This is a genomic window from Mesorhizobium sp. WSM4832, assembly GCF_055811115.1.
The window spans coordinates 136019-192196 of record NZ_JBVVQH010000005.1 but is presented as its reverse complement, the minus strand read 5'-3'; the positions used below and the strand labels follow the sequence as shown (position 1 = coordinate 192196).

The 56178-nt window shown below is 65.0% G+C and carries 50 protein-coding genes and 2 pseudogenes (2 of these 52 only partly in view); 34 read left to right on the top strand and 18 right to left on the bottom strand.

The features are described from left to right. Positions 1-282: the 3' portion of a GNAT family N-acetyltransferase gene (locus AC0L2L_RS09490; RefSeq protein ID WP_473577789.1), read on the top strand. Its footprint begins 141 nt before the window's first position; only the last 282 of its 423 coding nucleotides appear in the window; its start codon lies off the left edge, out of view; its stop codon occupies positions 280-282. Here AC0L2L_RS09490 and AC0L2L_RS09485 read toward each other — a convergent pair. Further along, the gene (locus AC0L2L_RS09485; RefSeq protein ID WP_473577788.1) at positions 279-1394 is read right to left on the bottom strand and encodes an anhydro-N-acetylmuramic acid kinase; all 1116 of its coding nucleotides are present in this window, start codon (positions 1392-1394) and stop codon (positions 279-281) included. The two genes, AC0L2L_RS09490 and AC0L2L_RS09485, sit on opposite strands and share 4 nt — an antisense overlap. 228 nt (positions 1395-1622) lie before the next feature. On the opposite strand from AC0L2L_RS09485, the gene AC0L2L_RS09480 reads away from it, so the two are divergent. From AC0L2L_RS09480 to AC0L2L_RS09445, 8 genes are all read left to right on the top strand, one after another. Beyond that, complete coding sequence (locus AC0L2L_RS09480; RefSeq protein WP_473577787.1) at positions 1623-2312, top strand: SDR family NAD(P)-dependent oxidoreductase; 690 nt, start codon at positions 1623-1625, stop codon at positions 2310-2312. Positions 2313-2522: 210 nt separating this feature from the next. Further along, positions 2523-3353 (top strand): substrate-binding periplasmic protein, encoded by an 831-nt coding sequence (locus AC0L2L_RS09475; RefSeq protein ID WP_473577784.1) that lies wholly within the window; start codon positions 2523-2525, stop codon positions 3351-3353. Between the two features lie 2 nt (positions 3354-3355). Next, positions 3356-4720 carry a dicarboxylate/amino acid:cation symporter gene (locus tag AC0L2L_RS09470; RefSeq protein ID WP_473577782.1) on the top strand — a complete coding sequence of 455 codons (1365 nt, stop codon included), beginning with the start codon at positions 3356-3358 and terminating at the stop codon, positions 4718-4720. After that, positions 4717-5514 carry a cysteate racemase gene (gene cuyB / locus AC0L2L_RS09465; protein WP_473577780.1) on the top strand — a complete coding sequence of 266 codons (798 nt, stop codon included), beginning with the start codon at positions 4717-4719 and terminating at the stop codon, positions 5512-5514. Before AC0L2L_RS09470 ends, cuyB begins: the two co-directional genes overlap by 4 nt. Before the next feature lie 211 nt (positions 5515-5725). Further along, positions 5726-6577 (top strand): MetQ/NlpA family lipoprotein, encoded by an 852-nt coding sequence (locus AC0L2L_RS09460; protein ID WP_473577778.1) that lies wholly within the window; start codon positions 5726-5728, stop codon positions 6575-6577. Between the two features lie 83 nt (positions 6578-6660). Beyond that, entirely contained in the window at positions 6661-7752 is a 1092-nt protein-coding gene (locus tag AC0L2L_RS09455) for a methionine ABC transporter ATP-binding protein (RefSeq protein ID WP_473577776.1), read from the top strand. Next, positions 7733-8389 (top strand): methionine ABC transporter permease, encoded by a 657-nt coding sequence (locus AC0L2L_RS09450; RefSeq protein ID WP_473577774.1) that lies wholly within the window; start codon positions 7733-7735, stop codon positions 8387-8389. The genes AC0L2L_RS09455 and AC0L2L_RS09450 overlap by 20 nt, the downstream gene beginning before the upstream one ends. A gap of 226 nt (positions 8390-8615) precedes the next feature. Beyond that, a complete protein-coding gene (locus AC0L2L_RS09445) occupies positions 8616-9635 on the top strand; it encodes an isopenicillin N synthase family dioxygenase (protein WP_473577772.1) in 1020 nt (339 codons plus the stop codon). 218 nt (positions 9636-9853) lie between these two features. On the opposite strand, the gene hpaH is transcribed toward AC0L2L_RS09445, so the two are convergent. The 5 genes and pseudogenes from hpaH to AC0L2L_RS09420 all read right to left on the bottom strand — a co-directional run. Beyond that, positions 9854-10657, bottom strand: a complete 804-nt coding sequence (hpaH, locus tag AC0L2L_RS09440; protein ID WP_473577771.1) for a 2-oxo-hept-4-ene-1,7-dioate hydratase — start codon at positions 10655-10657, stop codon at positions 9854-9856. Beyond that, the gene (locus AC0L2L_RS09435; RefSeq protein ID WP_473577769.1) at positions 10654-11529 is read right to left on the bottom strand and encodes a fumarylacetoacetate hydrolase family protein; all 876 of its coding nucleotides are present in this window, start codon (positions 11527-11529) and stop codon (positions 10654-10656) included. The genes hpaH and AC0L2L_RS09435 overlap by 4 nt, the downstream gene beginning before the upstream one ends. A gap of 238 nt (positions 11530-11767) precedes the next feature. Further along, positions 11768-12748: a 3,4-dihydroxyphenylacetate 2,3-dioxygenase gene (hpaD, locus tag AC0L2L_RS09430; protein ID WP_473577767.1), complete on the bottom strand. Its 981-nt coding sequence runs from the start codon at positions 12746-12748 to the stop codon at positions 11768-11770. 12 nt (positions 12749-12760) lie between these two features. Then, positions 12761-14278 (bottom strand): 5-carboxymethyl-2-hydroxymuconate semialdehyde dehydrogenase, encoded by a 1518-nt coding sequence (gene hpaE / locus AC0L2L_RS09425; protein ID WP_473577981.1) that lies wholly within the window; start codon positions 14276-14278, stop codon positions 12761-12763. A 72-nt stretch (positions 14279-14350) separates the two neighbouring features. Beyond that, positions 14351-14704, bottom strand: a pseudogene (locus tag AC0L2L_RS09420) (5-carboxymethyl-2-hydroxymuconate isomerase); the annotation flags it as partial. Between the two features lie 234 nt (positions 14705-14938). Here AC0L2L_RS09420 and hpaR point away from each other — a divergent pair. Continuing rightward, complete coding sequence (gene hpaR / locus AC0L2L_RS09415) at positions 14939-15343, top strand: homoprotocatechuate degradation operon regulator HpaR (RefSeq protein ID WP_473577765.1); 405 nt, start codon at positions 14939-14941, stop codon at positions 15341-15343. A 181-nt stretch (positions 15344-15524) separates the two neighbouring features. Here the strand turns inward: hpaR and AC0L2L_RS09410 are convergent, their stop codons facing one another. Beyond that, positions 15525-16034, bottom strand: coding sequence for a flavin reductase (locus AC0L2L_RS09410; RefSeq protein WP_473577764.1), 510 nt, complete (start codon positions 16032-16034; stop codon positions 15525-15527). Between the two features lie 12 nt (positions 16035-16046). Then, positions 16047-17591 carry a 4-hydroxyphenylacetate 3-hydroxylase N-terminal domain-containing protein gene (locus AC0L2L_RS09405; RefSeq protein WP_473577979.1) on the bottom strand — a complete coding sequence of 515 codons (1545 nt, stop codon included), beginning with the start codon at positions 17589-17591 and terminating at the stop codon, positions 16047-16049. Positions 17592-17685: 94 nt separating this feature from the next. Here AC0L2L_RS09405 and AC0L2L_RS09400 point away from each other — a divergent pair, with 94 nt between their 5' ends. Beyond that, entirely contained in the window at positions 17686-18564 is an 879-nt protein-coding gene (locus tag AC0L2L_RS09400; RefSeq protein WP_473577762.1) for a helix-turn-helix domain-containing protein, read from the top strand. Positions 18565-18611: 47 nt separating this feature from the next. Here the strand turns inward: AC0L2L_RS09400 and AC0L2L_RS09395 are convergent, their stop codons facing one another. From AC0L2L_RS09395 to AC0L2L_RS09380, 4 genes are read right to left on the bottom strand one after another with little or no spacing between them, the layout of a single operon-like run. Then, positions 18612-19970 (bottom strand): aminotransferase class III-fold pyridoxal phosphate-dependent enzyme, encoded by a 1359-nt coding sequence (locus AC0L2L_RS09395; protein ID WP_473577760.1) that lies wholly within the window; start codon positions 19968-19970, stop codon positions 18612-18614. Between the two features lie 23 nt (positions 19971-19993). Continuing rightward, on the bottom strand, positions 19994-20659 hold the full coding sequence (locus AC0L2L_RS09390; RefSeq protein ID WP_473577758.1) for an HAD family hydrolase: 666 nt from the start codon (positions 20657-20659) through the stop codon (positions 19994-19996). Further along, positions 20656-21909, bottom strand: coding sequence for a Tm-1-like ATP-binding domain-containing protein (locus tag AC0L2L_RS09385; protein ID WP_473577757.1), 1254 nt, complete (start codon positions 21907-21909; stop codon positions 20656-20658). Before AC0L2L_RS09385 ends, AC0L2L_RS09390 begins: the two co-directional genes overlap by 4 nt. A 27-nt stretch (positions 21910-21936) precedes the next feature. After that, on the bottom strand, positions 21937-22701 hold the full coding sequence (locus AC0L2L_RS09380) for an IclR family transcriptional regulator (RefSeq protein WP_473577755.1): 765 nt from the start codon (positions 22699-22701) through the stop codon (positions 21937-21939). A 178-nt stretch (positions 22702-22879) separates the two neighbouring features. Between AC0L2L_RS09380 and AC0L2L_RS09375 the strand changes: the two genes are divergently transcribed. From AC0L2L_RS09375 to AC0L2L_RS09365, 3 genes are read left to right on the top strand one after another with little or no spacing between them, the layout of a single operon-like run. Continuing rightward, positions 22880-24325 carry an APC family permease gene (locus tag AC0L2L_RS09375; protein ID WP_473577753.1) on the top strand — a complete coding sequence of 482 codons (1446 nt, stop codon included), beginning with the start codon at positions 22880-22882 and terminating at the stop codon, positions 24323-24325. A gap of 55 nt (positions 24326-24380) precedes the next feature. After that, positions 24381-25568: a cytochrome P450 gene (locus tag AC0L2L_RS09370; protein ID WP_473577751.1), complete on the top strand. Its 1188-nt coding sequence runs from the start codon at positions 24381-24383 to the stop codon at positions 25566-25568. A 2-nt stretch (positions 25569-25570) separates the two neighbouring features. After that, the gene (locus AC0L2L_RS09365; RefSeq protein ID WP_473577749.1) at positions 25571-27061 is read left to right on the top strand and encodes an aldehyde dehydrogenase; all 1491 of its coding nucleotides are present in this window, start codon (positions 25571-25573) and stop codon (positions 27059-27061) included. Here AC0L2L_RS09365 and AC0L2L_RS09360 read toward each other — a convergent pair. Both AC0L2L_RS09360 and AC0L2L_RS09355 read right to left on the bottom strand, forming a co-directional pair. Next, positions 27058-28641: a GMC family oxidoreductase gene (locus AC0L2L_RS09360; protein WP_473577748.1), complete on the bottom strand. Its 1584-nt coding sequence runs from the start codon at positions 28639-28641 to the stop codon at positions 27058-27060. The genes AC0L2L_RS09365 and AC0L2L_RS09360 overlap by 4 nt on opposite strands. A gap of 4 nt (positions 28642-28645) precedes the next feature. Further along, the gene (locus AC0L2L_RS09355) at positions 28646-30148 is read right to left on the bottom strand and encodes an aldehyde dehydrogenase family protein (RefSeq protein WP_473577746.1); all 1503 of its coding nucleotides are present in this window, start codon (positions 30146-30148) and stop codon (positions 28646-28648) included. Between the two features lie 203 nt (positions 30149-30351). On the opposite strand from AC0L2L_RS09355, the gene AC0L2L_RS09350 reads away from it, so the two are divergent. The 10 genes from AC0L2L_RS09350 to AC0L2L_RS09305 all read left to right on the top strand — a co-directional run bounded on the left by AC0L2L_RS09350 (position 30352) and on the right by AC0L2L_RS09305 (position 38848). Continuing rightward, complete coding sequence (locus tag AC0L2L_RS09350; RefSeq protein WP_473577744.1) at positions 30352-31248, top strand: hypothetical protein; 897 nt, start codon at positions 30352-30354, stop codon at positions 31246-31248. A gap of 37 nt (positions 31249-31285) precedes the next feature. Then, positions 31286-31873 (top strand): YceI family protein, encoded by a 588-nt coding sequence (locus AC0L2L_RS09345; protein WP_473577742.1) that lies wholly within the window; start codon positions 31286-31288, stop codon positions 31871-31873. A 183-nt stretch (positions 31874-32056) separates the two neighbouring features. Next, positions 32057-32845 carry an SDR family NAD(P)-dependent oxidoreductase gene (locus AC0L2L_RS09340; protein ID WP_473577740.1) on the top strand — a complete coding sequence of 263 codons (789 nt, stop codon included), beginning with the start codon at positions 32057-32059 and terminating at the stop codon, positions 32843-32845. 13 nt (positions 32846-32858) lie between these two features. Beyond that, positions 32859-33653 carry a MoaF C-terminal domain-containing protein gene (locus tag AC0L2L_RS09335; RefSeq protein ID WP_473577738.1) on the top strand — a complete coding sequence of 265 codons (795 nt, stop codon included), beginning with the start codon at positions 32859-32861 and terminating at the stop codon, positions 33651-33653. Between the two features lie 17 nt (positions 33654-33670). Next, entirely contained in the window at positions 33671-34063 is a 393-nt protein-coding gene (locus AC0L2L_RS09330; RefSeq protein WP_473577736.1) for a nuclear transport factor 2 family protein, read from the top strand. Between the two features lie 69 nt (positions 34064-34132). After that, positions 34133-35341: an amino acid ABC transporter substrate-binding protein gene (locus AC0L2L_RS09325; protein WP_473577734.1), complete on the top strand. Its 1209-nt coding sequence runs from the start codon at positions 34133-34135 to the stop codon at positions 35339-35341. Between the two features lie 191 nt (positions 35342-35532). Beyond that, the gene (locus AC0L2L_RS09320) at positions 35533-36270 is read left to right on the top strand and encodes an ABC transporter ATP-binding protein (RefSeq protein ID WP_473577732.1); all 738 of its coding nucleotides are present in this window, start codon (positions 35533-35535) and stop codon (positions 36268-36270) included. Further along, complete coding sequence (locus tag AC0L2L_RS09315; RefSeq protein WP_473577730.1) at positions 36251-36973, top strand: ABC transporter ATP-binding protein; 723 nt, start codon at positions 36251-36253, stop codon at positions 36971-36973. The genes AC0L2L_RS09320 and AC0L2L_RS09315 overlap by 20 nt, the downstream gene beginning before the upstream one ends. A gap of 4 nt (positions 36974-36977) precedes the next feature. Continuing rightward, positions 36978-37871 (top strand): branched-chain amino acid ABC transporter permease, encoded by an 894-nt coding sequence (locus AC0L2L_RS09310; RefSeq protein WP_027164465.1) that lies wholly within the window; start codon positions 36978-36980, stop codon positions 37869-37871. A gap of 5 nt (positions 37872-37876) precedes the next feature. Next, positions 37877-38848, top strand: coding sequence for a branched-chain amino acid ABC transporter permease (locus tag AC0L2L_RS09305; RefSeq protein ID WP_473577728.1), 972 nt, complete (start codon positions 37877-37879; stop codon positions 38846-38848). Positions 38849-38851: 3 nt separating this feature from the next. Here the strand turns inward: AC0L2L_RS09305 and AC0L2L_RS09300 are convergent, their stop codons facing one another. Then, entirely contained in the window at positions 38852-39754 is a 903-nt protein-coding gene (locus AC0L2L_RS09300) for a LysR family transcriptional regulator (RefSeq protein WP_473577726.1), read from the bottom strand. A 101-nt stretch (positions 39755-39855) separates the two neighbouring features. Between AC0L2L_RS09300 and AC0L2L_RS09295 the strand changes: the two genes are divergently transcribed. The 5 genes and pseudogenes from AC0L2L_RS09295 to AC0L2L_RS09275 all read left to right on the top strand — a co-directional run bounded on the left by AC0L2L_RS09295 (position 39856) and on the right by AC0L2L_RS09275 (position 45026). Beyond that, positions 39856-40842 (top strand): zinc-dependent alcohol dehydrogenase family protein, encoded by a 987-nt coding sequence (locus AC0L2L_RS09295; protein WP_473577724.1) that lies wholly within the window; start codon positions 39856-39858, stop codon positions 40840-40842. Positions 40843-41152: 310 nt separating this feature from the next. Continuing rightward, positions 41153-42160, top strand: coding sequence for a taurine ABC transporter substrate-binding protein (gene tauA, locus AC0L2L_RS09290; RefSeq protein ID WP_473577722.1), 1008 nt, complete (start codon positions 41153-41155; stop codon positions 42158-42160). 68 nt (positions 42161-42228) lie between these two features. Continuing rightward, on the top strand, positions 42229-43023 hold the full coding sequence (locus tag AC0L2L_RS09285; protein ID WP_473577721.1) for a taurine ABC transporter ATP-binding protein: 795 nt from the start codon (positions 42229-42231) through the stop codon (positions 43021-43023). Then, a complete protein-coding gene (locus AC0L2L_RS09280; RefSeq protein WP_473577719.1) occupies positions 43020-43868 on the top strand; it encodes an ABC transporter permease subunit in 849 nt (282 codons plus the stop codon). The genes AC0L2L_RS09285 and AC0L2L_RS09280 overlap by 4 nt, the downstream gene beginning before the upstream one ends. A 44-nt stretch (positions 43869-43912) precedes the next feature. Continuing rightward, positions 43913-45026: pseudogene (locus tag AC0L2L_RS09275) on the top strand (LLM class flavin-dependent oxidoreductase). Between the two features lie 67 nt (positions 45027-45093). On the opposite strand, the gene AC0L2L_RS09270 reads toward AC0L2L_RS09275, so the two are convergent. The 3 genes from AC0L2L_RS09270 to AC0L2L_RS09260 form a co-directional block, all read right to left on the bottom strand. Further along, entirely contained in the window at positions 45094-46041 is a 948-nt protein-coding gene (locus AC0L2L_RS09270) for a helix-turn-helix domain-containing protein (protein WP_473577717.1), read from the bottom strand. 191 nt (positions 46042-46232) lie between these two features. After that, positions 46233-49637: an acyl-[ACP]--phospholipid O-acyltransferase gene (locus AC0L2L_RS09265; protein WP_473577715.1), complete on the bottom strand. Its 3405-nt coding sequence runs from the start codon at positions 49635-49637 to the stop codon at positions 46233-46235. Between the two features lie 474 nt (positions 49638-50111). Further along, positions 50112-50858 carry an IclR family transcriptional regulator gene (locus AC0L2L_RS09260; protein ID WP_473577714.1) on the bottom strand — a complete coding sequence of 249 codons (747 nt, stop codon included), beginning with the start codon at positions 50856-50858 and terminating at the stop codon, positions 50112-50114. A gap of 161 nt (positions 50859-51019) precedes the next feature. Here AC0L2L_RS09260 and AC0L2L_RS09255 point away from each other — a divergent pair, with 161 nt between their 5' ends. The 5 genes from AC0L2L_RS09255 to AC0L2L_RS09235 all read left to right on the top strand — a co-directional run. Beyond that, positions 51020-52411 (top strand): transaminase, encoded by a 1392-nt coding sequence (locus AC0L2L_RS09255; protein ID WP_473577712.1) that lies wholly within the window; start codon positions 51020-51022, stop codon positions 52409-52411. A gap of 2 nt (positions 52412-52413) precedes the next feature. Further along, positions 52414-53211: an SDR family oxidoreductase gene (locus AC0L2L_RS09250; RefSeq protein ID WP_473577711.1), complete on the top strand. Its 798-nt coding sequence runs from the start codon at positions 52414-52416 to the stop codon at positions 53209-53211. After that, a complete protein-coding gene (locus tag AC0L2L_RS09245; RefSeq protein ID WP_473577709.1) occupies positions 53208-53978 on the top strand; it encodes an SDR family NAD(P)-dependent oxidoreductase in 771 nt (256 codons plus the stop codon). Before AC0L2L_RS09250 ends, AC0L2L_RS09245 begins: the two co-directional genes overlap by 4 nt. A gap of 66 nt (positions 53979-54044) precedes the next feature. Then, on the top strand, positions 54045-55709 hold the full coding sequence (locus AC0L2L_RS09240) for an amidohydrolase (protein ID WP_473577707.1): 1665 nt from the start codon (positions 54045-54047) through the stop codon (positions 55707-55709). Further along, a protein-coding gene (locus AC0L2L_RS09235) for a CobW family GTP-binding protein (RefSeq protein ID WP_473577706.1) crosses the window boundary here: on the top strand, positions 55696-56178 show its beginning. The gene runs 603 nt beyond the window's last position; only the first 483 of its 1086 coding nucleotides appear in the window; its start codon is at positions 55696-55698; its stop codon lies beyond the right edge, outside the window. Before AC0L2L_RS09240 ends, AC0L2L_RS09235 begins: the two co-directional genes overlap by 14 nt.

Genomic DNA, 56178 nt, shown 5'->3' with positions numbered 1-56178 from the left:
GGCGTCGTCGTCGCCGGCATTTCCGGCTACACCGCCTGGGGCTGGCTTTACGTGCAGTGGCTGTGGGTCGACGAAAAGCTGCGCGGCCGGCGCATCGCCGCCGGCATGCTCGACGCTGCCGAACAGGAAGCCATCGCGCGCGGCTGCCACGGCGCCTGGATCGATACCTTCAATCCGATCGCCGAGAAGGTCTATCAGCGCCAGGGCTACAAGCCGTTCGGCAAATTGCCGGACTTTCCCATCGGCCGCAGCCGCATCTTCCTGCAGAAGAAACTGCCTTAACCCGCCAGCTTTCCGCCGCGCATCGGCTCAGGCGCGCCGGTGGTGCTTGGAAAACTGATCGGCAGGCCGCGCAGCACGCGCGCGGCGAGGAAAGCAAAACACTCCGCTTCTACCGCGTCGCCCTTCCAGCCGAGCGTTTCGGCCTGCACGACCTCGACGCCAGCGCGGCTTTCGAGCATCGCCATCATCGTCGGGTTGTGGCGGCCGCCGCCGCTGACCGCCAACCGCTTCGGCCGGCGTGGCAACAGGTCGAGCGCCTTGCCGACGGCGGAGACGGTGAAGGCCGTCAGCGTCGCTGCGCCGTCCTCCGCGCTAAGCCCCTCGGCCATCGCCGCTGTGAAGTCGAAGCGGTCGAGCGACTTCGGATAGGGTTTGGTCAGATACGGGTGCTGCAGCAGCCTGGCGAGCCGTTCCTCGTCGACCTTGCCGGCGGCAGCCAGTCTGCCGTCGCGGTCCATCTCGCCGAGGCCTTTCGACTTGATGAAATCGTTGACCGGCGCATTGGCCGGCCCGGTGTCGAAGGCGACGATATTGTCTTTGCCGTCCCACCAGGTGATGTTGCCGACGCCGCCGAGATTGAGCACGGCGGTGTCGCCGCTGGCGTCCGCCTCCTTGAGCAGCGCCGCATGGTAGGCAGCAGCCAGAGGCGCGCCTTGCCCGCCGGCCGCGACATCGGCCGATCGAAAGTCGTAGGCGACCCTGGTGCCGAGCAGCGAGGCCATCAGCTCGCCGTCGCCGAGCTGGCGCGTGCGACCGATCCGTCCCGGCTGCGGAGCGCGATGCAGCACGGTCTGGCCGTGAAAGCCGACGACGCCGATATCGGCCATGCTCATTTTCTGGCTCGCGACCAGATCCCTGACCGCCGCCGACTGCGCGCGCGTCAGCGCTTCCTCGGCCTCGCGGAAGATCGCCGGTTCCGGCCCTTCGAAGTTCCAGGCGCGCGCCTGGCGCAACGTCTCTTCGAGCAGGGTGCGGATCGATCGTGGGTAGGGGGCCAAGATATAGGTGCCGGTGTCGGCGACGCGCTCGCCATCCGTCTTGATCAGCGCCACGTCGATGTTGCCGTCGAGCACCGTGCCGGTCATCAGGCCGACGGCCCAGATTGGTTCCATGGTCGTTCCTCGAATCGCTGTTCAAATCACGTGTCGGACGGATCGGCTCGCCAGGCAAGTGTCTCGCTACACCCATCCCGGCCGCCGCAGGGACCGACGGCTTTTTGCGTCGAATGGTGAAAACGGAGCAACGCCGTTCTTGCCTCGCGGCGAAGAAGGCGCGAGGCTGCGGACAAAGAACACCGGCGGGCAGACTGCCCGGATGGATTTTCGCAAGGAGGACAGCACATGGCAGCCAACGTTGCGGTGATCGCAGGCGCAGGGCAGGGGCTCAGCGCTTCATTGGCCCGGCTTCTCGGCAAGGAAGGTTTCCGCGTCGTCCTTGCCGCGCGTAATGTCGACAAATTAGCTGCGCTGGTGAAGGAAACAGGCGCGTTAGCCGTGGAAACCGACGTGTCGGACACGGCCTCCGTCGAGCGGCTGTTCGAGGCGGCCGACAAGGTAGGCCAACTCGAAATTGCCGTCTTCAACGCCAGCGGCCGCACGCGCGGCCCGATCGCCGATCTCGATCCCGAGGCGGTCAGGCAGGCCCTGCTTGTCGGCGCCTATGGCGGCTTCCTGGTCGGCCAGCAGGCGGCGCGCCGGCTTGCTGAGCGCGGTTCCGGCTCGATCCTGTTCACCGGCGCCACGGCAAGCCTCAAGGGCTTTTCCGGTTCGGCCGGTTTCGCCATGCCGAAATTTGGCCTGCGCGGGCTGGCGCAATCGATGGCGCGCGAGCTTTTCCCGAAGAACATCCACGTTGCGCATTTCATCATCGACGGCCAGATCGAGCCGGCAGGACAGGTGGCCGACACGGACCGTCCGGATCGCCGCCTCTCGCCCGACGCAATTGCCGACACCTACCTCGCCGTGCATCGCCAGCATCGCAGCGCCTGGAGCTTCGAGGTTGAGCTCAGGCCCTGGGTCGAGACGTTCTGACCATCCACGGCGACTGCCCGGATCGAACAGCAACGCGCCGCCGCGGCGCTTTTTGTTGTTTTAGAAAGGATGCATATTCCCTGGCGCCGTTTTGGCGATCTACTATGTAAAAAAGCACAAAGCAAAAGACACCTTTGCTTAACTTCGGCATGTATACTGCGCATCTGTCAGAATTGTTGTCCGGCGCTCCTGCAGGAATTGAGAATGCGCATGCTGCTTACACGTCGTACGCTGTTTGCAGCCGGAGGCGGAGGGCTGCTGGTCGCACAGGCGGCGATCACGCCAGGGCAGGCGCAGGACGCCCCAAAACCTATCGTGGGCGACAATAAGCTGCGCATCGCAATGCCGGCCTTCGCTTCCGATCCGTTCTTCCCGGCCGACGGATCCGCGGACGGTGGCATCGACATGGACCTGGGGCGCGGCATAGCCGCGGAGCTTGGCGTCGAACCGGTGTTCGACCGGTCCGCGGTAACCTTCGACGCCATGGTGCAACAGCTCACGTCCGGTCAGGCGGATCTGGCGATCGGCAAGCTCAGCCGGACCCTCCAGCGCGGTCGCTCGATCCTCTATTCCCGGCCCTACGCCATGCTGCACCAAGGGTTGCTCGCAAACCGTCTCAACCTGGCGCGCATTACACAGGGCAAGCCGCCGGAACAGGTCGTCCGCGATTTCTCAGGCGATCTCGGCGTGATCGAAGGCTCGTCCTTCGCCACCTATGCGGCCGCCACGTTCCCGCATGCCAAGATCCAGCGCTTCGCGGGCTGGAATACGGTTATCGACGCGATCCGCAGCGGCACGATTGATCTCGCCTATCGCGATGATTTCGAGATCAAGAAGCTGATGGTCGACGATCCGTCGATGACGGTCGTCGCGCGCTCGATTACCCTGACGGACAAGGTCGACACGATCGCGATCGGCATCAGTCCGGACAATCCGCATCTGGCGGCTTTTGTCGACCTCTATCTCGATCTGGCAAGGGGCCAGCAGGTCCTCAACACCGACGAGATCATCGCGCGCTATCGCCAGGGGAGCAAAGCCTGACAATGGCCGTCTCGGATGTAGCCGCACCCATGCTCTTCGATTGGCGCCTGGCGGCGAAGCGCATCCTGCGCTCGCCGGCGACGACGATCATCATGATCCTGGCCGGCATCCTGTGCGGCCTCTATTACCCGGCCTTCGCCCATGCGATCAGCCCCGTCGCGCAGGTCTATCTGAATTTTCTCAAGATGGTCGTCCTGCCCTACCTGGTCTCGTCCGTCATCTTCTCGATCACCACGATGGTCCAGGATCCGAAATCGGTCCGTTATCTCGGCAAGGTGGGCATAGCCGTGCTGGTCGTGTCGTTCGTCGCCGTGCTGGTCAGCGGCACATATTCGCTGATCCTCAAGCCCGGCCAGATCGAGAACCCGCAGTCGCGCATCGAGCTCGGCGAGTTCATCAATTCCCAGGGCAGCGTATCCACCGACCTTGCATTTCCGTTCCAGCCACCGCTGCCGACCGCCGACCCAAACGGCGCGCATTCGATCTTCCTGGACCTGGTGCCGAACAATGTCTTCAACGCGCTTGCCTCGGGCCAGACCATCCAGGTCCTGCTGTTCTGCCTGCTTTTCGGGCTGGCGATGGGCAGGATCCCCCAGCCCTCGTCACTGAGCCTGTCCCAGGCGCTCAACGCGGTCTACAGGGCCTGCACGGTGTTGACCAACTGGTTCATCTGGGGACTGCCCTTCGCAACCTTCATCCTGATCGCGGACCAGACCGCGTCGACCGGCACCAAGCCGTTGATGCTGATGGGCGGCTACCTGCTGGTGATGGGTCTCTCCTGCCTGACATTCCTCGCCGGCGCCTTCGCCATTATCGCGATCAGGTCGCGGCGAAGCTACTGGGCTACGATCAAGACCTGCCAACCGCTGCTGATGGTGGCCATCACCACGCGCTCCTCGGTCGCGTCGCTGCCGTGGGTCATCAACCTGTTGAGCGAGCGGCTGAGGTTTAACCTGGTGGTCGTCGAGCTGCTCGTGCCGTTGCAGGCGGCACTGCTGCGAACAGGGCCGGCGCTGGTCTACACCTCGGGCGTGCTGTTCATCGCCCAGCTCTACGGCCATCCGCTGGCGATCCCTGACCTCCTGCTTGTCGGCATCGTCTCCGCGCTTCTGGCGCTCACCACGGGCGGCATGGGCAGCCTGCTCATCCTGTCCCAGATGTCCATCGTGTGCGGTTACCTGAAGCTTCCCTTCGAGGCGGCGTTCGCCCTGTTCGTGGCGGTGGATGCGGCTGTCGATACGTTCATGACGCTGTCCAGCGTCTGCACCGTCGCCGCCAGCACCGCAATGATCGCGCCCAGCCACAGGGAGGCGACGCAGTCTGATGAAACACTGTCGGAGGAGCTCGAGGCCGAGCCCGCCCGATGATCGACGACGGCATCCGCCCCCAGCTAGGCATCATTGGTGGTCTCGGGCCGCTGGCATCGGCCGACTTCTATTTCAAGCTGACCCGGATGACGGAGGCGCTTCGCGACAACGAGCATGTGCCAGCCGTCATCCTCAGCGTGCCGCAACTGCCCGACAGGACCGAAGCGATCCTGGCCGGTCATGACGGGCCGCTGGCGCCACTGACGGCCGCGGTCTCGACGCTCAACGCGCTCGGCGTTGCCTGCATCGCCATGCCCTGCAACACCGCCCACCATTGGTACGACAAGCTGGCGGCGAACTCGTTAGCCGAGATCATCCATATCGGCGATGCGGTGGTGGCGGAAATCCGCCGCAGCCTGGACCGGGGCGGCGTGGCGAATCTCGCCACCCGGGGCACGCTGGCCTCTGGCTTCTATCAGGACAGGATTTCGGCGGCGGGGTTCGAGCTCTGCGTTCCGGCGGATGCGGAATTCCAGGAGCGCGTCGACAGCGCGATCAACCTCGTCAAGGCCGGTTCGATCGCCGATGCGGCGATCGAGACGGAGCGCGCGCTAGATATCGCGCAAGCAGCCGGCGCCGATGCCGCCCTTCTCGGATGTACCGAACTTTCGGTCGTGGCAGCCAGCCTCGGCGATACGAACGGGCTGGTCGTCATCGACAGCAACGCGGCGCTGGCGCGGGCCAGCCTGCAACGGTTGGGCTATCCTGTGCAGGAAGCGCGAGGCCTGCCGACCGTCTCGTCGCTGCAGGGAGACGGTCGACTGCCCTTGCGAGTCGCCCGGCGGGCTTCGTAGGCGCTCGCGCTTCCGTCGCCCCACCTCGTCGATATCCGCTCTCCCGCGGCTGGCGTGCTCCAAGTGATAAAATCTTTGAGAGAATATTTTCCGCAGTCCCCTCGAGAGGAAAAGCTCTTCTTTGCCCAATGAGGCAGCATTGGTGATGCTGAGACCAAGGCTTCGCATTCCGCCAGGCCGAAATGACTTTCAGGATCGCAAGGAACGCATTATGTCCGAACGCGGCAACGCTTCAAATTCTCTCGTTACGTCGGTCACCAGGCGCGCCGGATTTGCCGCGCTTCTCGCCGCGACATTTGCCGTCATCGGCCTCACCGCTCCATCGCCGTCCTTCGCCGAGGACAAGAAGGCGATCAAGGTCGGCATCATCAGCGGCGAGGATGAGGATGTCTGGCGCGTCGTCACCGCCGAGGCGGCCAAGAAAGGCCTGACGATCGAGACCGTCGTCTTCAACGATTACACCCAGCCCAACGAGGCGCTGGAGCGCGGCGAGATCGACGCCAATGCCTTCCAGCACAAGCCCTATCTCGACAACCAGATCAAGACGCAAGGCTATCACATCGTGCCGGTCGGCTATACCGGCGTCTGGCCGATCGGCCTCTATTCGAAGAAGCATACGAAGGTCGCGGACCTGCCGGAAGGCGCCGTCATCGGCCTGCCGAACGATCCCTCCAACGAAGGCCGCGCGCTGCACGTGCTGGAGCATGAAGGCCTGATCAAGCTGAAGGACGGCACCGGCATCCTGGCGACGACCGCCGACATTGCCGACAACCCGAAGAAGCTCGAGATCAAGGAACTCGACGCCGGCATCGTCGGCCGCTCGGTCGACGATCTCGACGCGGCCGTCGTCAACACCGACTGGGCGCTGAAAAGCGGCCTCGGTCCGGAAAACCGCATCGCGCAGGAGCCGGTGGCCGACAATCCCTACCGCAACTTCATCGCCGTCAAGGCCGGGGCTGAGAACGAGCCCTGGGTGAAGACGCTGGTCGCCGCCTATCAGAACGACACGGTGAAGGCCGAGTTCGACAAGGTCTACAAGGGCACCGGGGTCAGCGCCTATTGATCGGCGCGTGGCTGGCAGAAATGGGCGGTCCGCTGTTGAGCGGGCCGCTGTCGTATTTGCGCGGCACTGAAACGGAAACAGAGATGAACCAGCATGTCGCGGCCGAACTCGCCGATCCGATCCGCATCCAGCCGGCCGGGCCCGATGACGTTGTCCGCCTCGTCGACCTGAAGCGCCGCTTCGGCGCGACGGCGGCGCTCGACGGTGTTTCGCTTACCGTGCGCAAGGGCGAAATCCTCGGCATCATCGGCCGCAGCGGCGCCGGCAAGTCGACGCTGATCCGTTGCCTGAACGGCCTGGAACGGCCGGATTCCGGCGAGGTCCTCATCGAGGGCCGCGAGATCAGCCGGCTGGGCGAACGTGACTTGCAGCCGCTACGCAGGCGCATCGGCATGGTCTTCCAGCACTTCAATCTCTTGTCGGCCAAGATCGTCGAGAACAATGTCGCGCTGCCGCTCAAGATCGAAGGCCTACCGCGCGCCGAACGCCTGGCGCGCGCGGCGGAATTGCTCCAGCTTGTCGGCCTGTCGGAGAAGGCCAAGGCCTATCCGGCGTCGCTGTCGGGCGGGCAGAAGCAGCGCGTCGGCATCGCCCGGGCGCTCGCCGCGCGACCAGCGCTGCTTTTGTCCGACGAGGCGACCTCGGCGCTCGATCCGGAGACGACGCGCTCGATCCTGGCGCTGCTCAAGGACATCAATGCCCGGCTCGGCCTCACCATCCTGCTCATCACGCATGAGATGGAAGTCATCCGTTCCATCGCCGATCGCGTGGCGGTGATCGACGCCGGCCGGATCGTCGAGGAGGGCGCCGTATGGCAGGTTTTTGCCAATCCGAAATCGGAAATCACGCGCAGCCTGCTCGGCGGCATCCGGCCGCAACTGCCGCCCGAGGTCGCCAGCCGGCTGGTCCCGGGCGAAGGCGCGGAAACGATTTTGAGAATCGATGTCGCCGGCGAGGCGGCGCGCCGCCCGCTGCTGTCGGAACTAAGCGCCAGCGTGCCGGGCCCGTTCCGACTTGTGCATGGCGGCATCGACCACGTGCAGCAGCAGCCCGTCGGCACGCTGTTCGTGGCGATCCCGGGATCTGACGCCCTGCATCTGGCCGCGGTTATCGCTTTCCTGAAAGACCACGGCGCGCGGACGGAGGTGCTTGGCCATGTCGGCGGTTCTGTTTGAACTCCTGCTTCGCTCGATCTGGGAGACGGTGCTGATGACCGGCGCGTCCGGCCTCATCTCGCTGGTCTTCGGCTTGCCGCTCGGCCTTGCCTTGGTCGCCACCGATCGCGGCGGCATCGCTGAAAGCCTTTGGGTCAATCGCATACTCGGCGCCATCATCAACGGCTTCCGCTCCGTTCCTTTCATCATCCTGCTGGTCGCGCTCATCCCGGTGACGCGGCTGATCGTCGGTACCTCGATCGGCACCTGGGCGGCGATCGTTCCACTGTCGATCGCAGCGACGCCCTACTATGCCCGCATTGCCGAGGTCTCGCTGCGCGAGGTGGACCACGGGCTGATCGAGGCGGCGCGCGCCATGGGCGGCAATCGCTGGACGATCATCCGCGAGGTGCTGGTGCCGGAGGCGTTGCCGGGCATTGTCGCCGGTTTCACGGTGACGCTGGTGACGCTGGTCGGCGCCTCGGCCATGGCCGGCGCCATCGGCGCCGGCGGGCTCGGCGACCTCGCCATCCGCTACGGCTACCAGCGCTTCGAGACCAGCGTCATGGTCGCCGTGGTCGTCGTGCTGATCGTGCTGGTCTGCGGCATCCAGTGGATCGGCGACCGGCTGGTCGCGCGGCTGGACCATCGCGGATGACTCGCGGCAAGCGGCGGCCGCATCGAACGCAATTTGCCGCAAAAGCCGGGAATTGAGCGGCGGCTTGCTCCGTTTGCAATGAGATTGGTCGGTGCGTTCCTTCACCCGCAATGACGCGCATGTCATCGTGCGGAGGGGTCGCTAAAGCAATTCCAGGAAAAGTGCGCAGCGGTTTTCCGTCCGGAATTGCGAAAAACAAAGAGTTGCCGCCAAGAGGAGCCTGTCAATGCCCAGAATAATCCCGGTGCTCGATCTCGATCGCCTTGAGCAGGGCGCGTCGGAACTGCGGACTTTCTTGTTTGACCTGCGCACCGCTGCCCGCGATGTCGGCTTCTTCTATCTCAGCGGCCACGGCATCACCCAGCCCGAGATCGATGCGGTGCTCGACGCGGCGCGCCGCTTCTTCGCTTTGCCAGAAGCGGATAAGCTCGCCATCGAGATGGTGAAGTCGCCGCAGTTCCGTGGCTATACACGCGCCGGCGGTGAACTGACCAGAGGCAAGGCCGACTGGCGCGAGCAACTCGACATCGGCGTCGAACGCACGACGATTTCGCAAGGGCCAGGCGTGCCGGCCTGGACGCGGCTGCAGGGCCCGAACCAGTGGCCCGCCGCACTTCCCGATCTCAAGCCCGCGTTGCTTGCCTGGCAGGCCAAGGCGACCGACGTGGCGATCCGGCTGCTCAAGGCTTTCGCGCTGTCGCTCGATCAGCCGGAGGACGCCTTCGATCCGATCTATCGCGGCGAGCCGAACCACCGCATGAAGATCGTGCGCTATCCTGGCCGAGACACGACCGGCGACGACCAGGGCGTCGGCGCGCACAAGGATGGCGGCTTCCTCACGCTTCTGCTGCAGGACGAGAACAAGGGCCTGCAGGTTGAATATGACGGCAGCTGGGTCGATGTCGACCCGATTCCGCGAACGCTCGTCGTCAACATCGGCGAATTGCTCGAACTCGCCTCGAACGGCTATCTCAGGGCAACCGTGCACCGCGTCGTCACGCCTCCGGTCGGCGTCGCGCGGATTTCGGTACCCTTCTTCTTCAGTGCCCGCCTCGACGCGACGATCCCGTTGCTCGACCTGCCCGAGGAACTGGCCGCCGAGGCCCGCGGCCCGGCGAGCGACCCTGACAATCCGCTGTTCCGCAATGTCGGAACCAATGTACTGAAAAGCCGGCTGAGGTCGCATCCCGATGTGGCGCGGCGGCACTATGCGGATTTGTTGGAAAAAGCATCGGCAGCAGGATGATAATTGCAATGTCTTGGAGCGAGATTTTCCGCATTTTCGATCTTTTTTGGAATTTCGTTCGTGGAAAATATACCGCCGAAGCCCCAAATAAAGCGTGTCGCCCGGTGTTTTCCTCCCATTGCGCCGGGCGATGTTCCCCTCTGAAGGTTATGACCTTCATTCTTGGCCGGGCCGCTTTCGCGTCCCGGCCTTTTTCTTCCGTGAAACGGTGAAACGCTCTAAGCGAAAGCGATGCGGATCGCACCAAATGGGCCAAAATCCGAGACGATCTGGTCGCCATGCCGGCATTCGACCGGCCGGATGAAGGAGCCCGACAGCACGACCTGTCCGGCTTCGATCCGCATGCCGTATTGATGCAGCCGGTTGGCGAGCCAGACGATGCCCCTGGCCGGATGATCGAGCACGCCGGCGCCAAGTCCCGTCTCCTCAACCTCGCCGTTGCGCGACACGATGGCGCCGATCCAGCGCAGATCCGCCTCGCGCGGGCCGGTCTTGCGTCCGCCGACGACGATGCCGGCATTGGCGGCATTGTCCGAGATCGTGTCGAAGAAGGTCCGTATCCTGCCGGTCTCCTTGTTGACGCGCTCGATGCGGGTGTCGAGAATCTCCAGCGCCGGCGCGATATGGTCGGTGGTGTCGAGCACGTCGTCGATCGACACGTCGGGGCCGGCGAGCGGCGCTTTCATGACGAAGGCGATCTCGGCCTCGATGCGCGGCTGAATGAAACGATCGGCCGGCACCGTGCTGCCATCCTCGAAGAACATGTCGTCGAACAGGATGCCGGAATCCGGGATGTCGATGCTCAGCGCCGATTGCATCGCCTTCGAGGTCAGGCCGATCTTCCATCCCTTGATCGCGAGGCCCGATGCGGCCTTCCGCTTCACAAGTGCGGCCTGCACGCGGTAGGCATCGTCCATGGTCGCGTTGGGAAAATCGAGGCTGAGCAGCCTGATCTGGCGGCGGTCGCGTTCGGCTTCGAACAGCCTGCGGGCGGCGTCCTCGACTTCCATCTCCGTCATCATCGGCCGGTTCCTTCGTCGACGACGCCGTTGCGGAGCAGCCCGATGCCCTCTGCCTCGACCTCGATCACATCGCCCGGCTTCAGCCAGATCGGTGGATCGAACCGCGCGCCGGCGCCGGTCGGTGTTCCAGTGACGATGACGTCGCCCGGCACTAGCGTGGTGAAGGTCGAGATGTAGTTGATGATCTTGCGGAAGGAAAAGATCATGCGGCCGGTGCGATCCTGCTGGCGCACCTCGCCATTGACGCGCGTAGTCAGCGCTATGTCGGCGATCTGTGCCTCGTCGGTGAACGGCACCAGCCAGGGACCGATGGAACCGGTGCGGTCGAAATTCTTGCCCTGGGTGACGTTGAACTTGGCGTGGCGCACCCAGTCGCGGATCGTGCCTTCGTTGCAGAGTGACAACGCAGCGACATGGCCGAGCGCATCGGCTTCCGCGATGCGGCGGCCAGCCTTGCCGATGACGATGACGATTTCGCCCTCATAATCGAGCTGCGGCGATTCCGGCGGCCGCACCAGGGGCGCGCCATGGCCGACGAAGGAGCGCGGAAAGCGGATGAACAGCGACGGGTTCGAGGGCGCTGCCTGCCCGTCCTTGTACTCCTCGTTGCGGTCCGGATAGTTGACGCCGACACAGATGATCTTTTCCGGTGAGGGGACGGGGATCTCGTAGGCAATGTCCTCGATCCGGAAGTCGGCCGCGAGGCTATCGGCCTCCTCTGCAAGTTTGTTGAGCGCCCCTGCCTCGATCGCTTCGCGCAGCGTTGGCCATTCTCCGTGTCGCGCGGAAAGGTCGACGACGCCTTTATCGGTGATCGCGCCGTAGCGCGTCTTGCCGCCGACGGTGAAGTTGGCGAGGCGTCTCGCGCTCATGCTGACATTCCGGTTCTATTGGCCAACCGGAAACGTCGAGTTCTACGGCGCCCCCCTCTGTCCCGCCGGACATCTCCCCCACGAGGGGGGAGATTGGCTGGCCGCGCAGTCGGCGCTTGTCTTGCAACGTTGAAAGTTGGCGAAAGTCGGCGTGACATCTGATCTCCCCCCTTGAGGGGGAGATGTCCGGCAGGACAGAGAGGGGGGTGACGGAACGCGAACATCTCCCAACAGCCCGTCAAGGCGCCACGATCGGCGAGGCCGCCAGATCCGACTTTCGCGGCTCAACACCCGCAAACACGCTGCCTTCTTCGAACCAGCTTCGTGGCGCCGGCGCGCCCCACAGCGTCTGGCGCTGCGGGTCTTTCAGATCCCACTTGATCGGCTCGAGATCGGGGTCGACCGTCTGGTAGTCCGAGCAATAGATCTCGATGCGATGGTTGTCGGGATCGCGGATGTAGAGGAAGAAGGCGTTGGAGATGCCGTGCCGTCCAGGCCCGCGCTCGATGTTGCCGACATAGCCGGTGGTCGCCATCAGGTCGAGCAGGTCGATGATGTTGAGCGGCGTCGGCACCCAGAAGGCGACGTGGTGCAGACGCGGGCCTAGGCCGTTGGTGAGCGCGATGTCGTGCACGCCGCCCTTGCGGTGCATCCAGGCCGCCCAGAGCCTTCCCGTCTCGGCATCCTCGGTATACTCGGTCACACGGAAGCCCAGCGCGTTGTAGAAGTCCACCGATTCATCGACGTTGGGCGAGAAGCAGTTGAAATGGTCGATGCGCAGCGGCTTCACACCTTTGTAAAGTGCGTATTTCTGGTGGATCGGCGCCAGCCGCTCCATCCTGGAATAGAATTCGAGCGGGATGCCGTGCGGGTCTCGGGTGCGGAAGGTGCGCGACTGGTAGGGCCGTTCGACCCATTCCACCGGCAGGCCTTTGCCTTTGAAGAAATGCTCGGCCTTGTCGAGGTCCTCATCTGAAAAAACCTTGAAGCCGAGGTCGCGCGCTTCTGGTGTCGTCGCCTTGCGCAGCACGATGCAGTGGTGGCCGCGCTCTTCCATGGCGCGCAGGTAGATGGCGCCACTGGTCTCGTCGGTCACCTGAAGGCCCAGCGTATCGACATAGAACGCGCGGGATTTCGCCAAATCCGTCACAGCCAGCTCGACATGGCTGAGCCGCACGATGTTGAAGGCGGGGTACAGGTTGGGTTGGGGCAGGGCCATTTGTGTCTCCGCTCAGCCGCCGAGCTTCTGGATCGAATGCGGCGCCGTGGCGAACGCGATGTTCTTGGTTTCCATGTAGAAGTCGAACGACCAGTCGCCGCCGTCGCGGCCGATGCCCGAGCTTTTCACCCCGCCGAACGGCGTCGGCAAATGCCGCACATTCTCTGAGTTCACCCAGATCATGCCGGCGTCGAGCGCGTCGGTGAAGCGCAAGGCGCGGGTGACGTCGGAGGTCCACAGATACCCGGTGAGCCCGTATTGCGTGTCGTTGGCCAGCGCCAGTGCCTCGGCTTCGTCCTTGAACGGAATGGCGGTGAGAACCGGACCGAAAATCTCCTCCTGCGCAATGCGCATCTTGTTGGTGGCGCCGACGAACAGCGTCGGGCTGACATAGCAGCCACCGCCCGGGCCGGCGAACTTGCCGCCGCCGGCGGCAACCACCGCGCCTTCCGATTTGCCGATCTCGATATAGGACAGCACCTTCTCCTCATGCACCGGATGGATCAGCGGGCCGACCACGGTCTCGGGATCGAGCGGATGGCCGATCCTGATGCGCCTGGCTTTCTCCGCCACCAGATCGGTGAACTTGTCGTGCACGGAAGCCTCGACCAGCAGGCGCGACGACGAGGTGCAGCGCTCGCCGTTCAGCGAATAGATCATGAAGACGGCGGCATCGGCCGCGCGCTCCAGATCGGCGTCGGCAAAGACGATCACCGGGTTCTTGCCGCCGAGCTCGAAATGCACGCGCTTCAGCGTTTCAGCGCCCTGGCGCATGATCATCGAGCCGGTGCGGCTTTCGCCGACGAAGCCGATCGCCTTGATATCCGGATGTTCGGTCAGCGCGCGGCCGGCATCCTCGCCAAAGCCGTTGACCAGGTTCCACACGCCCTTGGGCAGGCCCGCTTCCTCGGCGATCTCGACCAGCAACCGGGCGGTCAGCGGCGACAGCTCCGCCGGCTTGTGGACGATGGTGCAGCCGGCGGCGAGCGCCGGCGCTATCTTCCAGGTCGACAGCATGAAGGGCGTGTTCCACGGCGTGATCACGCCGACCGGGCCGATCGGCACACGCGTCGTCATGTTGACCTGGTTCGGCGCCCTCAGCGAGCGGCCGTCGCGGGCTTCCGGCGCGCGGTCGGCGTAGAAACGGAAATTCTCGGCGCCGCGCAGCGCCGCCTTGGCCATGAACTTCAGCGACTGGCCGGTGTCCGTGCATTCGACGAAGGCGATCTCCTCAGCGCGCGCCACGATGGCGTCGGCTATTTTGTGCAGCAGCTTCTTGCGCGCGTCCCCGGAGATCGCGGCCCAGTCCTTGAAGGCGGCCTTCGCCGCCTTGGCGGCGCGGTCGATGTCGACGGCCTTGCCGCGCGCAATGGCTGCTATCGGCTTGAGGTCGACGGGCGAAAGCGTTTCGAAGGTCGAGCCGTCCGCGGAAGGCACCGCTTCGCCGCCGATCTGGTTGAGGACGCCATCCTTCCGGAAGCGTTCGAGATAGGCTTCGGCTTTTCTCAGATTGTCGTCCAGTGCCGCCATGGGTTCTTCCTGTTGATTGCTTGCCGCGCCCCGTTCCTTGCCGCGATGCTCACTTGCCCGCAGGCGCGGATGGATGGCGTTCTTCTTCCAGCTCAGCTCGGCGTCGATTTCGCGGATCTCCAGCGACAGCGCGAAATGCGGCGTGGCGAACAGCGGCGAAAGATGCTCGGTGACCGCCGCGAAGATCGCCTCGCCGGCGCTTTTCTTCTCTTGCGCGCCGCGACCCTTGCCGATGCGGAAATTCATGTCGATGAAGCCGTTCTCAGGCAGCCGGTCCGCGATCGCATAGGCTTCGGCGCGAAAGGCCCGCACCCTCACCGCGCCCGGTTCGAACAGCCCTGTTTCGAGGATGGTGCGTGAGACCAGCGCGCAAAGCTCGGTCATGTCGACCTTCGCGTCGAGATTCGCCGAATATTCGATCGCCATATGCGGCAAGGGTTTCCTCCGCCGGCGTCGCCGGTCTTTTGTAATTAACATGTGAATTACATCTTGACGGCCGAATGTCAAGCGTCGTTCTCTATGCGGATGCAGCTTCCGGGGTGGGATTGCCGCTCTCGGCAAAATCGCGGATATAGCCTTAACATTTGCCGCGAGTCGTACTGGATTGGATTTTTCGGAGACCTGACTTTGCTACCGCCCAGCACCCGCCGCTCCTTGCCCATGGCCCTGCTTCGCGCCCGCGAGGTGATCATGGCGCATTTCCGGCCGATGCTTGCCCGGCACGACATCACCGAGCAGCAGTGGCGCGTGCTGCGCGTTCTCGCCGAAGCCGGGCCGCTGGAGGCAACCGAGCTCGCCAACCGCGCCTCGATCCTGCCGCCGAGCCTCACCCGCATCATCAAGGCGATGGAGGAGCGGGAGTTCATCACCCGCAACAAGGTCAAGGACGACGGACGCCGCGCGCTGCTCGCCATCAGCCCGGCCGGCCTGGCGCTGATCGAGGAGCTTTCGCCCGAGCGCACCGCCATTTACGAGGCGATCGAGAAGCGGTATGGCGCCGAAGAGCATGAGCGTTTGCTCGACATGCTGGAGAGCCTGATCCAGTCGGAGTCGACTGAGAGTTGAGCGCTTTCCCTTCTCCCCTTGTGGGAGAAGGTGGCCGAGCGAAGCTCGGTCGGATGAGGGGTGTTCCAGCTTGGCGACACGTGTGAAATCGTCATCGCCTCGTTCCTTCCAACACCCCTCATCCGTCTCGGCGCTGCGCGCCGATCCACCTTCTCCCACAAGGGGAGAAGCGAAGTCGCGCTCACCCTCCAAAGCTGCCCAGCGCGCTAGGCTGCATGTAGTTTCGCCCGACATAGAGCAGCGCCGCCTCGTCGCTGCCGTGGCGGATGTCGACGACGCGGCCGAACATCACATTATGCGTGCCGACCCTGTTCACCTCGCCGATCTCGCAATCGAAGCTGACGATGGCGTCGAGCAGCGCCGGCATGCCCGATGGCATGGTCTGCCAGCGCGCGGCATTGTAGCGCTCGGCCATGTCGCGGATCGCGCCTGCGAACTTTGCCGCCAGATGCATATGCGATTGGGTCAGCACGTTGACGCAGAAGCGTTGGTTCTCGAGGAACATGCCAGTCTGCGCCGAGCGTTCGTTCATGCACACAAGCAGCGTCGGCGGATCGTCGGAAACGCTGCACATGGCGGTCGCGGTGAAGCCGCCGCGCCCCGCTGGACCATCCGTGGTGACGATGTTGACTGGCGCGCAGACCCGCGCCATGGCTTCGCGGAATTCCAGCCTCGCGACTTGCGTCTCCATCGCCGGCCTCCGTCAGTTGGCCTGGGTCGAAAGTGGCGGCAGCCAGGTGTCTCCGGTCCAGCCCTTTTCGTCGTAGTCGGCCATGCATTGGTCGACGAGCTCCTCCATCTGCTTCAGCCGGCCGCCGCGTTCGGCGCCTTTCAGCACCTGCAGCCGCACCTCTTCCGGCGCGCCGGCATAGTTGAGCTCGTAGAGCGCATGGCGGCCGCCGAATTCGGTGCCGGTCGCGTCCCACAACAGCTTCATGATCTTGATGCGCTCGACATGGCCCATGTCGTTTGAGCCGCGCACATATTGCGCAAGGTACTTGTTGATCTCGGGATTATCGAAATCCTTCGCGGAGGACGGCAAGTAGATCAGCCCGGAGGCGACCACCCGGCGTACCGTGTCGATGACGCGCGGATAGGCTTCCGACATGAAGGTCCGGTAGGCAAGCGCGGCTTCGAGATTGGGCAGCACCGCGCCGTTGGCCCACGGAATGGGATTGTGCGCCATCGCGTTGGAAAAGCTCCAGAACATGTGGCGCAGCGCAATCACCTCGCCGAGTGCCGCCTGGTTGCCGCGGAAGGCGTCGCCGCCGGTTGCGCGCAGCGCCTTGGCGAGCAGCCCGGCGAGGAAGTCCAGTTTCACGGCAAAGCGGGTGCAGCCCTGGAAGCAATAGCCATGCATGAAGCCGGACGCCGGATGGAAGGATAGGATTTTTTGCGCGTCGCGCAGCACAAGAACGTCCTCCCAGGGGATGAAGACGTTGTCGAGCACCAGGATCGCGTCGTTCTCGTCGAAGCGCGACGACAGCGGATAGTCGAAGGGATGGCCGACGGTGTTTGCAGTCTGCTCATAGGAGACGCGGCAGAACATCTTTATGCCGGGCGCATTCATCGGCACGATGAACATCACCGACAACGACGGATCCTCGGTGACCGTCGCGGAGCTCTGCGCCAGGAAATTGTAGTGGGTGAGCGCCGATGACGTCGCCACCACCTTGGCGCCCGACACCCAGATGCCGGCATCGTTCTCCTTGGTGATGTGCACGAACACGTCCTTGACCTGCTCGGCCGGCTTGTGGCGGTCGATCGGCGGATTGACGATGGCATGGTTCATGAACAGGACTGCTTCCTGGGCGCGTTTGTGCCAGGCGCGGGCATTGTCCTTGAATGGGCCGTACCATTCGGCGTTGGCGCCGAGCGTGTTCATCAGCGCCGCCTTGTAGTCGGCGGTGCGGCCCATCCAGCCATAGGTCATGCGCGCCCAGTGCGCGATCGCGCTTTGCTGCGCGGCAAGCTCGGCAGGAGAATGGGCGACGCGAAAATATTTGTGCGTGTAGCCGCCGGACCCCGTGTCTGTGGGCGAGGTCAGCACCGGCTGCTGGTTGGGATCGTGCAGCGCATCGTAAAGGCGCGCCAGCGACCGCGCCGAATTGCGCATCGCCGGATGGCTGGTGACGTCGGCCACCCGCTCGCCATTGATATAGACCTCGCGCCCGTCGCGCAGGCTCGCCAGATATTCGGTGCCGGTGAACGGCCTCGACTTGTCGGCCCGGAAATCTTCCGATCGCATCATGATCCTCCCTTGATGATTGGAGAGTAGCCGGACGCGTCGCAATGGTTTATGGACGAAAGGATAAAACCGCTTGGACTTTTTCCGGAATTCCATGAGCCAGACCGCCATCCCGGAATTCTTTGTCTACGGCGAGCCGGCGCGAGCGCTCGACGTCGGTTTCCTGCATGTTGAGACCGTGCAGGCCCGCGCCTCAGTGCATCGCGGCCAGGTTATGGCGCACAAGCATCCGCAAATGGCGCAGATCACATTCTGGACGAGCGGGCAGGGCATCTACCGGATCGAGGATAGGACATGGAGTTTTTCGGCACCGACCGTGAGCTTCATGCCGAGCGGCGTGGTGCACGGATTCGACATCGAGCCGGGCACCGACGCCATCGTCGTTTCGGTCGCGGACTTGGCGCTTGGGATCATCGCCGAGCACTCAGCCCTGCCGCTCGACCAGCCCGTCTTCGTCACCGGGCGGGGCGAGACGGCGCTTTGGCAGAGACTTGGCGAGACAATTGGAATGATCCAGGCCGAATATGCCGAGGCCCAGGCCGGCGCGGAAAAGATCCTGCCGCCGTTGGTCGCGGTGGCATTGTCGCACATCGCTCGGCTCGACGCGCAATCGCATGCGGTGACGGTGCCGGCGACGGTGGCACTGGGAGGGCGGCTGAAGCGCCTGATCGACCGCCATTTTCGCGACGACTGGCCGGTCGAGCGCTACGCCGAGGAACTCGGCACCACCAGGCACCTGCTCGACAAGGCGGCGCACCAGGCGCTGGGTTCCGGCGTGCGCCAGGCGATCGGCGAAAGGCGCCTGGTCGAGGCCAAGCGCCTGCTGCTGTTCACCATCCGCACGGTCGAGGATATCGCCTACGAAACCGGCTTCAACGATCCAGCTTACTTCTCCCGCTTCTTTCGTGACGCCGTTGGCGTGGCGCCGGCAGCGTGGCGGAAAGAGCGGCTGGCAGTAGGCAGTAGGGCGTAGGGCTTTTCTTTCCTTACCCTATTGCCTACTGCCTAATCCCTATTCCCTTAGGCTGCGGCAGCAGCCATCAACCCCGCATCCAACCCCTCCGCGATCTTCGCGACATCGGCGGCGGTGATGATCAGCGGCGGCGACAGGATGATGGTGTTGCCGGAGACACGCAGCATGACGCCCGTGCCGTAGGCGCCGTCCGCGACGGCCGCCATCGTCTTCTTGTCGGCAGGCTTCTTGGCGGCGCGATCCGAGACCAGTTCGAGTGCCGCCATCAGGCCCTGATAACGCACATCGCCGACCAGCTCGTGCTTTGCCTTCAGCGCCTCCAGCGCCTTGCCGAGCTCGACGCCGCGTGCCGCTGCATTTTCGTTGACGGCAAGCCGCTTGGTCTCGGCGAGCGTCGCAAGCCCGGCCGCGCAGCCGACGGGGTGGCCGGAATAGGTGTAGCCGTGGCCGATCGAGCCGAAGCTCGTCTTGTCGGCCTCGAAGACATCGGCGACCTTGGCGCCGATCAGTGCAGCACCAAGCGGGAAATATCCTGACGTGACCGCCTTGGCGATGGTCATGAAATCCGGCTTCGTGTTGGAGAGCCGTGAGCCCGACCAGGCACCGGTGCGGCCGAAGCCGGTCACCACCTCGTCGGCGATCAAGAGGATGTCGTGGCGGTCGCAGATCGCCCGCACCATCGGCATGAAGCTTTCATGCGGGACGATGACGCCGCCGGCGCCGAGCACAGGCTCCATGATGAAAGCGGCGATCGTGTCGGCGCCCTGGAAGGCGATCTCTTCCTCGATCGCCCGCGCGCAGAGTTTCGCAAGCTTGACCGGATCGGTCTCGTCGAACGGATTGCGATAGGGCATGGGCGCAGGCGTGTGGAAGACGCCGGGCAGCAGCGGCTCGTAGTTGCGGCGGAAATTGGCGTTGCCGTTGACCGAGGCGCCGCCGAAATGCGTGCCGTGATAACCCTTCTTCAGCGCCAGGAATTTCGTGCGGTCGCCCTGGCCGCGGATCTTCCAGTATTGGCGCGCAAGCCTGAGCGCCGTCTCGACCGAGTCCGAGCCGCCCGAGGTGAAGAAGGCGCGCACCATGCCCTCCGGCGCGAACCATTCGGTGAGTTCATAGGCGAGCTCGATCGACGGTCCAGTCGAGGTGCCGCGAAAGCCTGAGTAATAGGGCAGGGCATCGAGCTGTGCGGCCATCGCCTTCTTGATCGGATCGCAGCTGTAGCCGAGGTTGGCGTTCCACAGGCCCCCGACGGCATCGAGCACGGTGCGGCCTTCGGCATCGGTGACCGAGACGCCTTCGCCCTTCATAATGATCTTTGGCGGCGTCGCCCGCATTTCTGCCGGATGCGCCATCGGATGCCAGATCGGCTTGGCGTTGTTTTCGGCGAGGAAGTTGATGTCACGCATCGGGAGGGACTCCGGTTTTCCGATTATGAGAGCGCCAGGCCGAAATGGCCAAGCGCCTCGGCATAGCTTTGCGTCGGTCGGGTGACGTCGAAATGTACGGTGAGCATGCCGGCGGCAATCGCGCCGTCGACATTGCGCTTCTGGTCGTCGACGAAGACGCAGGCTTCGAGCGGCAGCTTCAACGCCTCGCCGACCATCGCATAGGCGCGGCGGTCCGGCTTGAGAACCTTGGTATAGGTCGCGTCGACGACGGTCTCGAACAGCGAAAGCAACGGCAGCCGCTCACGGAAGGACCTGCCGTAGAACAGGTCGAGCTCGTTGGACAGGATGGCGAGCCGCACGCCGGCTTCATGCGCGATACGGATCGCTCGCTCGGCCTCGGGCCGCACCACCGCCTGTGGGTCGGCGCCGCGAGCCCGTTGCACGAAGGTCGACATGTCCTGCCAGTCTTCGCCGGCCAACTGGCCGACTTCGCGCGTGCGCGTCCACCAGTAGTCACGCTCGCTGATTTCGTCGGCCTGCATCGAGCGCCACAGCGCATCGGAGGCCGGGTCGAACGGGCCGCGCCAGTCGAGCGTGCCGGGCTTGAGCCCGAGCGCCTGCTCGGTCAGCGCATGCGTCTCGAACAGCGTGCGGGTGACGACGCCGCCGAAGTCGAGCACCAGCGCCTCTGGCGATTGCCCGCTCATGCGGCCTGCCTGCGGCCCGGCGGAACGATGCCTTCGGCCACCCAGCGATCGAAGATCTCCAGCGCCTTGGCGCTGAAGGCGGCGTCGTTGATGTGACCGGCGATCTCGTGCAGCTCCGCATTGGCAGGCACGCTTGCCCGCATCTCCTCGACAAAGGCGGATAGCGCCTCCGGCTCGTAGAGCGGCTCGCCTTCCTGATCCCATTGCTGGATTCCGCCGGCGGGCAGGATGAAGGCCGTTGGGCCGGTCGCGGCGGCGAGCTTCTCGCCGATGGCGCGGGCGATTTCCCTGCGCGTCGCGCCGTCCGAGGTGACCGAGGCAAGCAGGCGGTTGTGCGCGTGATAGGGCCGTTCGGTGAAGCGGGAAGGGACGGCCTGCCATGTTGGAAAGTCGACCATGTCGATGGCGCCGGGCGCGACGATCTGCGGGATGCCTTGCCGCCCGGCATTCTCCAGCCGGTCGGTGCCAGAATTCACCACCGAGCCGGTGAGCTGGTTGGCAAGCTCCTGCAGGCTGAAATCGAGCACGGCGACGAAACCCTTCTGCGCCGCGATCGCCTCCAGCGCCCGTCCGCCCATGCCGGTCGTGTGGAAGACGATGACCTCATAGCCGCGCTTTTCCAGCTCCGGCTTCAGCGTCACCATGTATTGCAGGCAGCTTTTACCGAGCGAGCTCATGCCGATGCGAGGTCTTGCCTCGTCCGGCTTGACGACTGCCCGCGCGGCCCCAACCACGGCGCCGCTGGCCTGCGACAGCACCGCCTTGCAGGCGCTGTTGAGGCCATAGAGGCCGCCGGCCCACAGGATCATCATTAGGTCGGTGGCGATGCGCTCCGGCGGCAAGAGATGTGAATAGGCGATCGTCGAGACGACGAATTTCGGTACGCCGAGCGGCAGCGCCAGTGCGACATCGAGCGCCAGGTCGGTGCCCATCGAGCCGCCCAGCGCGATGAAGCCCTCGATCTCCCCCTTGTGGTGCAAAGCGCGCGCAAGCCGCGCCGCACCCAGCGCCATCAGCGTCATCGCGGTATTCTCATCGCCGCTGGCGATGATCGCCTCGATCGTCGTGTCGGCGGCTTTAGCCACGGCATGCCGGTCGTGCTCCGGCCTGTAGGGCGGATCGCCAAGCACGCTGACGTCCATCATCACGGCAATGCCGCCGACGGCCTCTATGCGCTCGCGCATGAACAGCAGCTCGTCGGCCTTCGTATCGCCGGTGCCGATAACCAGGATTCGGCGTTTCTCCTCCACGTCAGTCTCCCTGCAGTGATGTTGTTGCTAAGCGCGTTTGCGACCCGGCAAGCCGCCGAAAAGCCGCTCGCTGATGTCGCGCGCCGCCACCGCGACGCCGGCGCCGTGGCACTCGATGTCGCCCGTGTGGACGCGCACCCTGGGCGCAGCGACCGCGATGGTGCCGATGGCGAAGCCGTCAGCGCCGAGGATGGGCGCGGCGACGCTGAGCACGCCTTCCTCATAACCTTGCGAGCCGGTTGAATGGCCGCGCGCGCGGGCGGCGGCGATGTGCTCGGCGAGCGTTTCCGCATCGCCGATGGTGTGGGGCGTGAACGCCGGCAGCGGCCCAGCAAGGATCGCCTCGCGGACGCGCTCTTCGCTGAACGCCAGGAAGGCGATGCCGGAGGCCGTCGCATGCATCGGCAGCACGTCGCCGAGCTGCACGCTGACCCGGTTGGCCTTGGCCGATTCGACGACGTGGACGGTGATCAGGCCCCGCTTTGAATATTCCGAGAGATGCACGGTCTCGCCGGTCGCCGCTGCCAGCGCCTCGACCACCGGCGCAGCGATACGCAGGAGCGGAAACTGCGCTTCACGCATCAGCGCCAGCCGCGCGATGCCGGCGCCCAGGCGGTAGAGCCGCGTGGTTTCGTCCTGCTCCACCAGTCCATGCGCGATCAGGGACACCAGCAGCCGGCGTGTCGTCGCCTTGTCGAAACAGGAGCGCCTGGCGAGATCGGCAAGCGCCGTCTCGGGCGCGCCGCTGCCCAGTATTTCCAGCAGCAAAACGGCTTTGGCCACCGTGCTCATCCCGTCTCCGTTCCTCCGTCAGATACTTAACGTGCGAATTAACTTGACAGCAAGTCGATTCCTTTGCAAGTCTAATATCGAAATGCCGTTGCAAATAATGAAATGCACACTGGCCCTCTCAGAAGGCCCTCGGCATCTCAGGGACACTTGGTTTCCGCAGCGCGGAATGGAGGGAAAAATGACGACAGTTGAAGCCGGTGTAGTGAACCGGCTGAGGAAGAACAGCCTTGGCGTCGGCGCCATCACCTTCATGGTGATCTCGGCCGCCGCACCGCTCACGGCCGTTGCCGGCGGCACGCCGCTCGGCATGCTGATGGGTAACGGCGCCGGCTTTGCCGGCACCTATCTGATCGTGACGCTTCTGCTGCTCCTGTTCGCGGTTGGCTATGTCGCCATGTCGCGCCACATCGGCAATGCCGGCGCCTTCTACGCCTATGCCGCGCGCGGCCTCGGCGGCTTTGCCGGCGGCGCCGTCGCGCTGATCGCGATCCTCTCCTACAACGCCATGCAGATCGGCGTCATGGGCCTGCTGGGCGCGGCCACTTCCGGCCTGTTTGCCGGCTGGGGCATCAATCTGCCCTGGTGGGTGTGGAGCTTCATCGCCATCGCCATAGTCGCCGTGCTCGGCTACCGCCAGGTCGACCTGTCGGCCAAGATCCTGACGGTGCTGGTGCTTGCCGAATATATCGTCGTGCTGATCCTCGACCTCACCATCCTCAAGACCGGTGGAGACAGCGGTCTGTCGGCCGCACCCTTCAGTTGGAGCCAGATCGCCAGCGGCGCCCCGGCAATCGCCATCCTGTTCTGCTTCGCCGCCTTCATCGGCTTCGAGGCGACGACGATCTATGCCGAGGAGGCGCGCGACCCCAAGGTGACCATTCCGCGCGCGACCTATTTCTCCGTCATCCTGATCGGCCTGTTCTACATGGCCACCGCCTGGCTGATGGCGGTCGGCGCCGGCGTCGATAAGCTCCTGCCATCGCTGCAGGCTTTGCAGGACCCGACCACCTTCCTGTTCGGCCTCTCCGACCGCTACGCCGGAACGCTGCTCACGCACGCCATGAGCATCCTCTTTGTCTCGAGCCTGTTCGCCGGGGTGCTGGCGTTCCACAACGCGGTCGCCCGCTACATCTATGTCTCCGGCCGCGAGAAGCTTCTGCCGCAGTCGATCGGCGTGACGCATTCGGCGCATCAAAGCCCGCATGTCGCCTCGGTGATCCAGACCGTGCTTGCGGTGGTCGTCGTCGGGCTCTTCGCAGTGCTCGGCCTCGACCCCGTGCTGGCGCTGTTTTCCTGGCTCACCAACGTCGCCACGCTCGGCGTCATCGTGATGATGGCGGTGGCCTCGCTCGCCGTGGTGATGTACTTCCGCGCCAATCCATCCGCCCAGGAGAACGCGCTGAAGACCGTCATCCTGCCGGGGCTGACCTTCATCGCCTTCGTCGTCATCATCTACCTGATCGTCATCAATTTCGGCAGCCTGTCGGGTGCGGGCGGCTTCCTCGGTGTGTTCCTGCCGGCGCTGGTGCTGATCGCGGCCGTGGTCGGACTGCTGCTGGCGAGCGGGTTGAAGAGCCGGGATCCGGTCGCCTTCCAAAATCTCGGTCTGCCGCTGAAGGATTGATGGACAGAAGGGGCGGCGGCGACGCCGCCCCGTGCCAACCAACGGGAGCAGCGGCATGAGCTTTGCCGATGATATCACGGTCGAGGCGCTGGAGGCCGATCCCTATCCGATCTACGCTGAGTTGCGGCGCAGCGCCCCGGTCGCCTTCTTGCCGGCGGTCAACCTCTGGTTCGTCACCCGCTGGAAGGACGTCGAGAGCGTCGCCAAGTCGCCCGAGATATTCTCGGCGGTTGTCGGCACTTCGCCGGTCGAACGCTCCTTCGGCAAGCCGACCATCCTGACCACCGACGGTGAAACACATAAGCAGCTGCGCCAGGGCGTCGACCCGAAATACCGGCCGCGCACAGTTGCATCCTATGCAAGCGGGCTCGTGCGGTCGATCGCCAAGCCTTATCTCGACAAGATCGCCGGGCAGGGCTCGGCGGAACTGATGGCCGACTATTTCGAGCCGGTGTCGACGCTAAGCCTGGCACGGTCGCTCGGCCTTGCCAATATCGACATGCCGACCTTGCGGCGATGGTTCTATGGCCTTGCCCAGGGCGCCATCAATTTCGAGAACGACCCCAAGCGGCAGGAGATCGCCGACGCGATCAGCGCCGAGGTCGGCGCCGCCGTCCGGCCGACGCTGGAACGGCTCACCCGCGAACCGGACGACTCGGCGCTGTCGCATATGCTGCATGACGGCATGCCGGAAGGCGCGACCCGCCCGATCGACTTCCTGATGCCGACCATCAAGGTCATCCTGCTTGGTGGCATGCAGGAACCGGGACACGGCGCTGGCTCCATCCTCGTCGGCCTGCTGAAGAATCCAAAACAGTTGCGCCGGGTGCTGGACGATCCGGAAACCTTCGTGCCGAAGGCCGTTGACGAGGGCCTGCGCTGGGTGGCGCCGATCGGCACGCAAACGCGCGAGACGACCCGCTCCGTGGAGATCGGCGGAGCGACGATTCCGGCCGGCGCTCCGGTCGCGGCGCTCGTCTCCTCGGCCAGCCGCGACGAAAGCCGCTTCACCGATCCGGACAGGTTCGATATCCACCGCGACGAGGGCAACCACGCCGCCTTCGGCTTCGGCCATCACTTCTGTTCGGGCCGCTTCTTCGCGCGCGAGCAGATGTGCCTTGCGGTACGATTGCTGCTGGAGCGTTTTCCCGACCTGCGGCTGGTGCCGGGCAGGGAGCCGGTCTTCCGCGGCTGGGAGTTCCGCGCGCCGGCGACACTTCATATAGCCTTTGGAGCAGACTGATAATGATCAACCAGGAGACCATCGACACGCTGCGCAAGGCCGAGGTCGGCGCGCGGCGCCTGTTCATCGATGGCGCCCATGCGGATGCCGAAAGCGGCGCAAGCCTGCAGGTGATCTCTCCGATCGACGGCCGTCCCTTCGCCAGCATCGCCGACGGCGGCGCCGTCGATGTCGATCGCGCGGTGGCCTCGGCGCGCAAGGCGTTCGCCAAGGGCTCCTGGTCGCGCGCCGCGCCCGCCTTCCGCAAGAAGGTGCTGCTGAAATTCGCCGAGCTGGTGGAAAAGCACGCGCTGGAGCTTGCGGTGCTCGGCGTGCGCGACAACGGCACAGAAATCGGCATGGCCTACAAGGCCGAGCCGCTCTCTGCAGCCGGCACCATCCGCTACTACGCCGAGGCGATAGACAAGGTCTATGGCGAGATCGCGCCGACGGCCGACAATGTGCTCGGGCTGATCCACAAGGAGCCGCTCGGCGTCGTCGGCGTGATCGTGCCGTGGAATTTCCCGCTGATGATCGGCGCCTGGAAGATCGCGCCGGCTTTGGCCGCCGGCAACGCGATTGTCGTCAAGCCGCCGGAGATTGCCTCGCTGACATTGCTGCGTCTGGCGGAGCTTGCTGTCGAGGCCGGGCTGCCGGGGGGCGTCTTCAACGTGGTCACCGGCCGCGGTTCCGTCGCTGGCGAGGCGCTCGGCCTGCACATGGATGTCGATGCCATCGCCTTTACCGGCTCGGGTCCGGTCGGCCGCCGCCTGCTCGAATATGCCGCGCGTTCCAATCTCAAGCGTGTCTTCCTCGAGCTTGGCGGCAAGTCGCCCAACATCGTCTTTGCCGATGCGCCGGACCTGAAGCAGGCGGCGGTCGTCTCGGCCAACGGCATCTTCCGCAATTCCGGTCAGGTCTGCGTCGCCGGCTCGCGGCTGCTGGTCCAGGCCTCGGTCTATGACCGCTTCATGGACGAGCTTCTGAAAGCAACCACGAAGCTGAAGGTCGGCGATCCGCTCGACCTCTCAAGCGACGTCGGCGCGGTGTCGAGCGCCGAGCAGCTGACCAAGAATCTCGGCTTTGTCGCCAAAGCCTCGGAGGAGGGCGCCCGCCTGGTCACCGGCGGTGAGCGGATCCTGACGGAGACAGGCGGCAGCTACATGGCGCCGACGATCTTCGAGAATGTGACCGAGAAAATGCAGCTAGCCCGCGAGGAGGTGTTCGGGCCGGTGCTCGGTGTCATGCGTTTCGAGACCGAGGAAGAGGCCGTTCGCCTTGCCAATGCGACCGTCTATGGTCTTGCGTCGGCGGTGTGGACATCGAACCTGTCGACAGCGCATCGCATGGTGCGCGCCATCAACGCCGGTGTCGTCCACGTCAACACCTATGGCGGCGCCGACATCACGGTGCCGCTCGGCGGTTTCAAGCAGTCCGGCTTCGGCCGCGACAAGTCGCTCCACGCCATCGAGAAATACACCGACCTCAAGACGGCATGGATTTCGCTGGGCTAACCCAGGATGAAGTCCGCGCAGCGGTCGCCGATCATGATTGCCGGCGCGTTGGTGTTGCCGCTGGTGAGCCGCGGCATGATCGAGGCATCGGCGATGCGCAGGCGCGGCACGCCGCGCACGCGAAGCTGCGGATCGACCACCGCATCGTCGTCCGTTCCCATCCGGCAGGTGCCGCACGGGTGGTAGACGGTCTTGGCGTGGCGGATGATGTGAGAGGTAATTGCCTCGTCGCCGAGGTCATCCGCCTTGCCGGGCGCAAGCTCCTCGGCAACGACCTCGCGCAGCGCCGGCTGGCGCAGGATCGCGCGGGCGACCTTCATCCCCGCCAGCAACAGCGCGAGATCCTCGGCGTGCGACAGGAAACCCGTGGTGAAGCGGATCGGGTCGCGTGCGTTGGCGGAGCGTAGCCATACCGAGCCGCGCGACTTGGGCCGCAGCACGCACGGATTCAGCTCCATCCCGTGGCGCTCGACCGAGCCGTGCTCGGCGTTCTCGATCATCACCGGCAGCACATGGAATTGCACATCGGGCCGGCCGTCGCCATCGGTGTCGAAGAAGCCGCCGCTCTCTACGACGTTGGAGGTCAGCAAGCCGCGACGGAACAAGAGATATTCGATGCCGTGCCGCAGCGCCTTAAAGCCGCGGTCCTCGCCGAGCAGCGAGACCGGCTTGCGGGTCAGCGCGTAGAGGGGGGCTGCGACATGATCCTGCAGATCCTGACCGACCGCCGGCATGTCGCGGATGACGGGAATGCCCATCTCCGCCAGATGCGCGGCCGGGCCGAGGCCGGACAGCATCATCAGCTTTGGCGTCGCCAGCGCACCGGCGGCAAGGATCACCTCCGCTCTCACCGAAACCGTATGGGTCTGGCCGTCGGGCGTCATGTAGGACAGTCCGCTCGCGGCGCCGTTCTCCAGCGTCAGTCCGGTCACCAGCGCGTCGGTGACGACCTTGAGATTGGCGTCGCCGGCGAGCGGTCGCAAAAACACCTTGGCCGCCGACTGACGCTCGCCGTTGGCCGTCGTCGTCTGGTAAAAGCCGACGCCCTCCTGCCGCTCGCCGTTGAAATCGTCATTGAAACGGTAGCCGGCCTGCTGCGCCGCGTGCACATAGGCGAGCGACAGCGGATGTCTGTAGCGCGGGTCGGAGACCGGCAGCGGACCTTCGGTGCCGTGCCGTTCGCCGGCCAGGCGCTCGTTGCGCTCTAGCCGCCTGTAGACGGGAAGCACGTCGTCCCAGCCCCAGCCTGGACAGCCGAGATCGCGCCAGCCGTCATAGTCTTCCGGTTGACCGCGGATGTAGAGCATGGCGTTGATCGAGGAGCCGCCGCCGAGCGTGCGCCCCTGCGGGATAGGCAGCGAGCGGCCGCCGACGCTGGGCTCCGGCTCCGACTGGTAGATCCAGCTGCGCGCCGTGCCGATGACCTTGGCGAAGGTGGCGGGCATGTCGATGAAGCGCGTGTTGTCGGCCGGTCCCGCTTCGACGACCAGCACGCGCTTGCCGGCCGCGACCAGCCGGCTGGCCACCGTGCAGCCGGCCGATCCGGCGCCGGCGACGATATAGTCGTAGACCTCCGTCATCTGGTCAGGCGTAGCGCATGATGGCGGTCTTGGTTTCGAGATAGCCCTCGATCGCCGCGCGGCCATGCTCGCGGCCGATGCCGGACTGCTTGAAGCCGCCGAACGGGGCGGCCGGGTCGAGCGTGTTGTGCGAGTTCACCCACACGGTGCCTGCCTTGAGGCCGTGGATCGCCGTCATCGCCTTGCCCATGTCGCGGGTCCAGATCGAGGCCGACAGGCCGTAGCGCGTGTCGTTGGCGACGCGGATCGCCTCGTCGAGGTCGGCGACGGGCATCGCCGCCACGACCGGCCCGAACACCTCCTCGCGCACGATCTCCATGTCCGGTTTCACATGATGCAGGATCGTCGGCGCGACATAGTGGCCCCTGGCCGGAACCGGTCGCGCGCCGCTTACCCGTTCGACGCCCGCCGCCAGGCTGCGGTCGACAAAACCCTGCACGCTGTTGCGATGCTTGGCCGAGACCAGCGGATTGATCTGCGCCTCGGCGTCGCGGCCGGCGCCCATCGTCATGCCGTCGGCGATCTCGGCCAGCCGCGACAGCGTGCGGTCATAGATCGACTTCTCGATCAGCAGCCTGGCCGCCGAAGTGCAGACCTGGCCCTGGTTGAAGAACATGCCGAGCCCGGCGAGCAGCGGCTCGATGCCGTCTTCCATATCGGCCAACAGGATCATCGGCGACTTGGAACCGAGCTCCAGCGTGAAGCGAGCGACACGGTCGACCGCGGCGTGGCCGACGCGTTTTCCGACCTCTGTCGAGCCGGTGAAGGTCAGCTTGTCGATGCCGGGATGGCGGATCAGCGCCTCGCCGGTGACGGCGCCGCTGCCGGTGACGATGTTGACGACGCCGGGTGGAAAGCCCGCCGCCTCGATCAGCTCGGCGAGCCTCAGCAGGCCAAGCGGCGTTTCCTGCGGCGGCTTGAGCACGATCGTGCAGCCGCAGGCCAGCGCCGGCGCGATCTTCCACATGCCGATCAGCAGCGGAAAATTCCACGGCACGATGGCACCGACCACGCCGACCGGCTCCATCACCGTCATCGCGTGGTGCCTGGCGCCAGGCGGCACCGGAATCGAGACCTGGAAGGTCGAGCCTTCGATCTTGGTCGCCCAACCCGCGTAATAGCGCAGCCAGTCGACGGTGCCGCCGGCGCTCAGCATGCGGGCGACGCCCAGCGACTTGCCGTTCTCGACGCTCTCGATCTCGGCCAGCAGATCGGCGTCGGCCTCGACAAGATCGGCGAGCTTCAGCATCAGATTCTGGCGGTCGACAGGGCGCATCGATGCCCATGGCCCTTCGAGCGCCGCGCGTGCCGCGCGCACCGCCTGGTCGACAAGCTCCGGGCCGCTCTCGGGCACAAGTGCTACGATCTCACCGGAGGCGGAATCGTCGACTGCAAGACCTTCGCCCGTAAGACCCTCGACAAAACGCCCATTGATGAAAGGCCGGTGTTGGCGCGACAGGAATGCGGCGGCGGCAACGCTGATCGGCGGCACGGTTCTCTCGTTCACGCCATCCTCCTCGAATGCTGACGGTCATTTTCCCGGAGGGTTATGGAGCGCGCTTGCCCCCTTCAAGCCGCCATTGGCGCGAGTGCGCTTTCAGTCAAAACAAAGTTCCCGCTCGGACAAGACGGCTCGCCTTTGGCCAATCAAGATCGCACATGAGATCGGCCACGCCGGCACGTCTCGACGGTCCTGGAGGGTGGCAACGATTGAGCGCGGTTCTCGGTAATCCGATGGTCACCACGGCCGCGCTGCCGCTCTTGCTCGGTATCGCGCTTGCCTTGCTTGCACGTTTCGCCTTGCCGGCCTCGTCGCCGGCGATGGCGCTGTTTTGGGCAGCGCTGCTCCTGTTCTTCTACTGGGACACGCTTGGTCCGCCGGTCATGCCGCCGGTCGCCGCCAGCCAGAAGCTGATCTATCTCGCTCTTGTCGGTATCGTTGTCGGCCTGCTGCCCGGGCGTATGCTGGGCCGCGGAACAGGTCTAATCGCCGTCATCGCTTTTGCGGCGGCCTTCCTGTGGCTCGGTTGGCGGCGCCTTGCAGGCGGCTCGCTCGACCTTCAGATGATCGCCGCGCTGGCCGTCGGGCTGTCGATGCTGATCGGCGCCGCTATGCTTACCGCGCAGCAACCTTCGCCATCGCCGCCAGCGGAAGAGCCGTTCCTGGCACCGGCGGCGGTGCTCGCTCTGTCGCTCTCCGGCGCCATTGTCTCGGTGCTCGGCGCATCTCTGGTCACTGGGCAACTGCTCGGCTCGATTGCCGCGCTGATCGGCGGCTGGTGCCTCGTGCAGTATCTCGCGACGCTGCGCGGCGGCGCGGCCACCTCATGGAGCAAAGGCATCGAATTCCTGCTGCTCTATGCTGCGGCTACGGCGCTGATCCAGGTGGCGCTGCTGGCGCCCAAGGCCAATCCCGCCGCGCTCGCCCTGTCATCCCTGCCGCCGATTGCGGCCGTGCTCGTGCGCGGCCGGCTGCAAAGCCTGCTTCCCGGTGCGCGGCCTTTGCGGCCGCTCGTTGCCGGCATCATGATCGCCGCTCCGGCGATGCTGGCCATCGTGACGGCGATCGTCTGGGCGCCGCATGGGGCCGCCCTCGGCTTTTCCTGAGCCAAATCCAACAAACAACCACAACAGGGAGAAACATGTGAGGACGAGAAAACTGATTGCCGCGCTCGCTTTTGCCGGCGCATCCATGCTCGCCGCGGCGGCTCATGCCGACAACTACGAAATCGACGGCCAGCACGCCTGGATAACCTTCACCATCAAGCACGGCATCTACGGCATCGCCCATGGCCAGTTCGACGGTGTCAAAGGCGCGATCGTCATGGACAAGGCCGATGTCGCCAAGAGCAGCGTCAAGGCGGAGCTCGACGTCGGTTCGGTCCATACCGCCTTCGACCAGCGCGACAGCGACCTGAAAGGACCGGACTTCTTCAACGCCGCCGAGTTCCCGACGATCAGCTTCGAGAGCACCAGGGTCGAGAAGGTCGACGACAAGACCGGCAAGGTCACCGGCAATCTCGCGATCAGCGGTATCAGCAAGGAGGTCACGCTCGACGTCAAGCTGCTCAACGAAGCGCCGGCGCCGTGGGACGCGACGCTGACCAAGGCCGCTTTCAGCGCCACCGGAAAGGTGAGCACCGCGGACTTCCCGATGGCAAAGGCCGCTGACGGGTTCGGCCTCGGGCCTGAGGTCGACATCGTCATCGATATCGAGGCGGTGAAGAAATAGGCCGCCGCAAGCCAAGCGCATGATGCCGCGCGGCAAAGGTCGCGCGGCGTCCAAGAGAAGGGCAGAAGTGCGCTCTCAGTCAAAACAAAGTTCCCACTCGGACAAGACGGACTGAGCTGGTCGTCGCAAACTCAGCATCGAAGATCAGCAGCATTTGGGCCTCGTGCCCTTGAGGACGGCAGCATGAGATTTTCGGGCAAGACGGCGTTCATCACCGGCGGCGGCACCGGCATAGGTGCGGCGGTCGCCCGGCGCATGGCCGCCGAGGGCGCCAAGGTGGTGCTGATGGGCCGGCGGCGCGAGCCGCTCGAGGCCGTGACCAGGGACATTGGCGGACTGGTCGTGCAGGGCGATGCCGCCGATGCCAAAGCGGTACGCTCCGCCCTCGCCGAGATCCACGAAAAGATAGGGCCGGTCGATATTTTGGTCGCCAATGCCGGCGGTCACGGCGTTGGCCCGACCGTGACGATGAGCGACGAGACCTGGGCGCTGGCGACGCGCACCAATCTCGATACTGCCTTCGTCTGCGCCCGCGAATGCCTGCCCGATCTCATCGCGCGCAAAGGCAACATCGTCGTCGTCGCCTCGATCGCCGGCCTGTTCGCCGGGCCGGCGGCGGCGGGCTACGTCACCATGAAGCATGCCTGCGTCGGCTTCGGAAAATCGCTGGCGCGCGACTATGGCCGCCAGGGTGTGCGCACCAACATCATCTGCCCAGGCTGGGTGGCGACCGCCATGGCCGATGAGCAGATGCAGGTGGTCGTGGACAAGCATGGGCTTGGCTCGATCGAGGAGGCCTACCGGCTTGTCACCAAGGACGTGCCGCTAGGCCGCCCTGCGACGCCGGACGAGGTCTCGAACGTCATCTGCTTCGTCGCTTCCGCCGAGGCGGCCATGATGAACGGTTCGATCCTGACTGTGGACGGCGGCGCCACCGTAGTCGACCTGCCGACCCTCGCATTTGTCGATTGATTTGGAGATGGCGATGAACGACCAGAACAGACCCGCCGACTGGAAGCACTTCGACGACTTCGCCGCCGGCATCGCCACCAACAGGCTGCCGACGACCGGCGCGTTGCGCGGGCAGACGTTCAAGATCACGCTGAAGACCGGCCGTGTCATCGACCTCGCCTTCACCGCCGCCGACACAGTGGCCTGGAGCGAAGGCAGCGAGGCCGGCGCCGACTGGTACGAGGCGCTCGAGGTGGCGCCCGGCGTCTTCTTCATCAACATGACCTTCGTCGCCAGGCCGGCAGAGGACGAGGCCTTCATCGTCGACATCAGGACGCGGCACGTGCTGTCGGTGCGCGAGCGGGTGCGCGAGCCTGGCGAAGCGCCGGGCGAGCCGCGCGTGGGGCAGGTTTATTCCGCCGGCGTGCTGGGCGATCCAGCCGTGCCGCCAACGGGCCACGAGCCGGCGCCGACGCGCGACCTGATCGGGCTCACCGCGCACTACACCTACAGCCCCAACCATGTTTACGAGCATATCTATCTCAGCTCGCAGCGCTACGCCTGGCAGAACCTCGTCGGTGTCCAGCGCGGCCATGGCGACGTCGATCTCGCCACCACCTGGAAGTTCGCCGACAACCTCTATGTCTTCGGCTTCCGCGAGTTCATCATCCCGGTCGCATCGCTGTTCTTCTACAACTGGGACACCATGCGCTCGACCGGCAAGTTCCTCGGCGTGACCAGCCAGGGCAAGGTCGAGAACAAACCCGCCGGCGCCTTCATCGAGAAGAAATCCAGGGCCGTCTACGACCAGGGCCAGGAGCCCGTGTGAGCGTTGGGATCAGCATCATGAGCAACAAGAACTACGACGCCATCAAGGCTCACTATGCCGGTTCCGACGCCAAGGACCTGGCGGCGATGATGGCACCGATCACCGGCAGCACCGCCTGGACCGAGATGGCCGGCTTTCCCTATGCCGGCACCTATGTCGGCCCCGATGCCGTCATCGCCGGCGTCTTCAAGCGCATCGGCGAAGACTGGGACGGCTACACTTTCGCGCTGGAGAAACTGGTCGATGGCGGCGCCACCATCGTCGGCATCGGCACCTATTCGGGCACCTACAAAAGGACCGGCAAGCCGATGACCGCGCGTGTCGTCCACGTCTGGGAAATGCGCGACGGCAAGGCCATCAGTTTCGAACAGTTCACCGACACCAAGCTGGTCGCGGACGCCATGGGCTGAAGCATCGGCACGAATGAATGCGGGCCTCGCCTTGGGAGGGTCGGCTTGATGAAAACCTGGGAGGATGGAATGGAAATCAGTCTGAAGGGAATGCTGGCCGGCCTGTTGCTGTCCTCGGCGCTCGGCCTTGGCGGCACGCTTGTCGCCAATGCCGCCGGCGACGAGATCGTCATCGGCGCGCCGATCTCCTTGACCGGGCCGCTCGCCGGCGACGGCAAGGAGCAGAAATGGGCCTATGAGCAGGCCGTCGCCGACATCAACAAGGCGGGCGGCATCATGGTGAAATCCGCCGGCAAGAAGTTGCCGGTCAGGCTGGTCGTCGCCGACGATGAAAGCTCCGAAGGCAAGGTCGCTTCGGCGCTGGAAAACCTGATCAAGGTGCAGAAGGTGGACGCGCTGCTGTCGACCCATTCCGGACCGATGAACATCGCCGGCGCTATCGTCGCGGAAAAATACAAGAAGTTCTACATGATCACGACGGCCTTCCCCTTCGAGTGGCAGCCGTTGAAGCTCAAATACTCGGCGCTGTTCTTCTTCCATCCGGGACCCGGCGCGGAAGTGCCGTTCCAGATCTGGGACAAGCTGCCGGCCGACGAGAAGCCGAAGCATCCGGCGCTGGTCTCGGAAGACTCGCCCGACGGCAAGGGTTTCGGCGGCGCTTTCGAGGCGGCGGCCAAGAAATATGGCTACAGCTTCGCCGTCGACGATCCCTGGGCGATCGGCGCCACCGACTATTCGGCGCTGGTCACCAAGCTCAAGGCCGCCGATGTCGACGCCATGCTGGTCTTCGGCTCGCCGGCCGACACCATCACGCTGCTCAGGCAAATGAAGGAACTCGGCTTCTCCGTGCCCTACTTGCATGGCTGGAAGGGCACCTGGACCGGCGAGTTCCATGAGGCGCTCGGACCCGACTCCGACTACATCCTGACCGACGGCTTCTGGTCGGCGAGCTATCCTTACAAGGGCGCGAAAGAGCTCGGCGAGCGCTACGAGGCCGAGTTCAAGAAGGACTCGGTCACCGTCGGCGCCTTCTACGCCAACGCGCAGGTACTGGCGCAGGCCATCGAGAAAGCCGGCAGCACCGATGCCACCGCCATCCACGACGCGATCTTCGGCCAGGAGTTCAAGGACACGGTGGTCGGCGACCTGAAGTTCGACGACACCGGCTTCGCGCTGATCCCCAGCGTCGCCACGCAGTGGTGGCAGGGCAAGCACCAGCTCATCTATCCCGACGGCAGCTGGACCTACAAGCCGGCCCCGGCCTGGGACAAGCGCTGACGGCGACTGGCGCTCGTGTGTGGAAGTATCCTATCCGAACGCAAGCGTTTGCCCTGAAGGGCGCCGACGGTGCGGCAGCCACTTTCTCCCCGTCACTATACGGGGAGAAATGCCCGGCAGGGCAATGAGGGGCGGCGCTAACCTTGGCATGTTCCGTATATGGCAATTTCGACCGGAGAAACAGAAACACAATGCAGGCGGACGGGACCTTGCTGCGCCTCGAGGCGGTCAAGAAGCGCTTCGGCGGGCTTGTCGTTCTCGACAACATCGATATCGCGGTCGGCGGTAACGAACTGATCGGCCTGATCGGCCCCAACGGCGCCGGCAAGTCGACGCTCTTCAACGTCATCACCGCCATCTACGCGCCGACGGAGGGGAGGGTGTCCTTTCGCGGCACGGACATCACCGGCATCGCGCCTCACCGCATCTCAAGGCTGGGCATCGCCCGCACCTTCCAGCTCGTGCGGACTTTCCTGACGATGACCGCCTTCGAAAACGTCATGGTCGGCGCCGTCTACGGGGCAGGGGGCCGGGTCAAGCATGCGACCGAGGCGGCGGACGCTGCGCTCGAACTGGTCGGCCTCACCGCCAGGCGCGACATGCGCACCGCGCATATGACGCTGTCCGACCGCCGCATGCTGGAGATCGCGCGAGCCGTCGCTTCCGATCCGGCGCTGCTTCTGCTCGACGAGCCGATGGCCGGTCTAAACCCGACCGAGATCCAGCGCATGGTCGACGTCATCCGCCGTGTGCGCAGCGAAAAGGGTATCTCGATGCTGTGGGTCGAGCACAAGGTCGACGCCATCATGAAAGTCTGCAGCCGGGTCATCGTGCTCGACCACGGCGAGAAGATCGCCGACGGCACGCCGCGCGAAGTCACGAAAAACCGCAAAGTCATCGAGGCCTATCTTGGCGAACCGGCTACTTGAAGTCAGCGATATCGAGGTCGCTTATGGCGACGTCGGCGCGCTATGGGGTGTGTCGCTCCATGTCGATCCCGGCACGATCGTCGCGCTTGTCGGCGCCAACGGTGCCGGCAAGACGACGCTGCTCAGGACCGTTTCCGGCCTGCTCAGGCCGAAGGCGGGCGACATCCGCTTGTCAGGCCGGTCACTGGTCGGCAAGGCGCCGCAGGAGATCGCCCGCATGGGCATCGCGCATGTGCCGGAAGGGCGCGGACTGTTCCGCCAGATGACGGTGCTGGAGAATCTCGAGCTCGGCGCTTTCCAGCCCAGGGCCCGGCCGCGCACGAAGCAGCTGCTTGAGAAAGCCTATACGCTGTTCCCGCGCCTGAAGGAGCGCGCGCAGCAGAAGGCCGGCTCGCTCTCCGGCGGCGAGCAGCAGATGCTGGCGATCGCGCGCGCCACCATGTCGGAACCGTCGCTGCTCATCCTCGACGAGCCGTCGCTGGGTCTCAGCCCGCTCGTCGTGCAGCAGATGTTTTCGCTCATTCAGACCTTGCACGGCCAGGGCGTCACCATCCTGCTGGTCGAGCAGAACATCCATCAGGCGCTGAAGGTCGCCGACTACGCCTTCGTGCTGCAGACCGGCTCGCTCGCCATGCAGGGCACCGGCGCCGAGCTGATCGCCGATCCGGAAATCCAGAAGGCCTATATGGGCGTGTTGGAGTAGAAAAATGTTCAATCTCCCGCCACCCGAGATCCTGCTTCAGCTCTCGCTCAACGGCGCGCTCGGCGGCGCCATGTATGGCGTCGCCGCGGTGGGCTTGAGCCTCATCTTCGGCACCATGCGGCTGATCTTCCTCGCCCAGGGCGCTATGATCATCCTGGCCGCCTATTTCGTGCGGGCACTGTTCTACGGCCTCGGCATCGACCCGTTCCTGTCGCTCTTGATCGTCGTGCCGGTCGGGCTCGTCGTCGGCTGGCTGATTTATCAGGGCCTGTTCCGCAAGGCCGCCGCCGAGGAAGACCGCAACGTCTCGCTGCTCATCGCGGTCGGCCTGATGTTCCTGGTGCAGAACCTGATGACGGTGATCTGGGGCGGCAACACGGCTGGTGTCGTCACGTCCTACACCGCGACCGGCATCGAACTGCTTGGCGTGCGCACCTCTTTCACCCGTTCGATGGGCTTCCTCATTGCGCTCGCCGGCACCGGGCTGGTGATGCTCTTTTTGCGCAAGACGATTGTCGGCAAGGCGGTGCGCGCCGCCTCGGAGGACATGGACGCCGCGACCTTGATGGGCATCAGCCCGCACCGTGTCAACGCCATCGCCTTCGCCATCGGCATCTCGCTGGCAGGCGCGGCCGGCGTCGCGGTGGCGACGACCTTTCCGTTCAACCCCTTCGCCGGTTTCATCTTCAGCCTGAAAGCATTGGTGGCGCTGGCGCTCGGCGGTATCGGCAATGTCACCGGCGCTTTGGCCGGCGGCATCCTGCTTGGCCTGATCGAGGCCTATGTCCAGTTCTTCATCTCGGGCGGCTGGACGAATGCCATCGCCTACGGCGTGTTCCTATTGGTGCTGATGTTCAAGCCGGAAGGTCTGTTCAGCCGTCCCTACAAGAAGGCATGAGAGCGATGGGCCGAGCCTTGCAATGGATCGCCGTTCTTGTGGTCGCGGCACTGGCGCTGCTGCCCTTCGTGCCCGGCGCGGTCGACGCCTATTATTTCTCCTTCCTGTTCTTCGTCTTCCTCTACGCCATCATGGCGCAGAGCTGGAACCTGGTCGCCGGCTATGGTGGCCAGATCAGCCTCGGCAGCCACGCCTTCTTCGGGCTCGGCGCCTACACCACTGCCATCCTGTGGAGCGGCAATTACCTCTGGGGCTCGCTCTATGATGCGCATCCCAGCATGTATTATTTCGATCCGGTCACGATGCTGTTCGGCGGGCTTGTCGCGGCAGTCGCCGCGGTCCTTATCGGCTTGCCGCTCCTGTCGAAACTCCACGGCGACTATTTCGCGCTTGGCACGCTCGGCTTCGGCGAGATCGTCAAGGTGCTCTTCGTCAATGGCGGCGACTTCACCGGCGGCGCCTTCGGCATCGTGGCGCCCGCGAGCGCTTTCGACACGCTGCGCCCGCATTACTGGGTCGCGCTCGGCCTGATGGTCGCCACCGCTTTAGCCATCCGCGCGCTGATGCGATCGCGTTACGGATTGGCGCTGATTGCCGTGCGCGACGACGAGATGGCCGCCTCCGCCAACGGCATCGACACGCTCAAGGTCAAGGTCGCCGCCTTCGCCGGCAGCGCCTTCATCGCCGGTGTCGCCGGCAGCCTTTACACCTACTACATTTTCCATGTCGGCCCGGACTCGGTGTTCGACCTCGACTGGATGCTCCTGCCCTTGATGATGACCGTGGTCGGCGGCACCGGCACGCTGCTTGGTCCCATCCTCGGCGCGCTGGTGATGTATGCGGTGTTCGACCTCGCCCGCATCGTGGTGCCGGATTATCACCCGGTGATTTCGGGGCTGACGATTATCCTGGCGATGCTGTTCCTGCCGAAGGGGATGATGCGGCTGGGAGTGATGCGGCGCCTGAAATCCGCGTAGAAGCTAGCTCATCAGCTTCGGCAACCCCGCCGCCAGCGCGTCGACGGCCAGCCGTACCTTCAGCGGCAGATGCGGTGTCTGCAGCCAGAGCGCGTGGCAGTCGTAGAGATGGTCCTTCTGGTCCGGCAACAGCCGGACCAGCGCCCCGGCCTCGATGCGTTGGCGCACCAGCCAGTATGGCAGCCAGGCGAGGCCCATGCCGTCGGTCGCCGCATTGGCGATGGCGTCGAGGTCGTCGAGCCGCAGCCTGCCGGCCGGAACGATCTCGGCGACCGAACCGTCGTCGCGCGGGAACAGCCAGGGCTGCAGCGCCTGGCCGAGCCGCCTGTAGATAATCGCTTGATGGCCGGCAATGTCTTCCAGGCCGGCCGGCTGGCCGAATGCCTCGGCATAGGCAGGCGACGCACACACGATCATGCGCTGGCGCGCAACACGCCGTGCGATGATGCCGGCCCTGTCATCCAGCGTTCCGGTTCGGATCGCCAGGTCGAAGCCGTCCTCGACGAGATCGGCGAAACGATCGCTGAGCGACAGGTCGAGTTCCAGCGTCGGATAGCGCCGGGCGAGATCGAGCACGATCGGCGTGACGCAATGGCGGCCGAAATGCGCCGGCATCGTCACGCGCAGCTTTCCGCGCGGCTCGGACAGTTGGTCGGCCGCCAACGCGTCGGCCGCTTGCGCCTCCGCCAGCACTATCCGGCAGCGCTCGTAATAGGCGCGCCCGAAATCGGTCAGGCTCTGCCGGCGCGTCGTGCGGTTGAGCAACCGCATGCCGAGCCGTTCCTCGAGGAAGCGGACATGCTTGCCGACCATCGGCCCTGACAAATCGAGCGCCGCCGCGGCCGCCGCGAACGAACCGAGATCGACGGCTTTGACGAACACTTCCATGCTTTCGAGACGATCCATATTCAAAACCATACGTTTCGACTGTTCTGCTTGCTGGGCGATTTATCGCTTTCGGATCGCATCGCATAGTCCATTCCATCGAAATGATTTGGAGTTTCATGATGGCAAGGGTCGTTCGCTTTCACCGCCACGGTGGGCCGGAGGTGCTGCGTATCGAGGATGTCGAGGTGCCTCCGCCAAGTCCGGGCGAGGTGCGGATCAGCGTCAAGGCACTGGGCTTGAACCGTGCCGAAGCCTCGATGCGCAGCGGCACTTACATCGAGATACCGTCGCTGCCGTCAGGCCTCGGCCTCGAAGCGGCTGGCATCGTCGACGCCGTCGGCGCCGGTGTGGAAGCCTTCGCGCCGGGTGATGCCGTGAGCATCATCCCGCCGCGCCAGATGGCGCTCTGGCCTGCCTATGGCGAGCTCGTGACCTTTCCGGCCGGGCTCGTCGTCAAGCATCCGTCATCGCTTACCTTCGAAGCCGCCGCCGCGACATGGATGCAATACCTCACCGCCTATGGCGCGCTGGTCGATGTCGCCCGTCTCGGCCCTGACGAGCCCGTCGTCATCACCGCCGCGTCGAGCAGCGTCGGGCTGGCCGCCATCCAGATCGCCAACTTGATCGGCGCCGTGCCGGTCGCGGTTACCCGGACATCAGCCAAGAAAGCGGCGCTGCTCGATGTCGGCGCGGCGCATGTGGTGGCCTTGGCCGAGGAGGATCTCGAAGCGAGGTTGAGAGAGATCGCGCCGCAAGGCGTGCGCGTCGTCCTTGACCCGATCGGCGGCCCGATCTTCACGCCGCTGACGGCCGCGATGTCGCGCGGCGGCATCCTCATCGAATATGGCGGCCTCAGCCCCGAGCCGACGCCGTTCCCTCTGTCTACTGTGCTGGCCAAGACGCTGACGCTGCGCGGCTACCTCGTCCACGAAATCACCGGTGATGCTGCCCGACTGGAAGCCGCCAAGGCTTTCATCGTCGGCGGCCTCGCATCGGGTGCGCTGAAGCCGATTGTCGCGAGGACGTTCCCGTTCGAGCAGATCGTCGAGGCGCATCGCTTCCTGGAATCGGGCGAGCAGTTCGGCAAGATCGTGGTGACGCTTTGACCGCCCGCCACCTTCGAAGCGTAGGCACATTTGTCCGGTCAGCCCGCCTGTGATGCGGCTGGTGTTGGACGAAGAACCCCGGCGGCCTGAGGTCATAGGCGGGAGTTCTGCTGCTGGCCTCCCGCTCTTGCCGGCCGAATGATCCTTGCGGCAAGAGCCCGGCAGACCAGGGGAATGTTTTTACCCATGGACAGGCTTTCGCAATTTCATTCCTGTCTATGTCTATAAAATAAGTGAACTTTAATCCGAGCCCCGCTGGACAGGGCTGGCAATCGAGGCCGTGGCCTCCGTTCAAAAGGATTGAGTTCACATGCGAAACCTGATTTCCGCCGTCCTTGTCGGATTTGCCGTGGCGGCAACTTCCGCAGTCGCGCATGCCGACGACAAGAAAGTTGTCATCGCCTACCAGACCGGCGCCAATCCCTACAATCTCGGCATCGCCAATGGCGATCTTGCCAAGAGAACCGGCTGGAATATCGAATTCCGTCGCTTCAATTCCGGCGCCGACATCTTCGCGGCCATTGCATCGGGCGACGTCCAGGTCGGCGATGTCGGCTCGAGCCCGTTTGCCGCAGCCGTCAGCAGGGGCATCGACGTGAAGGCGTTCTATATTTCCTCGGTCTCCCGCGACGGCGAGGCGTTGGTGGTTCGGCCTGACATCAAGTCGCCGGCGGACCTGCGGGGCAAGAAGCTCGCCGCGGCGCCGGTATCGACAGACCACTACCAGCTCCTCGCGGTCCTCAAGCAGGAAGGCATTTCCGAGAAGGAAACCCAGGTCATCGCCATCCCCCAACCCGAGATCGTCGCAGCCTGGAAGCGGGGCGACATCGACGGTGCGTTCGTGTGGGACCCGGCGCTGTCCGAACTCAAGAAGGACGGCAAGGTCCTGCTTACGGCCGGTCAGGTAGCCGATCGCGGCGCGCCGACCTTCGGCGCGTTGGTTGCGACCGGCGAGTTCGCCAAGGCCAATCCCGACTTCCTCGGCCAGTATGTCCGGCTGATCGACGGCTACAACACGGCCTATCTCAGCAACCCGGCTGCCTGGGGGCCGGACTCCGACAACGCCAAGCTGATCGCCAAATTGCAGGGCGGCACGGCGGCGGAGAATTCCGAGCAATTGAAGACGACGGTCGTACCGCCGCTCGACGACCAGGTCTCCGACAAATGGCTCGGTGGCGGGGACAAGAGCGCCGTGGCGAAAATCCTCAAGGACACGGCTGGCTTCCTGAAGGACCAGCACAAAATCACCGCCGTCAAGGACAGCTACGCCGCATTCGCCGATCCGCAATACGCGGACGTGGCCAAGGCGTCGAACTAGAGATCGGTGAAGACGCTCGGTTCCGGCTGGCGGAAATTCCGCCGGCCGGATAGCCCCGGAGAATTCCCATGCTTCGAATTCGCGACGCCAGCGTCACTTTCCCGGCCTCGGACGGCCAGGAAGTCCACGCGCTCGACCGCATCTCGCTGGACATTGCTCCAGACACCATCGTCGTCGCCGTTGGCGCTTCCGGGTGCGGCAAGTCGACCTTGCTCAATGCGATCGCCGGCTTCCTGCCGCTCACCGAAGGCACGATCACATTGGACGGACAAGAGATCGAAGCGCCTGGCGGTGATCGCGGCGTCGTCTTTCAGAAAGACACCTTGCTGCCTTGGGCCAACGTCCTGGACAACGTTGCGCTCGGGCTGAAATACCAGGGCGTGCCGCGTGGCGAGCGCCGCGAGCGGTCGAGGCGTCTGCTGGAATTGGTCGGGCTTGCCGACTTCGCCGAAAAACCGCCTTACGAATTGTCCGGCGGCATGCGCCAGCGTGTTGGAATTGCAAGAGCGCTGGCCACCGACCCCAAGATATTGCTCATGGACGAGCCGTTCGGTGCGCTTGACAGCCTGACGCGCGAGACAATGCAGCAGCTTCTGGCTTCGATCTGGGCGAAGACGGGCAAGCAGATCTTCTTCATCACCCATTCAATCGAGGAAGCGCTCATTCTTGGCACGACCATCGTCGTGATGTCGCCTCGGCCGGGCCGCATCGTTGCCCGGTTCGATACCGGCTTCGTCCGCGATTTTGCTGAGAGCGGCGATATCGGGCCGATCCAGTCCCACCCGCGGTTCATCGAATTGCGGCAGGAAATCCGCTCGCTCATCCACAAGCCGGAAGATGTCCGCAAAGGAACCTTGCAATGACGCTTGCCGCCAATTCCCAAACGTCCTTTCCGGCCGCTGCGAACCCGCGTGCGCCATCCGCTCGGCCACGCCGAGCCAAATCGACCGACACGCTCGGCATCAGCCTGGTCACCTTGGCATCGCTGATTGCGTTGTGGTTCCTCGCCGCGCGTTTCGGCTGGGCGTCGTCGCTTTTCTTGCCATCGCCGGCGGAGGTGCTGACCCAGTTCAGCGCCGTCGCGGCCGATGGCTACGCCAATGGAACGCTGCTCAACCACACAATGGCAAGCCTTGGCCGCATCGCGACGGCGCTTGCGGCCGGCATCGTGGTCGGCATTCCGCTCGGCCTGCTGATGGGGCTCAACCGCTGGGTGAAGGGTATCTTCAGCGTCCCGATCGATCTTTACTGGGGTCTGCCGCCCTTGGCATATCTGCCGCTTCTGATCATCTGGCTGGGAATTGGCGAGACCTCGAAGATCGTGCTGCTCACGCTATCGACCTTCGCGCCGATCTGCTTTGCCGCGCAGGCTGGTGTCCGGTCGGTGCCCGCTGAACGGATAAATGCCGCGCTGTCGCTCGGCGCCAATCGGCTGCAGCTATTCACCAGCATCATCCTGCCTTCCGCGTTGCCGGAGATCATGACCGGCTTGCGGATTGCGATCGGCGCCGGACTGTCCACGCTTGTCGCCGCCGAACTGATCGCGGCCCAGTCCGGCCTTGGCTACATGATCATGTCGGCGGCCAATTTCCTCGCCACCGACGTCGTTTTCGTCGGTCTCATCGTCATCGCCGCGCTCGCTTTTGCCTTCACCAGCGGCATGCGCTGGCTGGAGCACCGCCTCGTCCCATGGAAGGGCAAGCTCTGAAGCTCGCCGGTCCCCACGTTCCGCGTCTTTCAAAGGAAGATTCAATGTCCAGCAACACTCGTCCGCTCGACCTCTACTGGTATCTGCCGACCCACGGCGACGGGCCGTATCTCGGCACGGACGAGCGGCACCGCCCGGCGACCTTCGGATATCTCAGGGAGATCGCGCAGGCGGCCGACCGAGGACGCCTGGATCGTGGCGGCCGGGCTGATCCCGCTTACCGAACGGCTTAAGTTCCTGGTCGCGCTCCGGCCGGGCAGCGGAACGCCGGCCCTTTTTGCGCGCCATGCGGCCACGCTCGACCGCATCTCCGAGGGCCGTGTCCTGCTCAATGTCGTCACCGGTGCGGACCCGGCCGATCTCGCCGGCGACGGCAACACGCTCGGCCATGACGAACGCTATGCGCAGACCGATGAGTTCCTGACCATCTGGCGGCGGATCCTTTCGGGGGAACCTGCCGATTTCGACGGCAAGTACTTGTCCGCCCACGGCACCGACATTTCCTTCCCCCCGATCCAGCGGCCCCATCCGCCACTCTGGTTCGGAGGCTCTTCCGACGCCGGCATCGCGGTCGCCGCCAAGCATGTCGATGCCTATCTGAGCTGGGGCGAGCCGGCCGACCAGCTTGCCGAAAAGATCGGGCGGGTCAGGGAGGCTGCCGCGGCGCAGGGTCGGACGATCCGCTTCGGTCTTCGCATTCACCTGATCGTTCGCGAAACCGAAGAGGAGGCATGGGCCGCCGCCGATCGGCTGATCAGCCACGTCACCGACGACCTGATCGCCGAAGCCCAGAACGGATTCGTTCACATTTCGGAATCGGTTGGGCAAAAGCGCATGTCGGCGCTCCATCAGGGCCGGCGCGACCGATTGGTCATCGGGCCGAATCTGTGGGCGGGACCGGGGTTGGTGCGCGGCGGTGCTGGAACAGCTCTTGTCGGCAACCCCGACAATGTTGCCGCGCGCATTCGCGAATACCAGGAGATCGGCATCGAAACCATCATCGCGTCCGGCTACCCGCACCTGGAAGAGGCGTTCAACGTGGCCGAACTGCTTTTCCCCAAGCTCGGACTGAGAGGCGAAGACACGCCTGCGGAGCGCAGTTGGGATGTCGAGTTCGGGCGCGGCGTGCGGCCGAAGGCCGTTGCGTCAGCCTCGTGAAATATCGAGGCCGGCACCAAGAAGGAAGGTTGCTCTATCGAGGGTTATGAACGCGCCGGTTTGGGGCCTAATGCACCACCGTCCGCACCCTTTCCCTCAACTCCCTCGGTGCCACGTCATACTTGCTCTTGAACGCCCGCGAAAAATGCGCGCTCGAATTGAACCCGCAGGCAAAGGCGATTTCGGAGATCGAAACTGAGGCGCGTGCGGGGGACAGCAGTTCCTCCTTGCTGCGCTCCAGCCGCCTGTCCCAGACGAAGCGTTCGAGTGTGACGCCCTCGCCCTCGAAGGCGCGGTGGAGGTAGCGGCGCGAGCAGCCCATATGGCGGGCAATGTCCTCGGCCGACAGGTTGGAGCGAGCGAGGTTGGCGTCGACATAGGCGACGATGCGCTCGCGCAGCGCTTCCAGCGGCGAGCGGCGGAATTCCGGCGCCATCGGCTTTGCCTGGATCAGGCCGTTGACAAGCTGGATCAGGCTTTCGCCGACGCGGCGGCAGCCGGCTTCGTCGAGCTTATGCGCTTCGCCGATCGCCATCTGCATCAGGCCGGACACGATATGGGTCAGGCTGTCGCCCTCGCCGGGCAGCGGCACAGGCGCCAGCAGGCGCGCCAGCGTCTCGTCGCCGAAGGTCGAGCGCGGCACCTGCAGGATGAGCTGGTCGACATCGGAAAGGTTCTGCAGCGAATAGGCGCGCACCGGGTCGTAGATGATCGCCGCGCGCGGACCGAGGTCTATCGCCGTCTGCTGCTGCTCGAAGCGGCTGCGGCCCTTGATCTGCATCAGGATCTTGATCGCGTCGGGATCGAAGCTGCGCCAGAAGGTGCGGTCGTTGACGACCAGATGCGACTTGGCCCTGATTTCGGACAAGCGGCAGGAACCCAGATTGACCGACACCAGCTTCGGCAGCGACGGCGCCTCGCCGCGCGAAAAGCGCTGGGTGATCGGGCCGAACAGCATCCGCGACGCGGACAGGAAGGCTTCGCCGTCGGCGACGCTCACATGGTGGCCGTACATCGTTTCCTCCTCCGGTTCATGATCTTGAAGATCATGCCTAAACCAGAATTCCCGTCTTCGCGGGATTGAGACGCAACGGCGGAGCCGATGCAACCGGAAAGGAAGTTAACATGCTAACCATCTCTCCCGCAATGGCGGAGATGGGCAATGAACAGGCCGGCATCTGGCGCCGGCCCGCTCATATGTTCGGGCTAGGCGGCCTTGACCTTCAGCTCTTCCTCGCCGCGCACCATCCTGGCCACGCCGGCGAAGTCGAGCTTGCCGGAACCGAGAACCGGCACCTTCGGCACGACGCGCACTTCGGCCGGCACCATCAGGTCCATGGCGCCGTTCGCCTTGGCGAAGGCGAGGAACTCCGCGCGCGTCGCGCTGGCCGCCTGGGTGATGAGGATCAACTTCTCGCCCTTGCGCGCGTCCGGCACGCTGGCGACAGCCGACAGCGAGCCCTTCCAGAGTTCGCCCGCCAGCGCCTCGACCGCCGCCAGCGAGACCATCTCGCCGGCGATCTTGGCGAAGCGCTTGGCGCGGCCACGGATCGAGATGAAGCCCGCATCGTCGACGGTGACGACGTCGCCGGTGTCGTGCCAGCCGTCGGCCAGCGGCTCGATCACGCCCGGATTCTCGGCACGCAGGTAGCCGGCCATGACATTGGGGCCGCGCACGAAAAGCCGTCCGCCTTCGTCGACGCCGGGCACCGGCTCCAGGCGATACTCCATGCCGGGCATGATTTTGCCGACGCTGCCTGACTTGTTGTACATCGGCGTGTTGATCGCGATCACCGGCGCGGTCTCGGTCACGCCGTAGCCTTCCAGGATGCGCAGGCCGAACTTCTCCATATAGGTCGTGCGCGTCGCAGCCTTGACCGGCTCGGCGCCGGCGAAGCAGTAGCGCACCGAGCGGAAGTCGTAGGGATGCGCCGTGCGGGCATAACCCGAAAGGAACGTATCGGTGCCGAAGATGATCGTCGCGTTCGACGCATAGATCAGTTCCGGCACGATGCGGTAGTGCAGCGGCGAGGGGTAGAAATAGACCGGCACGCCCGAGATCAGCGGCAGCACCGTGCCCGCCGTCATGCCGAAGGAGTGGAAGATCGGCAGCACGTTGAACACCTTGTCGCCCGAGTGGAAGTCGATGCGCGAGGCGGCCTGGGCGGCGTTGGCCAGGATGTTGCGGTGGGTGAGCACCACGCCCTTCGGCGTACCTTCGGAACCCGAGGTGAACAGGATCGCGGCCGCATCGTCGGCCTTGCGCGCCACCCGCGGCGTCGACCTGCGCAGCAGGCCGAGCAGCTTGTCCTTGAGGCCGATCGTGGCGCGCAGATCGTCGAGCCAGACGATATCGACCGAACGGCCGATCTCCTCGACCACCGGCCCGAGCTTTGCCTGTTCGACGAAGGCGCGGGAGGTGAGCACGGTGCGCACCTCGGCCGCCTTGCAAGCCGACAGGATGTTGGCCGCACCGGCGGTGAAGTTGATCATCGCCGGCACCTTGCCGGCCGACATGACGCCGAGCAGAGCTGCGCAGGCACCGTTGGCGTTGGGCAGCATGATGCCCAGCGTCTGCTGTCCGGCATAAAGATGCTCGAACTTCTCGCCCAGCACCGCGGCGGCCGTCAGCAGCTTGCCGTAGCTCAGCGAGCCGGTGACCGGATCCTGTACGGCAAGCTCCTTCATGCCGCGTTCGTGCGCGGTCTCGATGATCTTCTGCAGCACCGTCTTGTCGATGTCCTGGGTGCGGAAGACGAGGTCCGACATCACCTGGTAGAGCGCGGAACCCGCCGCGGCGCGGCGTTGGCGGCCCCTCAGGTCCTGCGGAACTTCGAGCTTCACCGGCTCCAGGATGGTCACCTTGACCTTCGGGAACAGGCGGCGGCGCACATGCTGCGAGGTCAGCCGCGAGAAGTAGCTCTTCTCCAGCCCTTCGATGCGCACCGGCACCACCATCGAGCCGGTCTTGTCGGCAACCATCGCGGCGCCGTCATAGACCTTCATCAGGCCGCCGGTAACGGTGATGCGTCCCTCCGGGAAGATGACCAGCGGATCGCCGCCCTGCACGATCTTGATCAGCGTGCGGGTCGACATCGGCTTCGCCGGATTGAGCGGCAACGCGCGGGCAAGCTTCATGAACGGTTTCATCCACCAGGCCTGTGCGATCGTGTAGTCGATGGCGAAGACCGGTTCCTCGTCGGTCAGCGTCAGCGCCAGCGGGCCGTCGAGGAAGCTGACATGGTTGAGCGCCAGGATCGGCGCCTTGCCGGCGGCCTTGAGATTGTCCAGTCCCTCGACCTCCAGGCGCAGGAAGGCGCGGAACAGGATCGAGACGAAATCGCGGAAGGGGTTGGTCGGCAGGTATTTCAGCATCAGCCAGGCGGCGATCGCATTGGCCGCGACGAGGCCGAACAGGATACCCGCGATGGAGACGCCAGCCGCCTGGATCGACGCGACGAGGATGCCGCCGACCGTCATGAAGCCGGCGTTGACGATGCTCACAGCGGCGACGACGCGGGCGCGACGCGCCTCCGGCGACCATGCCTGCACGGCGGCGAAGGTCGGCACCACCAGGAAGGCGGCCGCGATGGCCATGCCGGCCAGGTCGATGGCGACACGGATTGTGTTCGGGCCGGCGAAGAAGGTGGCAAGCGTCTCCGCCTTGGGCGAGGGCTGCATGCTCCAGATGGTCCAGGCGAGGTGCAGGCCGAACAGTGCCAGCAGCGCCGTGCCGACTGGCGCGGGAAGCAGCACCATACGGCCCTGCGACATCCACGCCGCGGTAGCCGAGCCGATGGCGATCGAGACGGCGAACACCGCGAGATAGGCGGTGACGGCGATCTCGTTGCCGCCGAGCGAATCCTTGATCAGCGCCGGCAGGATCGAAAGCACGATGGCGCCGACAAGCCAGAACCAGGAGGTCATCAGGCCGGCGCGCCAGATGCGCGTGTCGGTGCGCAAGTCGGCGACCTGGCGCCAAGTCGAGCGGAAGATGTTCTTGTCGATGATGAGATTGGGAGCGGCCGAGCCGGTGGACGGGATGTAGCGGCTGACGAACCAGCAGCCGACGGCCAGCGCCATCATGATCGGCCCGAACACCCAAACGCCGATGCCGTCGGCCGAAACGACGCCGCCGGCGATGGTGCCGCCGAGGATCGCGGCGAAGGTGGCCGACTCGATCCAGGCGTTGGCCTTGGGCAGTTCCTTGCGCTCGAGGTGATCCGGCAGGATGCCGTATTTGATCGGTCCGAACAGCGCCGAGATGGTGCCGAACATCAGCAGCGCCGTCATCAGCACGGGAATAGACGACAGCGCGATGCCGACGACGGCGACTGCGGCCGCGGCGATCTCGGTGAATTTCAGCCGGCGCGCGATGAGCGCCTTGTCGAAGCGGTCGGCGATCTCGCCGCCCAGCGCCGAAAGCAGCAGGAAGGGCGCCATGAAGACGGCGCCGGCAAGCGTCACCAGAGACGCTGCCTGATCGGCCGCCAGCGTGAAGAGAATGAGGAACACCAGCGTGTTCTTCAGGAAATTGTCGTTGAAGGCCGAGAGGAATTGCGTCCAGAAGAGAGGCGCGAAGCGCCGCGACATCATGAGATGGTTGTTCATGGCAATTTCCATTGGGCAAAGGCCATCCGCAGATCCAGTTGGAATTGGACGGACACTTGCGCGGTTTGAGCCTTGTTTATCGGGAAGCGGTTAAACTTCGTTACTGCGGTTCAATCCAATCCATTTGTTTCTTGTTCTTGGCGCGCCGCATCTGTCGTCCGCGATCGGTCTCCAGCTTTCCAGGCGCTCGAATATTTGCGGGCATGGCTGTCGGCGAGCATCGATATGATCCTTTCGTTTCAGGCTTAGTGTGGCTCGGCGCAGGCTTGTTTCAGGCCGGATACAATCGGCCGGGTTGGCCTTTCCTAGGCTCCGCAGCAGGTTGGTATTCGGCTATGAACGTTGTTCATAGGCGCACAATAGCACATTATGAACGACGTTCAAGAGAAAAATGAACGATGTTCAAATGCCGAATGCATAGGTTAAAAATGTCCAAAAACAGGGGCCGGCGGCTTCGAGCGCCGGTGGCGCGTCTCACGCCTCGCCGGTCAGCCGCGCCGAGATCATTCTTGCCGCCCTGACCGCCGCCTCGCCCTGGCTTGCCGCTACGGTGTCGTCGACGCGCGAAACAGGCGAGGCCACCGCCAGCGTGCCGACCGGCTGCCCGTCGGCGCCGAGGATCGCAGCGCCGATGCTGTGCACGCCTTCCTCATAGCCCTGGGCGCTGCGCGAATAGCCGCGTGAAGCGGCAAGCGCGATGGCTTTCACCAGATCGTCCGGCTGCGTCATCGTGAACGAGGTGAAGGCCGGCAGCGGCTTTTCGAGATAGGCGCTGATCGCTTCCAGGCGTGATGCGGCAAGGAAAGCGATGCCCGACGCCGTGCCGTGCAGCGGCAATACCTGGCCGACATCGACATTGACGCGGTTTGCCTTGGCCGACAGCTCGACATGGAGCGTCAGTAGCGCGCCGGCGCTGAACTCCGACAGATGCACCGTCTCGCCGGTCTCGAGCGACAGGTCGCGAATGACGGGAGCGGCGAGGCGCACGAAGGGAAAATGCGCATCGCGAATGCGGGCCAGCCGCGACAGGCCGGCGCCCAACCGGTAACGGCGGCTCCGCGGCTCCTGCTCGATCAGCCGGTGCTCGCTGAGCGCCATCAAAAGGCGCCTCGCGGTCGCCTTGTCGAGGCCGGCGCGGCGGGCGAGGTCGGAGAGCCCGATGTCCGGCTCGTGAAGCGTGAACAGCTCCAGCAGCGACACCGCCTTGCCCACCGTGCTCATAGCGCATTCTCCGAGATACTTCGCATGTGAATTAACTTGACAGTCGTCATTCCTGCCTTCAGTGTGTCTATAACATACAAAATAATGGTTCAAATAATGAACCGACTTGGGAACGGTTCGGCGCCCCGGAATTTGCGCGCCAGGGAGAGTTCAGCGCCGTGATGGCCGCCAGCAAGACTGCATTGCAACCAGCAACGATCGAAGACCTGCTTGACCGCGAGCAGGCGCGGTTCCTCGACACCCATCCGCGCTCGGCCGCGGCCTGGGAAGAGGGCAAGAAGCATTTCCTCTATGGCGGGCCGTCGCATTGGATGCGGCGCTGGGCCGGCGGGTTCCCGGTCTATGCCGCTTCGGCCAGCGGCGCGCATATAAGCGACATCGACGGCCACGACTATGTCGACTTCGCGCTTGGCGACACCGGCGGTATGTGCGGCCATGCTCCGGAAGCGGTGACGCGTGCGGCGCTTCACCAATTGCAGAACGGCACGACCATGATGCTGCCCACCGAGGACAGCCTCCGGGTCGGCGCCGAGCTCACACGCCGCTTCGGCCTGCCCTACTGGACGCTGACCACGTCGGCCACCGACGCCAATCGCGGCGCCATCCGCATTGCGCGCATGATCACCGGCCGCTCCAAGGTGCTGGTCTTTTCCGGCTGCTATCACGGCGGCGTCGAGGAGGCGCATGTCGAGATCCGCGACGGCAAGATCGGCATGCGCAACATGATCCATCCGAACGGCGTCGACCATTCCACCGTCTCCCGGGTGGTCGAGTTCAATGACGTCGCGGCGCTGGAAGAGGCGCTTTCGCATGGCGACGTCGCCTGCGTCTTGACCGAGCCGCTGATGACCAATTTCGGCATGATCCCGGTCGCCGAGGGTTTTCACACGGCACTGCGCGAGATCACGCGCCGCGCCGGCACTGTGCTGATCATCGACGAGACGCACACCATCTCCAGCGGCCCCGGCGGCTACACCGCGTTGCACGGTCTGGAGCCGGACATGCTGGTCGCCGGCAAGGCAATCGCCGGCGGCATTCCGGCCGGCGTCTTCGGCGTCTCGCAGGCGATTGCCGAACGGCTCTGGAACATCGTGCCGATGGTCAATCCGCGCGTGCGCCAGTCGGCGCATCTCGGCATCGGCGGCACGCTGGCCGGCAACGCGCTCACCGTCGCCACCATGCGCGCGGTGCTGGAAGAAGTGCTGACGCAGGCCAATTTCGAGCTGATGATCGCCAACGCCACGCGCCTTGCCGAAGCCGCCTGGGGCATCATCCGCGCTAACAACCTGCCCTGGCATGTGACTCAGGTCGGCGCCCGCGCCGAGATCATGTTCATGCCGAACCCGCCACGCAGCGGCGCCGACGTCATTGCCGGCCGGCGCGGCGGCCTCGAGACGCTTTTGCACGCCTTCTACATGAACGAAGGCGTCTTGGTGACGCCCTTCCACACCATGTTCCTGATGTGCCCGGCAACCTCGGCGGCCGATGTCGACCGCCACACCGAAGTTTTCGGCCGCTTCGTCGAACTCGTCCGCAGCGCGGGCGTCGTCTGACGATGGCGAAGCCGTTCGACCTTACGGGCAAGGTGGCGCTGGTGACCGGCGGCGGGCGCGGCATCGGCACCGCCATCGTGACGCGCTTTGCCGAGGCCGGTGCATCGGTGGTCATCGCCAATCGAACGCTCGATGTCGCGGAGGCGCTTGGTGCAGAGCTTTCCGCGCGCAGCCTCTCCGCCCGCGCCGTCGCGCTTGCCGGGCTAGGCCGCGCCGCGCTGCACGCGCTCATCGGCGATGCCGTGCGCCAATCCGGCCGGCTCGACATCGTCGTGCACAACGCCGGCGGCTGTCCCTGGGCATCGGTCGAGGAGCTCGACGAGGACAAGCTGGAAGAGGCGCTTTCGGTCAACCTCAAAGCCTGCTTCTGGCTGGCGCAGGCGGCGGCCCCGGCAATGCGCGCCAACGGCTTCGGCCGCATCCTTGTCACCTCGTCGGTCTCGGCGCGGGTCGCGATGGCTGGCGGCGCGCACTATTCGGCGGCCAAGGCCGGCGTCAATGCCTTCATCCGCGGCACTGCCTTCGAATTCGCGCGCGACGGCATCACCGTCAACGGCGTCGAGCCCGGCTTCATCGCCAAGCCCGGGCGCGGCACGATGAGCAAGCCGGAGGTGGCGGACCGGCTCGGCCAATTCATCCCCATGGGCCATCTCGGCGAGGCCGACGACATCGCCTATGCCATGCTCTACCTCGCCTCCGAGCAGGCGAAATACATCACAGGCCAGACCATCGTCGTCGATGGCGGCTCCACCTTGCCGGAGACCGGCTATGCCGTCGAGCGGCACTGGGGGCTCGCATGAGCCGCCTTGAAGGCCGCACGGCCCTGGTGACGGGCGCCGCCACCGGTATGGGCCGGGCCACCGCCGAACTGTTCGGCCGCCACGGTGCCAAGGTCGTCGCCTTTGGCCATGGTGGGGACGTGCTGGAGGACGCCGCGAAGGCCAGCGGCGGCATCGCGGTGCGCGGCGACATCACCAATGCCGTGGACATTGCCCGCGCCGTCGATGCCTGCGACCGCCGGCTCGATATCGTCGTCAACGCCGCCGGCGTGATGATCCTCGACGAGCCGGAAACACTGAGCGACGAGGCCTGGGCGAAGAGTTTTGCCGTCAATGTCACCGGCGCCATGATGGTCTGCCGCGCGGCATTGCCGCTGCTCAAGGCGCGCGGCGGCGCGATCGTGAACATCGCCTCGGTCGGCGCCTTCAACGCCAGCGGCCAGAACGCCGCCTATTCGGCAAGCAAGGCGGCACTTGTGTCCTACACGCGCTCGCTCGCCTTCGCGCATGGCCCCGACGGCATCCGCGCCAACGCGGTCGCGCCCGGATGGGTGCGCACACCGATGAGCGTCTACGAGATGAAAGTCGCGGCCACCGCCAATGGCTCGACGCCCGACGAGGAATTCAAGGCGCTGACCAATCGCATCGCGCTGCGCCGTGTCGCCGAACCGCGAGAGATCGCCTCCTGCTGCCTGTTCCTTGCGTCGGACGAAGCGTCCTTCGTCACCGGCGCGGTGCTGGTGGCGGACGGCGGCGGCCGCGCGCCGACACAGAACAGGGCGGTGTGACGTGACTTGAAATTTTGCCTGTTGTGGGGCGTGAGGGAGCCGGCCAACGGCAGAGGAGGAGAGAGAATGCCCGACAGAAGTGCCGACCTGGTTTTCACCAATGGCAGCATCTACACGCTCGACCGCAAGCGGCCCTGGGCCTCGGCCGTTGCGGTCAAGGGCGGACACATCGTGGCCGTCGGCGAGGCGGCGGACGTCGCCGCGATGACGGGTTCTTCCACCCGCGTCGTCGACCTCAACGGCGCGATGATGATGCCGGGCATCGTCGACGTGCATGCGCATCTGATGATGGGCGGCCAGGCCGAGCTGTTCGAGTTGCGCTTCCCGCCGACGGCGAGCTTCGACACGCTGATCGCGCGCGTCGGCGAGGCTGCGGCCAAGACGCCGGAAGGATCCTGGATCATCGGCGGCCAGTGGGGCAGCGACCTTTTGCCGAAGCTCAACCGGCTGGAGTCGCTGGCGGCGCTCGACCGGGTGAGCCAGGGCCGGGCGGTGATGCTGCGTGACGACACCTATCACAACCGCTGGGTCAATTCGCAGGCATTGAGTCTTGCCGGCCTCTCGGCGTTGTCGCCCGATCCGGAGAAGGGCTCGATCGGCCGCGATCCGGCGACCGGCGCGCTGACCGGCATGATGATCGAATCCGCGGCCGGCATCGTCGAGCGCACCATCGCGCAATCCGGCCATTACACGCAGGAGATGGACCGCGCCGCCATGGCGCGTTCGATCGCGACGCTCAACTCTTATGGCGTCACCGCTTTCCTAGATGCCGCCGCCATGCAGCCGATCCTTGCGGCGCTGAAAGGCCTCGATGATCGTGGCGAGCTCACTGCATGGTCGGTCTCGGCGATGCCGGCGGTCGAGCCGTCCTTCATGTTCGGCATCGCCGGCGACGAGCTGATCGCCCTGCGCGAGCAATATCGCGGCGTCCACGCCAAGCCGGATTTCGTGAAGGTCTTCCTCGACGGCGTGCCCGGTGCTCGCACTGCCGCCTTCCACGAGCCCTACGCCAACGACCCCGTGCTCGGCTGCTGCTTCCGCGGCTCGACCATCGTCACCGTGCCGGAGCTGATCCGCTGGGTCGGCAAATGCGAAAAGCTCGGCCTCGGCGTGAAGATCCACTGCGCCGGCGACGCCGCCGTCAGCCAGGCGCTGGACGCCATCGACGTCGTGCGCTCCTTCAACGGCCCGACCAAGCTCAAGCATCATATCGCGCACGCGAGCTACATCGCGCCAGCCGACATCGCCCGCTTCGCCGAGCTCGGCGTCGTCGCCGATCTCTCGCCCTTCCTGTGGTATCCGACGAGCTTCCTCGAAGGCCACAAGCAGACGATGGGCGAGGCGCGCGCGCTGCGCTTCTGGCCGAACAGGGATCTGCTTGCGGCCGGTGCGTTGCTTGCCGGCGGATCGGACTGGCCGGTCATGCCCAATCCCGATCCATGGGATGGCATCGAGGGCCTGGTGACGCGCCGCAACCCGAGCGGTGCGTTTCCCGGCGCCGCACTTTGGCCGGAGCAGGCGATCGATGTCGCCACGGCGCTCGAGATATTCACCATCAATTCGGCGCGAGCCATCGGCCTTGCCGACACCGTCGGCTCGATCGAGATCGGCAAGTCCGCCGACCTCATCGTGCTCGACCGCAACGTGCTGGAGACGCCGGCCGAGGACCTTGCCGACACCAAAGTGCTGACGACCTGGTTCGAGGGGAGGGTGGTCTATGAGCGCGCCTGATCCTTCAAGCGATGCGAGGATCCCGGTAACGGTGCTCACCGGCTTTCTTGGCAGCGGCAAGACGACGGTGCTCAACCGCCTGCTGCGCCGGCCGTCGCTTGCCGGCGCCGCTGTCATCGTCAACGAGTTTGGTGCGGTCGGGCTTGATCATCTGCTGATTGAAGCCAGCGAGGAGCGATTCACGCTGCTCGACAATGGCTGCGTCTGCTGCACGGTGCGCGGCGATCTTGTCGCCACGCTGAAGGAACTCGCCCGCAGGAGCGTGGTCGGCGAAACGCCGCCGCTGTCCCAGGTGATCATCGAAACGACCGGTCTCGCCGACCCGGCGCCGATCCTGCATACGCTGATGGCCGAAGCCGAGCTCATGGCTCGCTTTCGTATCGGCGGTGTCGTCACCACGGTCGATGCGGTGAATGGCGCCGTCACGCTCGACCGTCACCCGGAGGCCGCCAAGCAGGTCGCCGTCGCC

Excerpts from the sequence above, each read along its gene's own strand:
- AC0L2L_RS09485 (WP_473577788.1), bottom strand. The coding sequence starts at position 1,394 with ATGGAACCAATCTGGGCCGTCGGCCTGATGACCGGCACGGTGCTCGAC.
- AC0L2L_RS09480 (WP_473577787.1), top strand. The coding sequence starts at position 1,623 with ATGGCAGCCAACGTTGCGGTGATCGCAGGCGCAGGGCAGGGGCTCAGC.
- AC0L2L_RS09475 (WP_473577784.1), top strand. The coding sequence starts at position 2,523 with ATGCTGCTTACACGTCGTACGCTGTTTGCAGCCGGAGGCGGAGGGCTG.
- AC0L2L_RS09470 (WP_473577782.1), top strand. The coding sequence starts at position 3,356 with ATGGCCGTCTCGGATGTAGCCGCACCCATGCTCTTCGATTGGCGCCTG.
- cuyB (WP_473577780.1), top strand. The coding sequence starts at position 4,717 with ATGATCGACGACGGCATCCGCCCCCAGCTAGGCATCATTGGTGGTCTC.
- AC0L2L_RS09460 (WP_473577778.1), top strand. The coding sequence starts at position 5,726 with ATGTCCGAACGCGGCAACGCTTCAAATTCTCTCGTTACGTCGGTCACC.
- AC0L2L_RS09455 (WP_473577776.1), top strand. The coding sequence starts at position 6,661 with ATGAACCAGCATGTCGCGGCCGAACTCGCCGATCCGATCCGCATCCAG.
- AC0L2L_RS09450 (WP_473577774.1), top strand. The coding sequence starts at position 7,733 with ATGTCGGCGGTTCTGTTTGAACTCCTGCTTCGCTCGATCTGGGAGACG.
- AC0L2L_RS09445 (WP_473577772.1), top strand. The coding sequence starts at position 8,616 with ATGCCCAGAATAATCCCGGTGCTCGATCTCGATCGCCTTGAGCAGGGC.
- hpaH (WP_473577771.1), bottom strand. The coding sequence starts at position 10,657 with ATGATGACGGAGATGGAAGTCGAGGACGCCGCCCGCAGGCTGTTCGAA.
- AC0L2L_RS09435 (WP_473577769.1), bottom strand. The coding sequence starts at position 11,529 with ATGAGCGCGAGACGCCTCGCCAACTTCACCGTCGGCGGCAAGACGCGC.
- hpaD (WP_473577767.1), bottom strand. The coding sequence starts at position 12,748 with ATGGCCCTGCCCCAACCCAACCTGTACCCCGCCTTCAACATCGTGCGG.
- hpaE (WP_473577981.1), bottom strand. The coding sequence starts at position 14,278 with ATGGCGGCACTGGACGACAATCTGAGAAAAGCCGAAGCCTATCTCGAA.
- hpaR (WP_473577765.1), top strand. The coding sequence starts at position 14,939 with ATGGCCCTGCTTCGCGCCCGCGAGGTGATCATGGCGCATTTCCGGCCG.
- AC0L2L_RS09410 (WP_473577764.1), bottom strand. The coding sequence starts at position 16,034 with ATGGAGACGCAAGTCGCGAGGCTGGAATTCCGCGAAGCCATGGCGCGG.
- AC0L2L_RS09405 (WP_473577979.1), bottom strand. The coding sequence starts at position 17,591 with ATGCGATCGGAAGATTTCCGGGCCGACAAGTCGAGGCCGTTCACCGGC.
- AC0L2L_RS09400 (WP_473577762.1), top strand. The coding sequence starts at position 17,686 with ATGAGCCAGACCGCCATCCCGGAATTCTTTGTCTACGGCGAGCCGGCG.
- AC0L2L_RS09395 (WP_473577760.1), bottom strand. The coding sequence starts at position 19,970 with ATGCGTGACATCAACTTCCTCGCCGAAAACAACGCCAAGCCGATCTGG.
- AC0L2L_RS09390 (WP_473577758.1), bottom strand. The coding sequence starts at position 20,659 with ATGAGCGGGCAATCGCCAGAGGCGCTGGTGCTCGACTTCGGCGGCGTC.
- AC0L2L_RS09380 (WP_473577755.1), bottom strand. The coding sequence starts at position 22,701 with ATGAGCACGGTGGCCAAAGCCGTTTTGCTGCTGGAAATACTGGGCAGC.
- AC0L2L_RS09375 (WP_473577753.1), top strand. The coding sequence starts at position 22,880 with ATGACGACAGTTGAAGCCGGTGTAGTGAACCGGCTGAGGAAGAACAGC.
- AC0L2L_RS09370 (WP_473577751.1), top strand. The coding sequence starts at position 24,381 with ATGAGCTTTGCCGATGATATCACGGTCGAGGCGCTGGAGGCCGATCCC.
- AC0L2L_RS09365 (WP_473577749.1), top strand. The coding sequence starts at position 25,571 with ATGATCAACCAGGAGACCATCGACACGCTGCGCAAGGCCGAGGTCGGC.
- AC0L2L_RS09360 (WP_473577748.1), bottom strand. The coding sequence starts at position 28,641 with ATGACGGAGGTCTACGACTATATCGTCGCCGGCGCCGGATCGGCCGGC.
- AC0L2L_RS09340 (WP_473577740.1), top strand. The coding sequence starts at position 32,057 with ATGAGATTTTCGGGCAAGACGGCGTTCATCACCGGCGGCGGCACCGGC.
- AC0L2L_RS09335 (WP_473577738.1), top strand. The coding sequence starts at position 32,859 with ATGAACGACCAGAACAGACCCGCCGACTGGAAGCACTTCGACGACTTC.
- AC0L2L_RS09330 (WP_473577736.1), top strand. The coding sequence starts at position 33,671 with ATGAGCAACAAGAACTACGACGCCATCAAGGCTCACTATGCCGGTTCC.
- AC0L2L_RS09325 (WP_473577734.1), top strand. The coding sequence starts at position 34,133 with ATGGAAATCAGTCTGAAGGGAATGCTGGCCGGCCTGTTGCTGTCCTCG.
- AC0L2L_RS09320 (WP_473577732.1), top strand. The coding sequence starts at position 35,533 with ATGCAGGCGGACGGGACCTTGCTGCGCCTCGAGGCGGTCAAGAAGCGC.
- AC0L2L_RS09310 (WP_027164465.1), top strand. The coding sequence starts at position 36,978 with ATGTTCAATCTCCCGCCACCCGAGATCCTGCTTCAGCTCTCGCTCAAC.
- AC0L2L_RS09305 (WP_473577728.1), top strand. The coding sequence starts at position 37,877 with ATGGGCCGAGCCTTGCAATGGATCGCCGTTCTTGTGGTCGCGGCACTG.
- AC0L2L_RS09300 (WP_473577726.1), bottom strand. The coding sequence starts at position 39,754 with ATGGATCGTCTCGAAAGCATGGAAGTGTTCGTCAAAGCCGTCGATCTC.
- AC0L2L_RS09295 (WP_473577724.1), top strand. The coding sequence starts at position 39,856 with ATGGCAAGGGTCGTTCGCTTTCACCGCCACGGTGGGCCGGAGGTGCTG.
- tauA (WP_473577722.1), top strand. The coding sequence starts at position 41,153 with ATGCGAAACCTGATTTCCGCCGTCCTTGTCGGATTTGCCGTGGCGGCA.
- AC0L2L_RS09285 (WP_473577721.1), top strand. The coding sequence starts at position 42,229 with ATGCTTCGAATTCGCGACGCCAGCGTCACTTTCCCGGCCTCGGACGGC.
- AC0L2L_RS09280 (WP_473577719.1), top strand. The coding sequence starts at position 43,020 with ATGACGCTTGCCGCCAATTCCCAAACGTCCTTTCCGGCCGCTGCGAAC.
- AC0L2L_RS09270 (WP_473577717.1), bottom strand. The coding sequence starts at position 46,041 with ATGTACGGCCACCATGTGAGCGTCGCCGACGGCGAAGCCTTCCTGTCC.
- AC0L2L_RS09265 (WP_473577715.1), bottom strand. The coding sequence starts at position 49,637 with ATGAACAACCATCTCATGATGTCGCGGCGCTTCGCGCCTCTCTTCTGG.
- AC0L2L_RS09260 (WP_473577714.1), bottom strand. The coding sequence starts at position 50,858 with ATGAGCACGGTGGGCAAGGCGGTGTCGCTGCTGGAGCTGTTCACGCTT.
- AC0L2L_RS09255 (WP_473577712.1), top strand. The coding sequence starts at position 51,020 with ATGGCCGCCAGCAAGACTGCATTGCAACCAGCAACGATCGAAGACCTG.
- AC0L2L_RS09250 (WP_473577711.1), top strand. The coding sequence starts at position 52,414 with ATGGCGAAGCCGTTCGACCTTACGGGCAAGGTGGCGCTGGTGACCGGC.
- AC0L2L_RS09245 (WP_473577709.1), top strand. The coding sequence starts at position 53,208 with ATGAGCCGCCTTGAAGGCCGCACGGCCCTGGTGACGGGCGCCGCCACC.
- AC0L2L_RS09240 (WP_473577707.1), top strand. The coding sequence starts at position 54,045 with ATGCCCGACAGAAGTGCCGACCTGGTTTTCACCAATGGCAGCATCTAC.